The organism is Evansella vedderi (assembly GCF_030813435.1).
Taxonomy (GTDB): domain Bacteria; phylum Bacillota; class Bacilli; order Bacillales; family Salisediminibacteriaceae; genus Evansella; species Evansella vedderi.
Genome location: NZ_JAUSUG010000001.1, coordinates 461,373 through 519,043, shown reverse-complemented (window position 1 = coordinate 519,043; position 57,671 = coordinate 461,373). Strand labels below are relative to the sequence as shown.

At 41.3% G+C, this 57,671-nt stretch carries 52 protein-coding genes and 1 riboswitch (2 of these 53 cut by a window edge); of the genes, 15 read left to right on the top strand and 37 right to left on the bottom strand.

Translation table 11 applies throughout. The features are described from left to right. From J2S74_RS02405 to J2S74_RS02385, 5 genes are all read right to left on the bottom strand, one after another. Positions 1 to 691: the 5' portion of a response regulator transcription factor gene (locus tag J2S74_RS02405; RefSeq protein WP_307321337.1), read on the bottom strand. 521 nt of this gene lie to the left of the window's left edge; 691 of the gene's 1,212 nt are visible here — the first part of the coding sequence; the start codon lies at positions 689 to 691; the stop codon falls past the left edge of the window. A 31-nt stretch (positions 692 to 722) separates the two neighbouring features. Then, complete coding sequence (locus J2S74_RS02400; protein ID WP_307321335.1) at positions 723 to 2,531, bottom strand: cache domain-containing sensor histidine kinase; 1,809 nt, start codon at positions 2,529 to 2,531, stop codon at positions 723 to 725. Between the two features lie 10 nt (positions 2,532 to 2,541). Continuing rightward, complete coding sequence (locus tag J2S74_RS02395) at positions 2,542 to 3,549, bottom strand: substrate-binding domain-containing protein (RefSeq protein ID WP_307321332.1); 1,008 nt, start codon at positions 3,547 to 3,549, stop codon at positions 2,542 to 2,544. Positions 3,550 to 3,659: 110 nt separating this feature from the next. Beyond that, on the bottom strand, positions 3,660 to 3,887 hold the full coding sequence (locus J2S74_RS02390; protein ID WP_307321329.1) for a hypothetical protein: 228 nt from the start codon (positions 3,885 to 3,887) through the stop codon (positions 3,660 to 3,662). A 150-nt stretch (positions 3,888 to 4,037) separates the two neighbouring features. Beyond that, positions 4,038 to 4,748 carry a hypothetical protein gene (locus J2S74_RS02385; RefSeq protein WP_307321327.1) on the bottom strand — a complete coding sequence of 237 codons (711 nt, stop codon included), beginning with the start codon at positions 4,746 to 4,748 and terminating at the stop codon, positions 4,038 to 4,040. 400 nt (positions 4,749 to 5,148) lie between these two features. On the opposite strand from J2S74_RS02385, the gene J2S74_RS02380 reads away from it, so the two are divergent. Beyond that, the gene (locus J2S74_RS02380; RefSeq protein ID WP_307321325.1) at positions 5,149 to 6,081 is read left to right on the top strand and encodes a PD-(D/E)XK nuclease family protein; all 933 of its coding nucleotides are present in this window, start codon (positions 5,149 to 5,151) and stop codon (positions 6,079 to 6,081) included. Between the two features lie 221 nt (positions 6,082 to 6,302). Here the strand turns inward: J2S74_RS02380 and J2S74_RS02375 are convergent, their stop codons facing one another. From J2S74_RS02375 to J2S74_RS02325, 11 genes are all read right to left on the bottom strand, one after another. Then, positions 6,303 to 6,497, bottom strand: a complete 195-nt coding sequence (locus tag J2S74_RS02375) for a hypothetical protein (RefSeq protein WP_307321323.1) — start codon at positions 6,495 to 6,497, stop codon at positions 6,303 to 6,305. A 323-nt stretch (positions 6,498 to 6,820) separates the two neighbouring features. Next, on the bottom strand, positions 6,821 to 8,143 hold the full coding sequence (locus tag J2S74_RS02370) for a hypothetical protein (protein WP_307321321.1): 1,323 nt from the start codon (positions 8,141 to 8,143) through the stop codon (positions 6,821 to 6,823). Between the two features lie 45 nt (positions 8,144 to 8,188). After that, a complete protein-coding gene (locus J2S74_RS02365) occupies positions 8,189 to 9,433 on the bottom strand; it encodes a M20 family metallo-hydrolase (protein WP_307321320.1) in 1,245 nt (414 codons plus the stop codon). Positions 9,434 to 9,435: 2 nt separating this feature from the next. Beyond that, the gene (locus J2S74_RS02360; RefSeq protein ID WP_307321319.1) at positions 9,436 to 10,758 is read right to left on the bottom strand and encodes an amidohydrolase; all 1,323 of its coding nucleotides are present in this window, start codon (positions 10,756 to 10,758) and stop codon (positions 9,436 to 9,438) included. 32 nt (positions 10,759 to 10,790) lie between these two features. Continuing rightward, positions 10,791 to 12,014 carry a M20 metallopeptidase family protein gene (locus tag J2S74_RS02355; protein ID WP_307321316.1) on the bottom strand — a complete coding sequence of 408 codons (1,224 nt, stop codon included), beginning with the start codon at positions 12,012 to 12,014 and terminating at the stop codon, positions 10,791 to 10,793. A 220-nt stretch (positions 12,015 to 12,234) separates the two neighbouring features. Beyond that, positions 12,235 to 13,773: an AbgT family transporter gene (locus tag J2S74_RS02350; RefSeq protein WP_307321313.1), complete on the bottom strand. Its 1,539-nt coding sequence runs from the start codon at positions 13,771 to 13,773 to the stop codon at positions 12,235 to 12,237. 287 nt (positions 13,774 to 14,060) lie between these two features. Then, positions 14,061 to 14,768, bottom strand: coding sequence for a FadR/GntR family transcriptional regulator (locus tag J2S74_RS02345; RefSeq protein WP_307321442.1), 708 nt, complete (start codon positions 14,766 to 14,768; stop codon positions 14,061 to 14,063). Between the two features lie 105 nt (positions 14,769 to 14,873). After that, a complete protein-coding gene (locus tag J2S74_RS02340; protein ID WP_307321310.1) occupies positions 14,874 to 16,676 on the bottom strand; it encodes an L-lactate permease in 1,803 nt (600 codons plus the stop codon). Between the two features lie 583 nt (positions 16,677 to 17,259). Continuing rightward, complete coding sequence (locus tag J2S74_RS02335; RefSeq protein WP_307321307.1) at positions 17,260 to 18,237, bottom strand: ring-cleaving dioxygenase; 978 nt, start codon at positions 18,235 to 18,237, stop codon at positions 17,260 to 17,262. Positions 18,238 to 18,408: 171 nt separating this feature from the next. Next, positions 18,409 to 19,488 (bottom strand): M42 family metallopeptidase, encoded by a 1,080-nt coding sequence (locus J2S74_RS02330; RefSeq protein ID WP_307321305.1) that lies wholly within the window; start codon positions 19,486 to 19,488, stop codon positions 18,409 to 18,411. Between the two features lie 30 nt (positions 19,489 to 19,518). Further along, positions 19,519 to 19,998, bottom strand: a complete 480-nt coding sequence (locus J2S74_RS02325; RefSeq protein WP_307321303.1) for an MgtC/SapB family protein — start codon at positions 19,996 to 19,998, stop codon at positions 19,519 to 19,521. A gap of 430 nt (positions 19,999 to 20,428) precedes the next feature. Here J2S74_RS02325 and yxiS point away from each other — a divergent pair, with 430 nt between their 5' ends. After that, complete coding sequence (gene yxiS, locus J2S74_RS02320) at positions 20,429 to 20,728, top strand: protein YxiS (protein WP_307321300.1); 300 nt, start codon at positions 20,429 to 20,431, stop codon at positions 20,726 to 20,728. Between the two features lie 64 nt (positions 20,729 to 20,792). On the opposite strand, the gene pepF is transcribed toward yxiS, so the two are convergent. Both pepF and J2S74_RS02310 read right to left on the bottom strand, forming a co-directional pair. Then, positions 20,793 to 22,601: an oligoendopeptidase F gene (pepF, locus tag J2S74_RS02315; protein WP_307321298.1), complete on the bottom strand. Its 1,809-nt coding sequence runs from the start codon at positions 22,599 to 22,601 to the stop codon at positions 20,793 to 20,795. A 229-nt stretch (positions 22,602 to 22,830) separates the two neighbouring features. After that, the gene (locus J2S74_RS02310) at positions 22,831 to 23,679 is read right to left on the bottom strand and encodes a hypothetical protein (RefSeq protein WP_307321295.1); all 849 of its coding nucleotides are present in this window, start codon (positions 23,677 to 23,679) and stop codon (positions 22,831 to 22,833) included. A 245-nt stretch (positions 23,680 to 23,924) separates the two neighbouring features. Between J2S74_RS02310 and J2S74_RS02305 the strand changes: the two genes are divergently transcribed. Then, positions 23,925 to 24,218, top strand: coding sequence for a hypothetical protein (locus J2S74_RS02305; protein WP_307321292.1), 294 nt, complete (start codon positions 23,925 to 23,927; stop codon positions 24,216 to 24,218). Positions 24,219 to 24,491: 273 nt separating this feature from the next. Here J2S74_RS02305 and J2S74_RS02300 read toward each other — a convergent pair whose 3' ends face one another. Then, entirely contained in the window at positions 24,492 to 25,280 is a 789-nt protein-coding gene (locus tag J2S74_RS02300; protein ID WP_307321290.1) for a Cof-type HAD-IIB family hydrolase, read from the bottom strand. Positions 25,281 to 25,357: 77 nt separating this feature from the next. Then, positions 25,358 to 25,726: a DUF4363 family protein gene (locus J2S74_RS02295; RefSeq protein WP_307321288.1), complete on the bottom strand. Its 369-nt coding sequence runs from the start codon at positions 25,724 to 25,726 to the stop codon at positions 25,358 to 25,360. A gap of 79 nt (positions 25,727 to 25,805) precedes the next feature. Here J2S74_RS02295 and J2S74_RS02290 point away from each other — a divergent pair, with 79 nt between their 5' ends. Further along, entirely contained in the window at positions 25,806 to 26,498 is a 693-nt protein-coding gene (locus tag J2S74_RS02290) for a YetF domain-containing protein (RefSeq protein WP_307321285.1), read from the top strand. Between the two features lie 631 nt (positions 26,499 to 27,129). Continuing rightward, the gene (locus J2S74_RS02285) at positions 27,130 to 28,305 is read left to right on the top strand and encodes an MFS transporter (protein ID WP_307321282.1); all 1,176 of its coding nucleotides are present in this window, start codon (positions 27,130 to 27,132) and stop codon (positions 28,303 to 28,305) included. Positions 28,306 to 28,407: 102 nt separating this feature from the next. Here the strand turns inward: J2S74_RS02285 and J2S74_RS02280 are convergent, their stop codons facing one another. Further along, positions 28,408 to 28,740, bottom strand: coding sequence for a hypothetical protein (locus J2S74_RS02280; RefSeq protein WP_307321280.1), 333 nt, complete (start codon positions 28,738 to 28,740; stop codon positions 28,408 to 28,410). A 204-nt stretch (positions 28,741 to 28,944) separates the two neighbouring features. On the opposite strand from J2S74_RS02280, the gene J2S74_RS02275 reads away from it, so the two are divergent. Then, the gene (locus J2S74_RS02275; RefSeq protein ID WP_307321277.1) at positions 28,945 to 29,463 is read left to right on the top strand and encodes a VanZ family protein; all 519 of its coding nucleotides are present in this window, start codon (positions 28,945 to 28,947) and stop codon (positions 29,461 to 29,463) included. An 82-nt stretch (positions 29,464 to 29,545) separates the two neighbouring features. Here J2S74_RS02275 and J2S74_RS02270 read toward each other — a convergent pair whose 3' ends face one another. Both J2S74_RS02270 and gloA2 read right to left on the bottom strand, forming a co-directional pair. Further along, a complete protein-coding gene (locus J2S74_RS02270; RefSeq protein ID WP_307321274.1) occupies positions 29,546 to 30,760 on the bottom strand; it encodes a NupC/NupG family nucleoside CNT transporter in 1,215 nt (404 codons plus the stop codon). 116 nt (positions 30,761 to 30,876) lie between these two features. Beyond that, positions 30,877 to 31,320, bottom strand: a complete 444-nt coding sequence (gene gloA2, locus J2S74_RS02265; protein ID WP_307321440.1) for an SMU1112c/YaeR family gloxylase I-like metalloprotein — start codon at positions 31,318 to 31,320, stop codon at positions 30,877 to 30,879. Positions 31,321 to 31,537: 217 nt separating this feature from the next. On the opposite strand from gloA2, the gene J2S74_RS02260 reads away from it, so the two are divergent. After that, positions 31,538 to 32,071, top strand: a complete 534-nt coding sequence (locus tag J2S74_RS02260; protein WP_307321271.1) for a metal-dependent hydrolase — start codon at positions 31,538 to 31,540, stop codon at positions 32,069 to 32,071. A 190-nt stretch (positions 32,072 to 32,261) separates the two neighbouring features. On the opposite strand, the gene J2S74_RS02255 is transcribed toward J2S74_RS02260, so the two are convergent. Then, positions 32,262 to 34,058: a glycerophosphodiester phosphodiesterase family protein gene (locus J2S74_RS02255; RefSeq protein WP_307321267.1), complete on the bottom strand. Its 1,797-nt coding sequence runs from the start codon at positions 34,056 to 34,058 to the stop codon at positions 32,262 to 32,264. A 301-nt stretch (positions 34,059 to 34,359) separates the two neighbouring features. Beyond that, positions 34,360 to 35,628, bottom strand: a complete 1,269-nt coding sequence (locus tag J2S74_RS02250; RefSeq protein WP_307321264.1) for a SulP family inorganic anion transporter — start codon at positions 35,626 to 35,628, stop codon at positions 34,360 to 34,362. A 228-nt stretch (positions 35,629 to 35,856) separates the two neighbouring features. Between J2S74_RS02250 and J2S74_RS02245 the strand changes: the two genes are divergently transcribed. Then, on the top strand, positions 35,857 to 36,414 hold the full coding sequence (locus J2S74_RS02245) for a DUF2179 domain-containing protein (RefSeq protein ID WP_307321261.1): 558 nt from the start codon (positions 35,857 to 35,859) through the stop codon (positions 36,412 to 36,414). Positions 36,415 to 36,589: 175 nt separating this feature from the next. Here the strand turns inward: J2S74_RS02245 and J2S74_RS02240 are convergent, their stop codons facing one another. Continuing rightward, positions 36,590 to 38,014, bottom strand: coding sequence for an LVIVD repeat-containing protein (locus tag J2S74_RS02240; protein WP_307321260.1), 1,425 nt, complete (start codon positions 38,012 to 38,014; stop codon positions 36,590 to 36,592). Between the two features lie 431 nt (positions 38,015 to 38,445). Between J2S74_RS02240 and J2S74_RS02235 the strand changes: the two genes are divergently transcribed. Next, positions 38,446 to 39,642, top strand: coding sequence for a GIY-YIG nuclease family protein (locus J2S74_RS02235; RefSeq protein WP_307321257.1), 1,197 nt, complete (start codon positions 38,446 to 38,448; stop codon positions 39,640 to 39,642). A gap of 91 nt (positions 39,643 to 39,733) precedes the next feature. On the opposite strand, the gene J2S74_RS02230 is transcribed toward J2S74_RS02235, so the two are convergent. Next, positions 39,734 to 41,413 (bottom strand): ribonuclease J, encoded by a 1,680-nt coding sequence (locus tag J2S74_RS02230; RefSeq protein ID WP_307321255.1) that lies wholly within the window; start codon positions 41,411 to 41,413, stop codon positions 39,734 to 39,736. Between the two features lie 72 nt (positions 41,414 to 41,485). Then, on the bottom strand, positions 41,486 to 42,325 hold the full coding sequence (locus tag J2S74_RS02225) for an asparaginase (RefSeq protein ID WP_307321437.1): 840 nt from the start codon (positions 42,323 to 42,325) through the stop codon (positions 41,486 to 41,488). Positions 42,326 to 42,739: 414 nt separating this feature from the next. Between J2S74_RS02225 and J2S74_RS02220 the strand changes: the two genes are divergently transcribed. Then, the gene (locus J2S74_RS02220; protein WP_307321252.1) at positions 42,740 to 45,145 is read left to right on the top strand and encodes a S8 family serine peptidase; all 2,406 of its coding nucleotides are present in this window, start codon (positions 42,740 to 42,742) and stop codon (positions 45,143 to 45,145) included. A 368-nt stretch (positions 45,146 to 45,513) separates the two neighbouring features. On the opposite strand, the gene J2S74_RS02215 is transcribed toward J2S74_RS02220, so the two are convergent. Continuing rightward, positions 45,514 to 46,356, bottom strand: coding sequence for a lytic transglycosylase domain-containing protein (locus tag J2S74_RS02215; protein WP_307321249.1), 843 nt, complete (start codon positions 46,354 to 46,356; stop codon positions 45,514 to 45,516). 192 nt (positions 46,357 to 46,548) lie between these two features. On the opposite strand from J2S74_RS02215, the gene J2S74_RS02210 reads away from it, so the two are divergent. The 4 genes from J2S74_RS02210 to J2S74_RS02195 all read left to right on the top strand — a co-directional run bounded on the left by J2S74_RS02210 (position 46,549) and on the right by J2S74_RS02195 (position 50,759). Beyond that, positions 46,549 to 47,673: a phosphodiester glycosidase family protein gene (locus J2S74_RS02210; protein WP_307321246.1), complete on the top strand. Its 1,125-nt coding sequence runs from the start codon at positions 46,549 to 46,551 to the stop codon at positions 47,671 to 47,673. Between the two features lie 12 nt (positions 47,674 to 47,685). Then, on the top strand, positions 47,686 to 47,946 hold the full coding sequence (locus J2S74_RS02205; protein WP_307321243.1) for a hypothetical protein: 261 nt from the start codon (positions 47,686 to 47,688) through the stop codon (positions 47,944 to 47,946). 623 nt (positions 47,947 to 48,569) lie between these two features. Then, a complete protein-coding gene (locus tag J2S74_RS02200) occupies positions 48,570 to 49,598 on the top strand; it encodes a M14 family zinc carboxypeptidase (RefSeq protein WP_307321240.1) in 1,029 nt (342 codons plus the stop codon). A gap of 243 nt (positions 49,599 to 49,841) precedes the next feature. After that, positions 49,842 to 50,759 (top strand): COX15/CtaA family protein, encoded by a 918-nt coding sequence (locus J2S74_RS02195; RefSeq protein ID WP_307321239.1) that lies wholly within the window; start codon positions 49,842 to 49,844, stop codon positions 50,757 to 50,759. A gap of 41 nt (positions 50,760 to 50,800) precedes the next feature. Here J2S74_RS02195 and J2S74_RS02190 read toward each other — a convergent pair whose 3' ends face one another. The 7 genes from J2S74_RS02190 to J2S74_RS02160 all read right to left on the bottom strand — a co-directional run bounded on the left by J2S74_RS02190 (position 50,801) and on the right by J2S74_RS02160 (position 55,999). Further along, the gene (locus tag J2S74_RS02190; protein ID WP_307321236.1) at positions 50,801 to 51,532 is read right to left on the bottom strand and encodes a nucleotidyltransferase family protein; all 732 of its coding nucleotides are present in this window, start codon (positions 51,530 to 51,532) and stop codon (positions 50,801 to 50,803) included. Positions 51,533 to 51,567: 35 nt separating this feature from the next. Next, positions 51,568 to 52,197 (bottom strand): YczE/YyaS/YitT family protein, encoded by a 630-nt coding sequence (locus tag J2S74_RS02185; protein ID WP_307321233.1) that lies wholly within the window; start codon positions 52,195 to 52,197, stop codon positions 51,568 to 51,570. 108 nt (positions 52,198 to 52,305) lie between these two features. After that, positions 52,306 to 53,511, bottom strand: a complete 1,206-nt coding sequence (locus J2S74_RS02180) for a phosphoglycerate dehydrogenase (RefSeq protein ID WP_307321230.1) — start codon at positions 53,509 to 53,511, stop codon at positions 52,306 to 52,308. A 180-nt stretch (positions 53,512 to 53,691) separates the two neighbouring features. Then, a riboswitch (ZMP/ZTP riboswitch) is annotated at positions 53,692 to 53,771 on the bottom strand. Between the two features lie 9 nt (positions 53,772 to 53,780). Continuing rightward, on the bottom strand, positions 53,781 to 54,029 hold the full coding sequence (locus J2S74_RS02175) for a hypothetical protein (protein ID WP_307321228.1): 249 nt from the start codon (positions 54,027 to 54,029) through the stop codon (positions 53,781 to 53,783). 105 nt (positions 54,030 to 54,134) lie between these two features. After that, a complete protein-coding gene (locus J2S74_RS02170) occupies positions 54,135 to 55,121 on the bottom strand; it encodes a hypothetical protein (RefSeq protein WP_307321225.1) in 987 nt (328 codons plus the stop codon). A 60-nt stretch (positions 55,122 to 55,181) separates the two neighbouring features. Beyond that, complete coding sequence (locus J2S74_RS02165) at positions 55,182 to 55,748, bottom strand: hypothetical protein (RefSeq protein WP_307321222.1); 567 nt, start codon at positions 55,746 to 55,748, stop codon at positions 55,182 to 55,184. A 50-nt stretch (positions 55,749 to 55,798) separates the two neighbouring features. After that, positions 55,799 to 55,999 carry a hypothetical protein gene (locus J2S74_RS02160; RefSeq protein ID WP_307321219.1) on the bottom strand — a complete coding sequence of 67 codons (201 nt, stop codon included), beginning with the start codon at positions 55,997 to 55,999 and terminating at the stop codon, positions 55,799 to 55,801. Between the two features lie 487 nt (positions 56,000 to 56,486). On the opposite strand from J2S74_RS02160, the gene J2S74_RS02155 reads away from it, so the two are divergent. Further along, complete coding sequence (locus J2S74_RS02155; RefSeq protein WP_307321216.1) at positions 56,487 to 57,122, top strand: M50 family metallopeptidase; 636 nt, start codon at positions 56,487 to 56,489, stop codon at positions 57,120 to 57,122. Between the two features lie 41 nt (positions 57,123 to 57,163). Here the strand turns inward: J2S74_RS02155 and J2S74_RS02150 are convergent, their stop codons facing one another. Continuing rightward, on the bottom strand, positions 57,164 to 57,671 hold the 3' portion of the coding sequence (locus J2S74_RS02150; RefSeq protein WP_307321213.1) for a M28 family metallopeptidase. Its footprint extends 497 nt past the window's final position; 508 of the gene's 1,005 nt are visible here — the last part of the coding sequence; its start codon lies beyond the right edge, outside the window; the stop codon is at positions 57,164 to 57,166.

The following is a 57,671-nucleotide window of genomic DNA, read 5'->3' as shown; positions in this document are numbered from 1 at the left end:
ATTGGTCTCTGAACAATACTTTTTTATAGTCGTGAAGTAATTCTTCTACAATATTCTCCATGGCAAATAAATTTAATTGACGATCGGATTCTGTCATTAATGGCTGATTTGTTTGCATTTCGGGCCACCGAATTACTCCTAACATCTTTGGAACAGCTGCTGGTAGCTGTAAAAACTCTAGCTGTTCTAATACTTCCTCTTCCGCCATATTTCCTTCAATCCAGTCAATACAAAAACGTTCACGTAGCAAAGGGAAATTCTTTTCAATTTGTTTCGCCGCTATTTCCAAGTGGTTCTTTTGTTTTTCCTCCACTTCTAACTCTTTTCGAATATCCCCTAATACTGTTTGTAATTGATCAGGGTCAACAGGTTTCATAATATAGTCAGCAACATTTAGACGAATCGCCTCTTGGGCGTAGCTGAATTCATCATGACCAGTAATGATAACTATTTTACAATTTGGTAATTGTTCACGTATATTTTTTATTAACGTAATCCCATTCATAATGGGCATGTTTAAGTCTGCAAGAAGAATATGCACTTGATGCTCTATTGCCAGTTCTAACGCCTCTTCTCCATCCTCTGCTTCTGCAACTATTTCTAGCTGTAACGCGTCCCAATCTACGGCATCTCTTATTCCTTCTCGGATTATCATTTCATCGTCTGCAATTAGAACTCTCCAATGCTTCATTCTTCTCACCTCGTTTCCCCGTGATATTAATTCATCCTATTTTATTATTCTTTATTATTGGATGGTAGATCGTAACCACCGTTCCTTTGTCTAATTCACTATCAATTTTTACACCATATTTTTCGCCAAACGTGATCTTCAGTCTTGCGTGAACATTAACGACCCCATACCCTGTTGTAGGTTGATTATTTACATCTTCATCATTCTTTTCCAAAAAAGTGGCTAAGCTATCTCTTAATTGCTCAAGCTTTTCTTTCGTCATTCCTTTTCCATTATCACCAATTCTTATGATGAGCATATCCCCTTGCTCTTCTGCATCAATCGTGATCAACCCCGGACCGCGACGCTCTTTTATTCCATGATAAATGGCATTTTCGACAATTGGTTGTAACACAATTTTTAAAACAGATACATCCTTTAAGCTATCGGAGATATTTAACGTATAGTTTAGTTTGTTTTTATAGCGTACAGCTTGAATTTGCAAATAACTTTTAATGTGCTCTATTTCATCCATTAATGGTATTATGGTTCCACCCTTACTAAGACCGATTCTAAACAATTTTGATAGTGAACCTACCATATCTGCAACATCAGGTGCATTCTTTTTACGTGCCATCCATTGAATCGTATCTAATGTATTATAGAGAAAATGTGGTTTAATATTTGCTTGCAGACTATGGAGTTCTGCTTCCCGCTTTTTCTTCTCTTGTCGTTCGGTTAACTTAATTAGCTTGTTTATTTGTGACAGCATTTTATTAAAGCTCCGTCCTAATCGACCAACTTCATCCTTTCCTTCTCCTTTATACCTGCTTGACAAATCACCTGCCTCGGCCTTTGCCATGGCTTTCATGAGCTGATTAATGGGGTTAGAAATAGTATGGGATAAAAAATAAGATGCCGTTACTCCAAATAAACAAACAAAAAATACAAAGCTAATAACATAAAAGCGAATTTGTTGGACTTCCGCAACGGAATTATTTGATGGAAAAACACCAAATGTTGTCCAGTCAGTAAAATTCGATTTTTGATAAATAAACTGGAAACGTTCCCCATTGATGTTTTCAGAAAAGGTTCCGTAATTCGTCTCTGGTATCCATTCAGGAGAGATTGTTTCATGCATGGAATGAGTAGGGGAATAAATACTATCCCCGTTTGAATTTAACACCATTAAATATCCAGCTTTCCCTAGGCGGACGTCCCTGATAATCTCCGCGATAACTCGAAGCTTCAAATCGATTAATATTACTCCCTTTTCTTCCTGCGTTATGGGGTTGATTACAGCTCGTACAACGGAAACGACATCATCTTCTGTATAATTAACGTGGGAGGTAATTCTTCTCCCGGACGGTTTCCCAATTACCTTTGCAATCCCTCGGTTATCTACTGCTTCACGATACCACGTTTCCGTAGTAATGGGGAAAGCGGACCTGGAATATAATTCATTGCTAATATAATCTCCCTCATTATTAACAATTAATATTCCCGCAATTTCAGGATAAACAGTTGTATACACTTGCAAAAAACTTGTTATTTCGTATTCATCATCTGGACTTATGTTTTCCAGACGAAGGCTTCCATCAAAGAAGTCATCGATTCTAGGATGGGAGGAAATAAAATAAGTCATGTTTTGAATATTATCTAAGTGCGACTCAATAGAGTTATTTACATTATCTATAAGCTGGATTGTATTATCATTTACTTGTTGCTCAATAATCTTATCTACTGCCCAGCCTATTAATACTCCTAGTAAAATAGATGGTAAGATACTAATTAATAAAAAGTGAATAACTAACTTATTACGAATGGTTAAGTCATTCAATTTAAATTTTTTGATTTTCATGATGCCTCACCTATTGTGCGAAATAATTCTCTACATTTTCTTTTGTTACAATTGTAATTCCCGTATCCAAATAGAGTGGAAGGGGAGCTAAATCTCTTGATTTAAGTACCATTGGCTCTGTAAGTTCATGGTGAAGATGAAATAAAAATATTAATGACCAATAACCCATATTCCATGTACCTTGAGCCATGGTCGCAGAAATAATATCATTTTCTATCATTTCTAGCGTTCCTTTATCCGTATCGAAGCTAATAATTTTAATATCCCCACTATTGTTTTCTAATTGTACAGCTTCACCAATACCAACACCACCGTTAGCTTCTGTGGCAAAAATACCAGCAAGATCAGGATATTTCTCGATCAATTCCTGCGTTTTGTTTCTTGAAAATAGTCTATTCCCCTGTCCATCTTCCACAGCAACAATATTTATATTAGGATAATTTAAGCTTAGTGCATCTTTAAACCCTTCCGTTCTTTCTTGGTGATTTAGTTGATCAAGTAGTGTGATTACTGCCACTTCCCCTTCTTCATTTAGGAGTTCTGCCATTTCATGTGCTGCCGTTACTCCCGCATTATAATTGTTTGTACCTAAAAAAGAATAAGCTTTACTGCCTGAGGCTCCTGAATCAAATAACACAACAGGGATTCCGGTATCAATTGCCTTGTTAATCGTATCTGTTAAAGCATAAGGGTCAATAGCGGAAAGGGCAATACCTGCCGGTTTTCTTGCAATTACTTGCTCTAAAACCGTTATTTGCTCCTGAATATCATATTGAGTCGCTCCTCGATATTCAACAGAAACATTTAAAGCTTGTGCAGCATCTTCAAACCCCTTTAAGCTGCTCCTCCAATATTCCATTCCAGACTGAAACGTAACCATGACGTATGTTTCGTTCATCTCCCCCCGAAGACCTTGCACATCCCAGGGACTAGCTGCTGGTTCCTTAAAATGTTCAAAATACACATATATCATAAAAGTACCTATAAGAAGGGCATATACAAGTAGTAACTTTTTCACATCTGAAACCCCTTTCAACGTAGTGTTACTTGCTTAAGAATTTAAAGATAATTCCATCTTACCAGTAAAATAGTTGTAATAATTAACAGTATTTATAATAACATCATAAATTAATAATGGACATTAATAAAGATGCGCATCATTTCAAAGGGTCCTACCGTGAAAATAGGTGCCACAAAAGATCGCACTTTATCTTTTGTGCCACCGAAGCAATGAGCAAAGCCGCCGCAATCTTTACAAAGATAGTAAGGAGTGGGGGTTTCATAGCTATCTTTTTTGCGACGAGTAACCGCAGGAGCAACCGCGCGGCGAGCGGAGCCATTGCCGGCACTTTTCATACTCCATGATGCAAAATTACTATTGCATGGAGGTTTACCCTGAAAATACGAATCAGGTTGTCATTTATTAACATGTGAGTCTTCAAAGAAACAGAGCAGGTACCATTAAGGCACCTGCTCTGTTTGGTCATTCCAATGACAGATTACGGATTAATGTCCTTGCTGCGCTAATCCTGATCCTTGTCCTTGTTGATTTTGTCCTTGATTGTACTGGTTTTGACCTTGTTGCCCTTGCTGATATTGATTCTGGTTTTGTCCCTGACCTTGCATTTGTTGTTGCTGCTGTTGTAATTGTTGCTGTGTTTGGTCGATTTGTTGAGCAATTTGATTTAACATATTAACCTGTTGTAAGGATTGCTCTACATTGCCAAGCATTTGTGCCGCTTGATGGATCGATTGCTGCAGCTGTTGGAAGGTTTTTTGCTGTTGCTGCTGAGCTTGAGAGCTAAACTGCTGCATTTGCTGAAGAAGCTCTTGAGATTGCTGCTGGTTTTGCCCCATTTGTCCCATTGAATTATTCATGGATGAAGCTTGTTGACTAGATGATTGTAGTTGATTTAATGCATCTTGCATGTTTTGAAGCTGGCTTCTTAAAGGAGATAACTCCTCACCAATTTCTTCATCAACTTTCGCAGCTATTCTCTCCATTTGCGCTTCTTCTGCTTCTGCTTTTCCCTCTTCGTAAAGTTCTTCTAAATCTCTGTCCATGGCGAATTCCTCCCGGTATTGTCTTGATCTCGTTAGTGAAGGGTCGTTTTCTGTTACATACGCAGGTGCAGGCTCAGGCTGGTTATTCCTTGTTACAGCAAATAATAAACCAGCTATACCAGCAACCAGTACAAATATAAGGAAGAAGAACATTCCATCGATGGCAATGCACCTCCAATTTAAGCTACCTTAGAGGTAGACCTGATTATTATAGGTTAGCCTACGTTTTTTATCCCATAAAAAAAGGTCCAAAATTTCTCATTTAGAGCAGTGCAGTCATTTTGTTAAATGGACTTTTTTACATTATGAGGGTTTTAATTGAAATTCAGGCGCAATCATGGTGGATTTAGGCGCAATAACCCCACTTATTCGCGCAATCAACCCCCATTTTCGCCCAACAAACCCCAATAATGGCGCAACCCGTTTTTTAAAAGAAAAAGTTATTAACTTTTCCACTATATTTTTCAAAAGAAAGAAGTTTGAAAAATTGAAAACGAATCTAGCTGGATATTTCCTGTATAATCAAACTAACAACTTTTTAGGGGGCGAGCCTATGCTTCAGCGAAAACTTTATCCGGAATTCTCCTGGTCCCTTTCCCGGCACAAAACATTGATGGATTGTTCCCGTAAGTACGGGTTCCACTATTATTTTTCCCATAGCGGATGGTTCAATGATTCCCCTGATTTAGCAAAGCAAACCTACCGCTTGAAAAAAATCACGAACCTGCCTATTTTATTTGGGGAAGTGCTTCACTCCATTATCGAAAAGGTAATTAAAGACTACCAGCAGTCTGCCTTTATACCTGCGGAGGAAGAATTGGTTTCATTTATCCGCAAGAGCTTGAATACCGCTTTTATCGATTCAACCAGGCACCAGGAAGAATGGACTCAGCGACCGAAATACTACAAGATGCTCCATGAAATTTATTATTATGGGGAGCTGGAGGAAGCTGATATAAAGGAAATGGAAGACCGCCTTGCCGTTTGTGTTAAAAATTTCCTTGCCAGTAAAAGCTTTACGGATATTACATCAAAAAAAGAGATGCAATTTGTTCAGTCTGAGGAGTTCCGAACCTTGACTTTGTTTGGTGTTAAAGTGTTCGTGGTTATTGACTTTTTATATAAGGACCTGAAGGAAGACAAGTGGATCATCGTGGACTGGAAAACGGGGAAGGAAACGATGGAGGACCGAAATCAACTAGCCCTCTATGCTCTTTACTTGAAAGAGAAGTATAAAGTCCCTTTGGAAAAAATCGAGATCCGCAATGAATATTTGTTAACTGGAAATTGCCAGCAATATTACTTAAAAGAAATCGATTTACAGCATGTCCTGCAGCGGATGGAAATGAGCCTTACGGAAATGGGCAAATACGTCTTGGATGAGGATACGAATGAACCGATCGACTTGGAGTTTTTCAGCAAAACAGAATACACAAAGAAGTGTTTAAAATGCAATTATAAGGAATTGTGTGAAGAAGGTTGCTAGCAAGGTTACAAAATGATTCTGGGGTGGCTCAAACTCCCATGTTTTTAGAAATATCACGTTAAATGAAAACTATTTTTGAATGTACAAAATTTGGAAGTTGATTTACACTTCAGGCACTCTAATTCCGCAGTTGCTTTTTTTAACCTTTTGAGCCACCTTCTTGTGTTATTGCCTAAATTAGATAGGGATAAGCTCATATTTGGACACGGAGTAATAAACTATTATATCTCTAAGAAAAGGTGATTATATGTACATGTATGCAAATCCCTATCAAGCAGCATGGCCTTATGGGTTCGGTTATAAGCCTGCCTACGCTTGGCATCCCCCTGCAGCACCATTTGGACAGATGCATATGGCGCACCATCCTTACCCGTATCAACAAGCCCCTTCTCAAGATCAATATCCCGAAGCACCATCGCAATTAGGCAAGCAAACTACTTCGAAAGCCCAACCCACAACAAAGGCCCAGCCAAAGCACACGCATTATCAAACGGACTGGCAGCACGGATACCCATACGGACAAGGCTCAGGCATGTTTCCAGACTATTATAACAACACTTATTAGAAAAAACGTTTCAATCAAGTTTCGAGGCTTGATTGAAACGTTTTTTCGTTCAATACCGCGTATAAGCTTCCGCCGCAATAACTCAGAGCTCGAGGGTGCACTTTCCCTTGAATCGCGCAGCGCGAAGTTTGCTGTCATTTTAATACTTTTGTATTCTTTTAGAATCACCCTCTATTAAAATAGGAACTGATAAACCTTGCTGGGGCGCCCGGCGTAACCTGATTGTTCCATTCCACTAACTTTTGCTAGTCCTAGCCGCTCCATTTCTCCAAGGATTCGGCGAGCATTTCTTTCTGTTCCCTTCAGCCATTTGGCCACATCTTTAACGGTGACCACATCTTTTTTATAGTGGAAAGAGAGGGCGTGCAGTTTGTTCACAATGGACTGACTAATATTTGCGTCTTTGAACTTTTTTTCCCATTCTTCTCCCCAGTTTCTTGTTTTAAATTCAATGGAAGTGCCTACTTCTTTTTCGGAAAACTGCTGTACTTCTCGCTTTTCGTTAACACTAACTAGAACAGTATCCTTTTCTTTCCGGGCATATTGTAAAGCGAGGCGAACATTTTGCTCTGCATCGACGGCAGTGATTCCATAGCCAATACCGATCCTTACTTTAATCTTGCTTTTCGTGCGGATCATGGACAGTTGGGAAAAAATTGTTTTGTCATTAAGATCCGATTCGATTTCTCCCCTCGTTGTATAAATGAAATACAAGCCATCCCCAATTTGCACAAAGGATCCCTGCAAATCCTCTGCTTCATCTAAAAGCATATGCTTTAAATCTAATATATCCCTTTTCAGCTCATATGAGTAATATTGCCCTTCTTCACTGTTCTCGGAGTGAATTACCTCGATCCCTACTATTGCAATCTGGGATTGACGGTACTTAGAGGACTCGCCCCTCTCTTTCATATAGCGAAGAACGAGCTTTATGGCAAGCTGTGAAGGAATAATTCGATAGCAAGGAATCCCTAAATCTTGTAATCGTTCATACACTTCCTTTAAGCACGTTAATGCCACTTCACATTGACCAGATTCATTTAGCTCTTGATGAAACCTGACAATTTTATCGGACTCCCGGTATTCTGTATAAGAATAGGTTTGAAAGGAAAATGCTTCGAGGTCGTGGGCTTTACTAATAAAAGCTACCTCTTCTGCTGTGATTGTGTCCAAACTAATTTCCCTAAAAGATTGTTCCTCCTTTAATGTCATCTCTAGGAGCGAACCTAAAAGACTTGATCCATATAAAGGTGGATAGCTGATCTCCACTTCCTCCGTTAATCCCTTTGACTTTGCATAGAAATAAGGTGCCTGCCCAGAGAAAAACCACTGGTCTACCTGATCGCGATTTTCCTTTACAATGGTAACGGCTTCCTTTGTATGAGCGTAAGGAAAAGAAACGATTTCGAGATCCTTATATTCAGAAAAACTATTGGCAACTCCTACAATTCTATCAACAGAATCCTGTGGTCCCACGACCCCAATTTTCACTTTCATCCTAAATCACCTTCTTTAAAAAATTACGGAATAGGCCTTCTCCAATTAGTCCAGCTCTGCCGACTCTCTTTTTATATAGGCCGTGAGTAAGTGGACACCCATTTCTAAATCTTCCAGGGAGGCATGTTCCTTTGGATGGTGGCTTAAGCCATCCTTACACGGAATAAAGATTAAGCCTGAAGGCCACTTTTTCGCCATATTCATGACATCGTGACCTGCCCCGCTGATCATCTCGTGTCCCTTATAGCCTAGTTCCTCACCCATTTTTTTCAAATTGTCCATAAGGTTAAGGTCTAGTTTTACAGAAGGATTATTCACGAGGATTTGAACCTCCATTTGAACATGATACTTTTCTTTTAGCTCCTTGCATTTCTCTTTAATGGCTGATGCCAGTTTAGCTTTTAATGAGTCATCTACACTGCGAATGTCAATGCCCAACTCCACTGTTCCCGGAATAACAGTCATGACATTTGGCAATAGATTGATGGTACTAGCTGTCGCCACAATAGCATGCTCCGACTCCTGAGAAAGCTTTTCCGCTTCTTCAGAGACGTATGTAATGAGTGGTGCTGTAGCGACAAAGGCATCCTGTCGCCTTCCCATTGGGGTTGTCCCCGTGTGACCCATTTTTCCTGTAACCTTCACCTTCAGACGAACGGGACAAGCAACAGCAGATACGACACCAAATTGAGCACCGGCATTTTCAATAACTACACCTTGCTCAATATGTAATTCTACAAAACTTTTTATTTCCCTTTCGTCACGTTCTGCCTCATGAATCCTTTCCCAATTCAAGCCAGTACTATTTACTGCTTCCTTTACCGTTACTCCCGTGTCATCAGAAACGTCTGCTAATTCATCTACCTTTATTATACCTGCCATTGACTTACTTCCAATTGTGGATACACCAAAACGGGAAGATTCCTCGGAAGCAAAGCAAATCACTTCTACAGGATGATGTGGTAGAAAGGCTTCTTCCTTTAAAGCTTTAATGGCACCAAGAGCACATAGGACTCCCGCTACTCCATCATAGCCACCCCCGTGCTTCACCGTATCCACATGGGAGCCTAACGTTACTGCAGGAAGGTCCTTCTTCCCTTCCCAGCGGGCAATTAAATTTCCTGCTTCATCCTTTCTTACATACAATCCAAGCTCTTCACTGAGCTCTTTAAACACTCTCATAGATTGCAGTTCTTCTTCACTATAGCCAAGTCTAGTAAAGCCTTCCTCCTGCTCCATCGTATCAACGAGGTTTAACGCCTTTAAATTATTATCCAGCCAGCTCTTCATCATCATTCCCCCTCTTGCAAGTTTAAAAGCATCCTTCCAAACGTCTCTACTCCAACTGTCAGCACCCGTTCATCATAATCAAACTGTGGATGGTGATGACCCGCAGCCAACGGAGTTCCGAAGATCATGTACGTTGCTTTTCCGCCATTTTGTTGAACTCTTCTTATCATGTACGTAGCATCCTCAGAGCCATTGATCCTTACTTCTGGAATAACATGGGTTATTCCCCCTTTGTTTTTACAAACATCCTTTACTTTTTCGATCCAGTACGAATCACAGTCTGCTCCAATCCCTTCTCCAACGATGTCTACCTTTACATCTACATTAAAGAGGGAGGCTGTTGAATTAAGGATTCGTTTCCCTTCCTCTACCATAAACTGATTTAATTCCGTTGTATCTCCGCGAGTTTCTAGTTCTAAGTAACCTCTATCAGCAATGATATTTCTTCCCCTTCCAGCTTCTATTTTTCCAACATTTATTCTCGTTCCACCACTAGAGTGGCGAGTGATTCCATGAAGATGAACGGTTGCTGACGCTGCAGCAAGAAGGGCATTCTTTCCTTCCTGAGGAGCAATTCCAGCATGTGCCGATTTGCCTGAAAAACTTGCATTAATTTTCGTGGTAGCTAAGAATCCTGCACATGTTGCCGCTACATACCCAATTTCCATAGGCTTTACACCGATATGCCCCGACATGAAATAGTCAATCTCATCAAGCCAGCCTTTTTCTACCATGGATAGGGCTCCCCTGCTCCCTTCTTCTGCCGGCTGGAACAACAGTGTTATCTTCCCTGATAACTGGTCTTTCACTTCCGAAATGAATCTTGCTAATCCAAGTCCTATTGTTGCGTGGCCATCGTGAGCACAAGCATGCATCTCTCCCTCGTTGCATGAACGAAATGCTTTAGCGGTTGGTCCGTGGGAATCAGCCTCTGATTCTAAAATGGGAAGAGCATCGATATCAAAGCGAAAGGCCACATGTGGACCAGGCTTTCCCGTATCTAGCTGAGCCACTACTCCCGTATGGCCTCCCTCCATTTTTTCCATAAGCTTCTCCGGTACTCCTAAGGAGCGGGCCCGTTCTTCTGCCTTTGTTAAAACCTCATTAGAGGGAACTCCCATTCTTTCTTCCGAAACGAGAGCGTCCTTTCCAATATATAAGGTGAAATCCTCATCTATCTCCTTTAAAGATTCAACAATTAGATAGGTTGTAAAATATTCTGTCCAGCCTACCTCAGGGTACTGATGCAGCTTTCTTCTCGTTTTCACCAGCCATTCATCTAGATTCGTAAAAAAATCAGATAATTTCTTTTCATCTATACTCACAAGACTGTCCTCCTATAAAGTTACTTAAAAAGCTATTCCGCCCTAAGGTTAACCGTAATTTTCTTGTCCTTCAGTTCAAATAGGGCATCGATAGCTACCTGAGCCATTAACTCTGTTCCATAAGAAAGGGCCTTCGGATCCATCTTAAACTTAGGATCATGGAGGGGGTTTTGTTTTTCCACTCCTGGAACAGCCGTTCCTAACCAAAAATAAGCACCTGGATATTTTAAGAGGAATCGACTGAAATCCTCCCCTCCTAAGCATGGTTCAACGTCAGGGGCTGCCTTATCTCCGTAAAGCTGTCGAGCCGTTTTTTTCACATGCTCTGCCCAATGGGGAGTATTTACGGTGGCAGGGTAGCCATCAAAATATTGAATCGTAGCATGGGCCCCCATTGTCTTCGAAACTCCGTATACGATGTCGTGGAAGCGCTCCTTCACCACATTTTTCGTTTCTTGTGTGTACGTACGGATCGTCCCTTCCAAAACTACCTTGTCTGCAATGACGTTGTAACGACTGCCACCCTCTATTTTCCCAATGGTCAAAACAGCAGAGTGAATCGGGTTCACGTTTCTACTAACGATTGTCTGCAAGCTGGAGATGACGGAATTGGCTACGATGATGGCATCCACTGTTTGATGGGGCATGCTCGCATGGCCTCCTGCCCCTTCAATGATGACCTTAAATCGATCGGATGCCCCCATCATAGAGCCCCCCATGGTGCCAATTTGTCCAACAGGCAAGTCAGGCCACACATGCTGGGCAAAAATAGCGTCCGGTTCGTGTTCACGGAAAACACCATCTTCCATCATTGGCTCCGCCCCTCCCCTTGGGGTAAATTCCTCAGAAGGCTGAAATACGAGAAGGACTTTTCCTGGAAGATCTTCTTTCCTATCGTTCAGTAGTTTACCAGCCCCAAGGAGCATGGCGGTATGGGCATCGTGTCCACACGCATGCATTTTCCCTTTTACTTTTGATACATACGGATGATCATTTTGCTCTTCTATTGGCAGTGCATCCATATCTGCTCTGAGTGCTACTGTTTTCCCAGGTTTCCCCCCTTCAATAACACCAAGGACACCTGTTTTTGCATATCCGTCCGTGTATGGAATACCGTATGCTTCGAGGGTCTCCTTGACCTTATTTGCTGTTTCAAACTCTTCTCCGCTCAGCTCTGGATACTGATGAAAATGACGTCTTAAAGCTAAAACTTCTTCAAATATTTTTTCTCCAAAACCTTGCACTGATGGTTTCATTACTGTCAACTCCAATAAAAAAATTTATTATAAATTCCCTGTTCTTGTATCGTTTTCGTGCGGTAATAGGGAAGTTATTTTCCATATTAAGGTGAAATGGTGAAAAGGAGAAGCCAAAAGACATTCTCCCTTTTCTACCTGTTTTTTATCTATAAAATTAGTGGACTTACATTACTATACTAATAAATTGTGAAAAATATAGTATACTTTGAAAACTTTACTAGTTAAGCTTCATTTCCACTCCTGGTCCAATTGGAATTCCAGTGAATGTCCATACTACGAAGATGACAATCCAGAACGCTAGGAAGAATAGGGCATATGGAAGCATGATGGCAAACAATGTACCGAAGCCAGCTTTTTTGTCGTATTCGCGCATAAAGGCAAGGACAACGAGCATATACGGATTCAACGGTGTGATAATGTTAGTGGCAGAATCCCCGATTCGGTATGCTAGCTGCACGTAGGCAGGGTTGTAATCTAAGATCATAAACATTGGAATAAAGATCGGGGCCATTAACGCCCACTGTGCTGAACCACTAAAGATAAACAAGTTGATAATCGCTGTTAAAAGAGTAAATCCAACGATAACAAATACACCCGTTAAATTAGCATTTTGTAAAAACTCCGCCCCGTTTACGGCAACCCAGATCCCTAGGTTACTCCAGTTAAAATAAGCAATGAACTGGGATGCAGCAAAAATTAACACGATATAGCCAGACATATCCTTCATCGCCTCGGACATGTAATTAGGAATATCTGCAGTACCTTTGATTTTTCCAACAGTAAGCCCGTAAGCAACTGCAACAGTAATAAAGAAGAATAGAATAATCGGAATAATTCCACTTAAAAACGGAGAAGGAACTAACCCACCGTCTGGGCCTCTAAGTGGAGCATCTGATGGCAGAACAACTAAGGCAACTAATCCGATATACACAAGACCAGCAAACATAGCATTGCGAAGTCCGCGGTTTTCCGTTTGAGTAATTTCCTCTAAACGCTTTTCTGCATTTCCTTCATATTTGCCAAGCTTCGGCTCAATTATTTTTTCCGTTACAAATGCACCAACAAACATAAGCATTAATACGGAAAAAATCATGAAGAACCAGTTGTCAACTGGGGTGACTACAAATCCTTCTTGAACCGTCTGGGCAACCTCTGTAGAAATTCCCGATAAAAGGGCATCCGTACCAGCGATAAATATATTTGCTGTAAAACCAGCACCTGCACCAGCAAATCCAGCTGCAAGACCAGCAAGAGGATGTCTTCCTAAACCGTAAAACACCATAGCCGCAAGAGGCGGTACAATAATTAATGCAGCGTCTGATGCAAGGTTACCAATAACCCCTGCAAAAAGCACCGCATATGTAACCAGTTTTGGAGGAGCATTAATAATCGCCTTCCTCATAAAAGTTTGTATTAAGCCAACCTTTTGAGCAAGACCAATCCCTAACATCATTACAAGAACTAGTCCTAGTGGAGCAAAGCCAGTAAAGTTACTGAGCATAGAGCTAATGATGTAATTGAGTCCTTCTCCTGTAAGTAAGCTTTTAATTGCCATTTCTTCCTGTGTTCCTGGGTGAACAACGGTTACACCGAAACTGCTCACAATCATGGAAAGGACCATAACAAAGGCAGCTAAATACACAAATAACATAAATGGATGAGGCAGTTTGTTACCGATTCGTTCAACGGTATCTAAAAAGCGCATGAACAAACCTTTCTTCTCTCCTGTTTCAGGGTTTAATTGTGGCTGTGACATTAAAACACCTTCCTTCGATTTTTTTGGATTAAGGAACGGGATCCTTCATTTAATGACCATGTTACTTTCGTTGAATATAGAATAAGGGTCCCTTTCCTTAATTAAGGAATGTTTCCTTAATATTTCCGATATTAAGTATATTAACACATTTGAACACGTTTGTCTTTTGAAAAATTCTTATAATTAAAAATAGTATGTTAGATTTACTGACAAAGAGGGGTTGATATTTTTTAAACAAAAAAGGCAAACAAGCATTTTGATTAACCCTTTTCTGCCTGTTCCCCTCTTTATTGCTCATCTTTTTCCATAGAATGGAGTCCACCTTTCACTTTTTCAAGGTGAGACTGCATGATCTCTTTGGCTAATTCCGAGTTTTGATCCACAATAGCATGATAGATACTTTCGTGTTCTAGGTATAGTCTTTGTAAAGTTAATTTTTCAGAACTCTGCCAGAATCTCCGACTTTCTCTCATTGTGCTAAAAAGAGCATCGGAAATATGATGCATCAATTCGATTAAAAAACTATTGTGTGTTGCTTCTGCAATTGCTAAATGAAACTCCACATCTGCCCGCTCCACCTGTTCTTCATTATCTACTGCTGTGGTCATTTTATCTAATGCGTTTTTTATTAGAGTTAAGTCATCTTTGTTACGATTTTGGGCAGCAATAAATGCAGTACTTGTTTCTAAAATTTTTCGGACCTCAAATAAATCTCTTAATTCCTTCTTGTCTAATAATAGTAAAGAGTCTTTTGAAGGAATAAAGTGGGAGTAATCATATTCTTTTACAAATGTTCCCTCTCCTTGCTTCATTTCTATTAAGCCCATACCTCTTAGGGTGGTTAGTGCTTCTCGAATGGCGGAACGGCCTACACCATAGCTTTTTGCCATTTGCTCCACCGTTTCTAGTTTATCTCCTGGTTTCAATTCTCCGTTCTTGATCTTCTCTTTTATTTTATTGGCTACAATTTCATAAATTTTTTGACGACGTATCATTTCCACTGTTAATTTCACCTGCTATCTAAGGGATATAAATGTATAACTAACCTTTAATAAGGATAGAAGGAAGGCTGATGCGATGCCTTCCTTCTCCGTAGTTATTTATACTGCAGATTTCTTTTTCTGTTGATCCAGTGGTGTTTTTTGCTTATTTTTATAGATAACAGCTAAGAACGCTGCTGCAAAAACGATCCACGCAATGTACCAGAAATTAAAGCTTCCGGCGACAAGGGCCATACCTAGTAAGCCCGCAGCACCCACATAGTAGACCATCGGTATAATGGTTTTTCGAATAACAAGACCTTCTTTTCCTAGCAAGCCAACGGTTGCCGCTGCCGCAACGACGTTATGCACTGTAATCATATTCCCCGCTGCTCCACCAACTGCTTGTAAAGAAACGATGATACCGGCACCTGCAGCATCTAATCCGATCCCTTCGGCAGTACTGAATTGGAATAGAGAGAACATCATATTACTTACTGTATTACTACCTGCGATAAAGGCACCCAGTGCACCGATAATTGGAGCAAATAAGGGCCAGAATTCCCCTGCTAGGTTAGACGTGGCATCTGCCAAGATAAGTGGCATACTAGCATATTGGTCTGAAGCTGAGTTGATGAACACCTGAACCATTGGAACAGCAAATAATAATGCCGAGGCTGCCCCGACTAATGTTCCAAAGGATTCCTTCCAAGCTCTGGCGTATCCCCCGCTATTTCCGTTGCTGCCCATTTTATGAACAAAATAAGTGGCGAGGGAAACAATAATGAAAATGAACCCAGGTAAATAGAACGGTTGAGAAGATGTATTTATGCCGGAACCAAAAATGTCATTCCAGGCTAAGGTAACATTGGAATTGGTTAATATTCCCTTCAACCAATCCCAAGTACGTGTTAAAACGAGTAAAACGGCAACTAAAATGTAAGGGAACCAAGCAACAACCATGTTCATGGACTTGCCAGTAATTTCTGCTTTAGAAGCATCCTGCAAAGTTCCAATCCACTCTGGCTCCCACTTGCTGCGCTCTTCAAAATCAAATCGGTCTTCTGCCTTAGGTTGGAACCAACCTGCCTTTGCAGCTGGAACCACAATGACTAATCCAATAAGGGCTCCTAACAGGGATGGGAATTCTGGTCCTAGGAGATTCGCCACAATATTTGCCGGTATAATAAACGCTGCCGCTGCAAATAGGGCAAACTTCCACACTTTAAAGCCCTCAGCAAAAGAACGAGATTTACCAAAGAAACGAGTGAGAATTCCTGCCATTAACAATGGTACAAGGACACCGACTAACCCATGAATCATTGCTACTTGAGCACCAATAAAGTTTATATACTCACTTAATGGCTGGCTTCCGAGAGCTGCCATAACGTTTTCCTGACCACCAATTCCGTTGTTTACCCCAACAAGAATTGGTGTTCCGATGGCTCCAAAGGAAACAGGTGTACTTTGAATGATAAGGGCAACCACTACCGCTGCCATCGCCGGGAAGCCGATGGCCACCAATAATGGTGCAGCAATTGCCGCTGGTGTACCGAATCCCGCTGCCCCTTCAATAAAGGATCCGAATAACCAAGCGATAATGATCGCCTGTACACGACGGTCCGGAGAAATGTCCGTGAATCCACGGCGTATCGTTTGTAAGGCACCGCTTTCTTTCAAAGTATTAAGTAAAAGTATGGCTCCAAACACAATAAACAAGATATTTAAAGCGCTTACAATTCCATGAACAATGGCTCCCCCTACCTTCGCCATTTCCGTACCCCAAACGAACAAAGCTAACAAAACAGTAACAACTAACGCCAGTGGCATCGCTCTTTTAGCTGGCCAATTCAAGATAACTAAAAAGATAAATACAACAATAATCGGTGTTAATGCCAAAAATGACAACATACCTAACCCCATACATAACCCCTCCAATTACATATTATAATTGCAAGAACTTCCCCCAAGACTTGATTAACTTACGGTAAAAATAGGGTTGCGATTGCTACAGCTTGATTGTTCGATTGTATTGTGCGGCAGTTCCCCCTTTTGCCTTTATATAGTTGACATTTACTCGTTCATTAGTAAGGTCATCTGATGATATCATAATCAATTGTCTGAAAATTATCAACAGTTTTTTCCAGAAAATTCACGTAATGGAAGATTACCCTATGGAGGTGTTATTAATGCGGTTCGGGGACCGGAATTGTTGTTCAATAAGAATAGTTATCGTTCGATAAATTATTGGAGGAATTCGATAAATTTGTAAATCCGCTGCTCAGATTAGAATTATTCTAGTTCGATAGATTATTGGTTGATTTCGATAGATTACAGTCCCTATTCGATAGATTATTGACCCATTTCGATAGATTATCCATTTCGCTGGAAACCATAAACCCCTATTTCGCAAAAAAACAGCTAATGTTTCCATAAAAAAAGAGGAAAACAGGTTAAAAAGGTTTCTTCCCTAACCTTTTCATCCTGTTCCCCTTAAAAACTACAGCTATTCCTTTGTAAATTCCTTTGTACTTCTGACTGTATCAATATGGCGGACCATTTTCTCAATTTGCTCCCGTTTCGGTTCTAAAAATGGAGGCAGTGATAATTTTTCCCCAAGGGTTTCATACGGCTCATCCCCCATGAACCCTGGACCATCCGTGGCAAATTCGAATAAGATTTGCGGGGCCACTCGGGAATACAACGACTTAAAGAAATAGCGGTCCACGAAACCGGATGTTTGCAGGCCGAAGCTTCGTAAGCGTTCATCCCACGCATCTAAATGTTTCCGGTCATCGAGACGGAACGCCGCATGGTGAACGGTGCCAAAACCTTGCCGTGCGGAAGGTAAAACGGTATTAGGCTCCACGATAACCTGAGCGCCATTTCCCCCTTCCCCTACTTCAAACAAGTGGAGGGAGCCCTCTTTGTCAACTTCTTTAAACAACAGGACTTTTTCCATCATTTCTTTAAAATAATCAAAATGTGCTGTCCTTACAAACAACGGTCCGAGCCCCGTGATTGCATATTCTAATGGAATAGGGCCTTTTTTCCACGGCGTTCCAGATGCTACACCAACATTCCCTTCGTCGGAAATGAGCTGATACTGCTGGTCATCGAAATCCACAAAGGACAAGGTTTTCTTTCCAAATTGTTCCTTCCCCCCCGTATGGTTCACCCCGAGGCGGTCAAATCGCTTCACCCAATAATCGATGGCTGCATCGGACGGTACCCGGAAGGACGTTTTAGAAATTTCATTTGTCCCGTGTTCCCCCTTCGGAATTCCAGGAAAATCAAAGAAGGTCATATCCGTCCCTGGATTTCCTTCATCATCGGCAAAAAATAGGTGGTACGTCTGAATATCATCCTGATTCACTGTTTTTTTCACAAGACGCATTCCAAGAACATACGTGAAAAACTCATAGTTCTTCTCCGCACTACTCGTAATGGCCGTCACATGGTGTATACCCTTTAATTCTTTCATTTACAAACTACCTCCAATCAGATTACACCTTCACTCTTCTCCTATATCATTAACTAAATTCCCTCCACAATAACTTACATATATAAAGTTACTTTACTTTAGTTAACAATGCAACTAATACGAATAAAATAGGTAGCAGACTAGTTGGACTGCTACCTCTAATATAACCTACTAAATAAACCCCAAGTCGCCCCAGTTTTCAGCGTCTGTAATAATTTTTTTCAACAAAGAATAGCCATGTTGGAAATCTCTTAAGTGGGCCACTTCCACAGGTGAGTGGGAGTAACGTCGGGCGAAAGTTACTGCGCCAGCTAGCACACCTTCCCGTTCAAGGTGAACTGCAGCCACATCCGTCACGGCACCGGTCATCACTGCCAGCTGATAAGGGATGTCCAATTCCTTTGCATACGTGACAAACAAATTTTTCACCTGAGGTGACATAATGTTACCCCGAACGGCGCCCCCACCTAATGCAGGAAATACAGGCCCCCTTCCAATGCCAATGGGATAGCCGCTATTCAAGCTGTCCGGAGTGTCGGCACAAGGGATTGTATCCAGGACGATGGCAAAATCAGGGTTCACCTTATAGGTTGCCACCTTTGCCCCGCGAAGACCAACCTCCTCTTGGACCGCAATAACCCCCACAAGGGTGCCAGCAAAGTCTTTCTCGTCATTAAGGTCACGAAATAACTCTAGTAACAAGACACAGCAGGAGCGATTGTCGATGGCTTTACCGCAAATCAAATTTTCATTGGTAAACTGTTCGATTTCACTTATGTACGTAATCGGGGAGCCAATCTCAATCCCCATTTCCTCCACTTCCCCTTTGGATGTGGCCCCCACATCCACATACAGCTCATGAATGGAAGGGATGCGCTTCCGTTCCTCCGGTGATTGCAAATGCCCTGCCTTCACACCCACAACACCGAAATGTCCGTTCACATTCACCTTTCTGCCAACAAGGAGAGACTCAATCATGCCTCCCGTTCGCTCGATGCGAAGGAATCCCCTATCGTCAATATCCCGAACGACACAGCCTATTTCATCGGAATGTGCCGATACCATCATTGTAGGTCCAGGTCGGTTTCCTTCTAGATAAGCAAAAATATTTCCCATATGATCCACTTCTACCTTGTCTGCAACTGGCTTTAACCGCTCCACTAAGGCCTCCACCACAGCCATTTCCTGGCCCGGCGTTCCCTGTATAGCCGCGATTTCTTTCAATTCCTTTAAAAAGTTCTGTTTATTCATCGAGTTTAAACACTCCATTTCCCATTTCCTCTAGTGCTCTTCATCCTTCTGCTTCGGAACAAGATGCCTTGTTTCCACATAATTTCCTACCTTTGAAAGGAGCATAACGATAGCCACGGAGAACACCACAAGCCCATAAAAACCAGCGCCCACACCGATACCAACTCCACCAGCGAATAAAATCATCGCCGCAGAAGTCAATCCCTTCACATGAAGACCCTCTTTTAAAATGAGTCCAGCTCCTAAGAATCCCAGCCCCGTAACAATCTGAGCCGCAAGACGCATCGGATCCATCACCGTTTCCCCACTCACACTTCCGTACAATTCCACACTATAAATAGAAATCAAGGTAATTAACGTACAGGCTGTGGACACAACCATATACGTTTTAATCCCAGCAGGTTTGTTCTTCGCCCCCCGCTCCATTCCAATAATAAACCCAATACAGGCACTGAAAAAGATCCGAAAATAAATTTCCGGGTTACCTAATAGAATCCCTTCTATCTCCATAGCAAGCACCTTCTTCTATGAGCTTTCTTTATATTTAGTACCTTTTAATTTACCATAATTAAGAAATTAATGTCACTATATTAACATGTGCAATTATCGAGACTCCATGCGCAGTATTATGGAAAAAAGTTGGTCACTGCAGCAGCATCCATGCCACTGCCTTGTGACCAGCAGAGATCTCTCCTTTATTGTTCCACAGGCTCCACGTTTTCCACAGTTCTAGACCTTTGAAGCGCGAAGTCGGAGCTGCTTAGCATGTTCGCGTTTCAATTGCTCTCTTTGACACGCGAAGGTGGAACTTCTTACCATGTTCGCGTTTCAAAACACTCTTATGATTCGTGAAGCAGAATATTTTGTCCGAATCCGTAGGCTACTATGAAAACGATTATGGTATAATCGCTCTAACACTTTTTTTAGGGGAGATTTACTGGTGGATAAGAAGGAATTAGAGGACAAAATAATTAGCAGCTATAAACAGGATGAGGAGATGATGATTCTTGTTTTTGCCCAGTGGTGTGTGAATCATGACTTGGATCCGGTGGAATTGTACGTCCGCGCTTACCCGAATCAACGGAGCAACCCGGCTCTGCAGCAAATGATGGATTTGACGGTTCCGAAAGAGGAAGCTGGGGAAATTTCAGATGAAACACTTCTTGGGGTTTTGTCTTTATTCGGGAACGATGACCTTGCCCAAGTGGTTACTGAGGTAACAAGTAAGACTGCAAAATAAACAAGATAAAGAAAGGTACTTGCCCCCCATTTAGGAGCAAGTACCTTTTTGGAATTTAATAAACTTAGTTTTTCACAGAAAAGCTCTTTTCTAGTTCGTCGACTAGTAAGCCTACGTATTCTACTGCTTTTTTGATTGGTTCTGGGGTGGACATGTCTACGCCGGCGAGCTGCATGAGTTCCATTGGCTTCAAGGTGCCTCCTGCTTTTAGGGCGGATAGCCAGCGGTCGACGGCTGGTTGGCCTTCTTCTTTAAACTTTTGCGCTGCTGCTGTTGATGCCGTGAGACCTGCGGAATAGGTGTATGGGTAGAGGCCCATGTAGTAGTGTGGCTGGCGCATCCATGTTAAGCCGGCTCCCTCGTCCATTTCCACGGCGTCTCCCCAGAAGTCAGACAACAGCGCTGTTTTTTGCTCAGAAAGGATGTTGGCCGTGATTGGCGTTCCTTCATGGGCAAGGTTGTAAACGCGGCGCTGGAGCTCCCCTTCCAAGACATGGGTCACAAAATTGTGGTAGTACGTCCCTAGTGATTGGAGAATGACCCAGCGGCGCATGCGCTCGTCATTGGACTCGGCTAAAATCTTTTGGCTCAGGAGCATCTCGTTCATGGTAGATGGTGCTTCAATGAAATAACGTGACGGTCGAGTGTTGGAAATGCGCTGATAGCGGCCTGCTAATGCGAAGTGACCAGCGTGGCCTAACTCGTGAGCAAGGGTGAACGTATTTCTCATGGAATCGTGCCACGTCATTAAAATGTACGGATGAACGCCATATGGACTAGAGCAGAATGCCCCTGAGCGTTTCCCAACGTTGTCTGCCAGGTCGACCCAGCGATCAGCCAATCCACGTTCCATGATTTCAATGTATTCTGGTCCCATGATCTCCAGAGACTCCAACACATGTTTAGATGCTTCTTCATACGTAACTGGAGGATCAAATTCTGGGTCCAATGGCGCCTTCAAGTCGCAGAAATACATTTTTTCCAAGCCTAACACGCGCTGCTTAAGCTTAGCCAATCGGCGCATATGTGGAGCAAGTTCTCTTTGAATTGTATCCAGCTGGTTGTGGTACATTTTTGGTGTTACTTGCTGTTCATGGAGGAGCATGTCCGTTGCTGAATCGTATCCACGAAGCTTTGCCTCCACCACTTGTTTTTTCACCTCTGTAGCGTAAGTGGCCCCATAAGTGTTCTTGTACTGCTTGAGTGTATTCACAAAGGAGTCATAAGCTTTACGGCGAAGCTCCGTATCGGCTGACCCTTCATATTTCGGGAAGGAATTGAAGGTTAATGGATGCTCTTTCCCGTCGTCCGTGGTGAAACTGGAAAACTTCATGTCGGAAGTTCGGCTTCGCTCGTAAATCATGTATGGTGCTCCATGAACTTCACCGAAAGCAGCTAACACTTCCTCTGCGTCAGGTGATAGTTTATGAGGTTTCGTTTCTAGTAAATCTGTAAGAGTTTTGCTGAATTCCTTTAAGCCCGGTTCTTCCTCCGTGTATTTTTCCACTGTTCCATCTGGAAGGGCTAGAATTTCAGAGTCAATAAAGGATGTGCTTGCTGAGATGTTGGACATGAGAGACCCTACTCGTGCGGAATTCCCTTGGTACTCTGGGTTTGTCCCATCTCCCGATTGTTGAAGATGTGCATAGGTCATGACACGGACCACTCGCTCCTGTAAGGCATCCTTTGCCAAGAGGCAATCTAACAAGGTTTTTGCGGAATCACCAAGGCAGCCTTTAAATTGCGTGACAGTGGTGATGTCTTTTTGTACCGCCTCTAGTTCCTCGTTCCAAGCTTCTGTCGATTCAAATAAGTCGTTTAGATTCCACGTTTGTTCTACAGGTACTTCTGCGCGCGTTAATGTCTTCGTCATCAAATTCCCCTTTCTTTTTGAAAAAAATAGATTTTTCGCTCGAAAAAATATTTCGGAAAGCGAAACTATTATTTCTATTATATCGGAAATGTGTGAATTTGAAAAATGTTCGATTGATCTCCATCAAAAAAAAGTCCACCGAAAAAGATAAGTATCAGAGGCCACTGAAAAAGGGAAAAACGTCCTTTTTCAGTGGCCTCAAGTATCACTCTTTTTCAGTGGACTTTCGCTATTCCATATTTATTGACCAATCTCCCACAGCGGTGATTTCGATTAGAAAGGTATTGCTATCTACTCGAACTCTTCCTTCATATGGATCCGTAGTGTTCACCATTAGGTTTCGGTTAGGATTATATCCCGTTACGGCAAAATGCCTTCCCCCTGCATTTCCTTCTACCGTCGCTAAGCTGGTACTTCCGGAAACGAGAATTACTTCATCACCTGTTCCTTCGATGGATCCTGGGCTTTCAAGTTCTCTTAAGGAACGCATGGATAAGGATTCTATTTCCCAAGGTCCTTGTGCACTAATTTCTAACATTCTGGTTGTGCCGCCTGGGTCTAAGGTGATTCCTTCATATGGATCTGTTGTGTTAACGAATAAATTGGTTCGGTTATCATTTTCGTCAAAACCTGTAACGGCAAAGTGTCTGCTTTCTGAATTTCCACTAATTCGTAATACAACCGGTCCTTCTTCCGGCTGTTCAATTATAATCACATCGTCTCCACTTCCAGAATAACTAATCGGGTCCGGAACTGGTTCAGGTTCTGGTTCGGGCTCAGGTTCCGGCTCAGGTTCTTCCTCCTCTTCCTCCGGTTCCTCTTCAGGAGGTTCTTCTTCCTCCTCTTCTTCCTCTTCTTCGTCCACTAATTCTCCCTCTTCTAGAGGGGTTTCGTCTCCTGCCACTTCCGGATCACCCATCATACCTACGAAGACCAGCATTAGGATGAAGGACGCAGCAATGACAATTAACGCTGTTTTCCTGTTCGGAATTCTAAAGATTTTCAAGTTACCTTTGATTAAAGCAATAATCCCAGCAACGAGTGCTATAAATAAAAGAAACGTTAAAAATCCTAACATCATTTTCGCTCCCTTCCACTATGGTAAAATTCAAAACTTCTTTAAAAACAATGGAAACTTCCGTTGTAATTAGCAAAAAACAAAGATGTATGAGAGATTTGCTACTTTTAGCATTTTCTTTTTTACAATTTAAATGCAGAATAAATTTGGATAAAGTGGGTGGTTAGTACCAAGTTAACGAGTTGGATTTTATGGAAAAAATGGTGACATACTATTCAAGATGATGATAAAGGAGGAGTGATTTTGTGAACTTTGACATAACACATATAAGCGATGAAATGCCAAATTTTCAAAACCATGTGGAAGCTCGAAAATGGTTCAAGGACCAATACGGGAACAGGTTTTCCCTAAGGGGAACAGACATTATTGAAGGAAAGATGGTACACTACTATCATCTCATTAAAGACCCAGAAGTGTATCAAAATTATATGGAGAGCTTTGCAAAAGTGGAAGAACATGAAATCACCGACCCGAACACTTTCGAAAGCTACTCCACAGTGGAAATTACGGAAGATGGAGACATCAGCCTCACATTATAGGCAGCAAGGGACTCCCCCCGCTAACCTTGCAAAAATAGCCTTCTGAAAACCTAGAAATCACTGTATTAATAAGGAACGCTACAGGCGGACGCTTTCCGCGGGCAACGCTTCAGCCTCCTCGGGAACCCCACCCTCCGGGGTCTTCAGCCGTTGCTTTTCCCGCTGGAGTCGCCGCCTTCCACTCCTCCAAGCTTTTATAAAATGCAACAAACCCATGCAACATTATATAAACCTTTAAACCAACAGTTGGTCTTTCCAGAAAGAAACCTAAATTTAAACTAACCCCAAAGATTTCAATCCGTTATAAACACCTGAGTTGGTTACGTCTGTCGTTTTTCTGTTTGCATAGGCAAATAATTCGGGGTGGGCATTTCCCATGGCGAAACCTTCCCCAACAAGCTGGAGCATTTCCTTATCATTCATGGCATCGCCAAAGGCAATGGCATTCTCCTTCTCAAGTCCAAGAAGATCCAACACCTTTTGTACGGCAAATCCTTTATTCACCTTGTCCCGAATAACATCATAGGCGTGCTCCCTTACGCCCTCCAAATTAACGGAAGCTAAGTGGAGACCGCCAACGGCTTCATATTTTTCAGGATCCCCTTTACCTAAATTAAGGAGCGTTACCCCCAATATTTCATCCATATACTTTGTACTGAATTCTTCATTATATTTCAGGTGGAATTTCTCTATAAATTCTTGCACCTTCGGAGATTCAAAGGAAGTGAATATGTTTTTATCACTGGTATACATAACAGCTTCATGATTGTGTTTTTCCATAAGCTCTAGGAAAAATTGGATCGTTTCTCTGTCCATTGCTTCCCTCAACACATCTTCCCCTCTATGTACAGCGTAGGCGCCATTATAGCCAATGAACGATTGAATGTTTAATTCCTCACCGATTTCCCTGATCTCATGCAAGGGACGACCTGTGGCAAGAAAGACATCCAGTCCCCTTTCCCGTACCTGCCTTATCGCTTCCTTCGTTGACTCTTCAATCGTATCGTCCGGTCTTAAAACAGTGCCATCGATATCCAAAAATAAAACTTTGTAATCTAACATACGCATAACCTCTCCCTATTACATACGATTCTATCATTATAAGGCAGCAATCCCTGTAGGACAACCTGCTCCGGGTTTTAGAACACTACAAACTCATTCAATCTTCCCTTCACCTTTGCTAGTAGCTGCTTCGATTCCGTCTTATTTTCACCATGAACTGCTTCCACTAAAGAAATGAGGTTGTACCTTGTAACGGTCACATGCTCCGTTGGGCCGAAGAGTTCCATGAACCATCGCTTTCGTTCAAATTCTTCCCTTAACTGCACCACTTCTCTCTTTGCCTCATCCCAATTCTCTTTATCTATACTTTCCATCACCCTGTCTGCCTGTCGGGAAAGGGGATTGTCTGCCGTCTCCGCTGCTGAATGCCACCAACTGATCCCCGCAATAATGAAAATGGTTAATAGAACTTTAGCTGTTTTGGAATTTATGACCCGCTCCATCATAACGGAATAACCTCCTTTGTTTATTTTTTCTATTTTGTCCAATAATAAGCGTAATATGTTGTTGGGGGTTTTAGATAAAATGTTTGATTCAGTCTTTTTTATTAAGGCATTGATTAGCTTCTTTTTTCTCTTTTTCTTAACCCGCTTGATGGGAAAAAAACAGCTGGCGCAGCTCACCTACTTTGACTATATCGTTGGAATCACGATTGGTAACTTCACAGCCAGTATGGTAATAGAACCAGAGATCCGTTCCGTCAATGGTTTCGTAGCCGTATCCGTATGGGGCATCCTCCCTGTGGTTCAAAGCATTTTAAGCAGAAAAAATTTATTTTTACGCAGAGTTTTTGAGAGTAAACCAACAATCATAATCGAAAACGGAAAGTTTCGGGAAAAAGCATTACTGAAGGAGAATTTAACGGTACACAACGTCATGCTTATGCTTCGAAAAGGGGGTACCTTTAAACTGGAGGACGTGCAGCTTGCCGTGTTAGAGACCACCGGTGATTTAAGTATTATGCAAAAGAAGAGCGCCTCAAACGCCACGGTGAGCGATTTATATTCCAAGCCGCAGAAAGAACCACGGGTTTTGATCATCGAGGGGGACATCTTGGAGGAAGCACTGCGAGAAGAGAATTTGTCTAAGGAATGGTTACTCAAAGAGCTCCGTAAAAAAGGCATTCCCCATGTGAAAGAAGTGTTGCTCGCCCAACTTCAAGAAGACGGTACCCTTTACGTAGACAAGTGGTCCGGAATAATCGAAGATACTATCTAGTTTTTTCGGGGCCATGGTGAATTTGTCTCCAAATTGTGAAAACCGCAAGTAAATACTCTAAAATGGATAGTAAACGGCAAAAAACCGCTAGTAAAGTGTTCAGAATGGACAGTAAATTGTAATATCAAGTGGGTAAGGCATATTAACAGTGGGTAAAATTGTTGTAACTGCGGGTAAATGCTGTTTAATGGCGAGTAAAGTTGCTGTAACCGCGGGTAAACGCAATTCAACGGCGGGTACACTAACTTCCTCTGCCAAAAAAATGATGCACAAATAAAAAAAGTAACTTTTCTTAAAATTTAGGTATTTACCCTAATTATCTGCCTCATCCTCCCCTTTTCAAAGCCCTGACCGCCTCTCCTTCCGCAAAAAAAAACTTCATTTTTATGATAAAATGAATAAGATTACTTAATAGAGCGTATTTCAAAAAGTGTCTTGCCATAGCTCCGTTCACGCGCACTAGCTAGGAGTAGTTTTCTCCTAACTAGCTTTAAAGAAAAGCAACGACTCCGCTCATTGCTGTGGAATTACAGAACATTCCACACTTGTACTCCCTTGTGAAACAGCGTACAACCCAATCACCACTGCATTCACAATTAAAACCTGCTACTGGAAAGAGTGAATAAATAATATGAGTAAACAACTTACCTTCTTGAAGGCACTGTCTTTTTTTCATATTGGTGGAAAAGCTATTATTTTACCATTTCTACCTTTATTTTTGCACCTTCAAGGCTTCTCGTCAGTGGAAATCGGGACGATCATGGGGGTTGCTCCCATCGTCAGCATTATTGCGCAACCCTTGGTTGGCTTCGTCAGCGACAAATTCAAAACGATCAAGAAAATACTGATCCTCCTGTATTTTGCCGTAATAGCAGCAAGCTTCGGTCTATTTTTTACCGCTGAGTTCTGGGTCGTTTTCCTGTCCTTTGTCCTTTTTCATTTTGCCTTATCACCGTGTTCCCCTTTGATTGACAGCATGACACTAAAATCGTTAGGACCCGAACGGAGACATGAGTACGGAAAAATAAGACTTTGGGGCTCCCTCGGCTTTGCATTAATTGCAGGACTGTCAGGCCCCGTACTTGTTTGGATCGGTCTCGACAAAATTTATATCCTGTTCTGGTTCTTCTCCTTGTTGATGATTTTTTTACTATTCTTCTTAAAGGACACAGGTCAATCTTCTGCCCCGGTAAACCTAAAAGGGGTTGGGGAAGTCATTAGAAATAAGCAGTTTGTTACGTTCTTGCTGCTCTGTTTCCTGATCATGATCCCCCACCGAACCAATGATACGATGCTCGTCTTACACTTAGAAAACTTAGGGGCAACGGCTCTACTCATAGGGCTCGCTTGGGGCCTGGCAGCCATCAGTGAAGTTCCCGTATTCTATTATCTTACGAAAAAAATTATGGAGCTGAACCATTTATTTATACTAGGGGTAATCGCAGCGTTATATACGGTTCGTTGGCTGTTATATGGAGTGATTGACTCGGCAGTGATGATCACGATTCTCCAAGTTTCTCAAGGGGTTACCTTTGGTTTGTTCTGGATCGTTGCCCTGCAAACGGCAGCTAAGTTTGTTCCGAATCATTTGCGGAGCACCGGTCAAGCGTTGTTAGCTTCCATCTGCTTCGGCCTTGGTGGTGCCATCGGGGGAACAGTTGGGGGATGGGTTTTCGATGTCTTCGGATCCTTCGTCATGTACCAGTTAATGGGGCTAACCGCATTAGGAGCAACTATCTGTATTTTTATCTTTTATCGTGTCTCCGCAAAAAAATTGAACCAGCCTTCCGTATCAAGAGAGGCTTAAGAAAAAAACACCTTATAACAGTAGTTAAGATATAGTACAGTAAAAGCAAATGAACACACATTAAACGATTGGGGAGATGACTAAGCCCCCCAATCGTTTTACTTATCTATGATCCAATAAATCTAGTGCTATATCTGATAGTCTATGCCTTATTACTAACTGTACTTTCCTCGTTCTTTCATTAACTCCGTTTAAATCCTCTGTTTGTACTTTCCAGGTCAATCCTGTTTCCTTTTCTAATTTCTTCACTTCTCCTTCAATCCAATGTGAGTAGTTCTCATATATTTTTTCAGTAACTGATTCATCTTTAAATTCATCTGGTAATGTATAATGTAAATCTTTAAACCAGTTCTGAAATAGATTGATACCATCTCTTTTCATTCTCTTTTCTAATACTGTAATGATCTCTACCATTAAATTCTTGTTAAAACCCATAGCAATCATCTTTTTTTGAATATTTTTCAAAGTTATATTTTCTAAATTTCTTTTCCGAAACCTAAAGATTTTCTTATACATTTTATCCCCCTTTCGAGTGAACCACTTGTAATTATTTTAACATTAAATGACAATTACCTTTCTAGTTTAAATATAGTTTCCTTTGGCTACGCTAGATTAGTAGAAAGGGAGGAGGTCTTGAAAGTGGAACGATTTGTTTTTCTATCCCTAATAGTTAGCTTCATATCTCTGGCAATTATTTATGTATCTATAGCAAAGGAAACGGGCGGGGTTATGGACCTGGAAACGGTGAGGTCCGTTTACAAGACTGACACGTCCCTTTTATTTTTCTTAGATAGGGAGAGTACCTTTTACAACCACTATTCCCTCTTCGGTGATGCATCCTATATGCAACTAAGGAAGTCTGGGCATTTCTTCTTCTATGGTCTTCTAGCGGCAATAATCTTTCTTCTTATTTCATTTGAAAAAATTTGGCTGAGGGGACTAGTGGCATCAGCTGCTGCTTCACTAATCGGAGTCATTGATGAATATCATCAGCATTTTTTGATTGACCGCAGTGGAAGACTGTTAGATATTTATATAAACATAGCTGGAAGCATCACGACTGTAGTTTTCCTAATGACGCTATGGGGTGTTATGGAATTAAGGAAGAAACTACTCAATAAATATGTGAAAAATTACCACAAACAAAGAATTGGATGAGGGAGAAATAGAAAAGCACAACGGCAGTTAATCACGAGCTGCGAGTTGTGCTTTCTTTCACTTTTCACTATCTCCATAAATCTTAGAATAGCATGCCTGCGATGGAGGCGCTTAATAATGATGCGAGCATTCCTGCTAATACCGCCCTTAAACCAAGCTTTGCAATATCAGGCCTTCTTGATGGAGCGAGATTTCCCAGTCCCCCCAGTAAAATGCCTAAGGAAGAGATGTTGGCGAAACCACAAAGGGCAAAGCTGATTACAGCAACTGTTTTCGGCGAGAGTTCTTCTATCATCGGTGCAAAGGAAGCGTACGCCACAAATTCATTGACAATGAGTTTCTGTCCAATAAATCCACCCGCTTGGACAGCTTCCGCCCATGGTACCCCGATAGCAAAGGCAAGGGGGGCAAAGACAACACCAAGAATCCCTTCTAGCGTTAATCCTTCCAATTGGAACCAGCCGCCAATGATACCTAACAAACCATTAATTAAGGCGATAAGGGCGATAAACGCCAATAACATGGCCCCGATATTTAAGGCTAATTGAAGCCCCGTGCTGGCTCCTCGGGCAGCAGCATCAATGACATTCGTGGATTCTGTATCTTTCTCAAGCTTTATTTCATCGGACGTTTTGGAAAAATCCGTTTCAGGAACCATCGTCTTGGCCATGATCAATCCTGCAGGAGCGGCCATGAAACTCGCGGCAAGCAAGTATTCCAACGGCACCCCTAGTAAGGAATAGCCGATTAAAACAGAACCTGCTACTGAAGCTAATCCACCGGTCATTACAGCAAATATTTCCGACTTGGTCATTTTATCCAAATATGGTTTAACTACGAGAGGTGCCTCCGTTTGCCCTACAAATATATTGGCTGCGGCAGAAAGGGATTCTGCTTTACTCGTTCCTAATAATTTGGAAAGTAATCCCCCAAGAAATCGAATGACCAATTGCATGAGCCCTATGTAATATAAGACAGAAATTAACGAGGAAAAGAATATGACGATAGGCAGTACCTGAAAGGCAAAAATAAAGCCCACATTCTCTCCCATAAAGATTCCTTCAAATAAAAAAGCGATCCCTTCATTTGCATACTTAATGATTTCATTTACTCCTAAAGCAATCTGTTGTAACAATCTCTGCCCCAAATCCCATTTTAATACAATAAAGGCAAAGGCCAATTGAATGGCTAAACCACCAAGAATAGTCCGTGGCTTAATAGCCTTTCGATTGCTGGAAAACAAAAAGGCAATGGCGAAAACAACAATAATACCGAAAATGCCCCACAAAACATTCATCTTAATCCCCCCTTGTGTCTATTAGAATGTTCGTAAAGACGACAAACTATTCCACTAGGAGGAATAATTGGGGTATTTTTACGGCAATCAAGAAAAAAAAAGCACAACAGCAGTAGTTAGCTGCTCGTTGTGCTATCTTTCCTATGTACCATCAAGGAACCTTTCCCTCGCGCTTTACTTTCATATAATTCGATAGGAAGTCCGTCTGGGTCAGGGAAAAAGGTATATCTTTTTCCTGTAAAAGGGTCTTCCCGTATCTCCTCCGTAGGTACCTCCTCCCTCGAAAGATGCTCTACCGCTTCTTCTATATCATCCACCTCGAAGGCAAGATGACGGAGTCCTGCCGCTTCCGGGTAACTCACCCGCTCCGGAGGATCCTCAAAGGAAAACAATTCAATTTGATATAGTCCGTTCACCGCTAAATCCAGCTTATACGATTTCCGGGATTCACGGTAAACTTCACCTACTGGCTCAAGGCCCAGTATCCTTATATAAAAATCCTTTGACTTCTCATAATCGGAACAAATTATTGCAATATGATGAATCCTGTTTAGCTTTATCAAAAAATCACCTTTCTTTCCTTTTTTACTATGAAAATACAAATCTGATTGTCATTTGCTACTCTCGAACTAGTGAAAGAGCATCCCCCTGTAACGGTTTCGAGAGACAAGATTAATCCTAATTTCCAAATACTCCATGTTAAATTTATAAAATGTCATATCCCTCATCATTCTTACATACGAAATATAAATGATTTTATGTAAGGACTGATAATACTTGAGATACAATACGCACGTAGCAACTTCTTTGGCAGGGTGCGCAGTTGCCGCAAAATTATTTGCCCTTCCCTTTACCTTTGGATATATAGTTGGAATAGTGGTGGGAAGTCTACTCCCTGATATTGATGAACCGAGATCATATGTTGGGAGACGAGCACCACTTTTTTCCCGACTCATAAATAGGATTTTCGGACATCGAGGAGTCACCCATTCTTTACTTGCCTGGTTAGTCACAGTAACTATCTATTTCCTATATCCATCTCCATTCACACTCGGACTATCTTTAGGATACCTTTTTCATATAGTCGGTGACTATTTTTCTGTGGGAGGAGTTCCCCTTTTTTCACCCTTAAGTAAACACCGTCATAAAGCTCCGATCACTTACAGGACTTCCAGTAAAATGGAGTCTGCTATTTATTATATTTCCTGTATCGTTATGGGGGCTATGCTGTTAATTTATAACGAATTATTCACAGAACTAATCTCCTCCATAATCGAGTTCATTTCGAAATTCACAGAACACTTTAAATAGATCAGAAGTCGGAGGGCTGGTTGGAGTTGAGATTTCAGGTTCGCGTTTCAAAGATAAAATTTAGGAAACTATTTCATTGGTTTCAGACAGCCAAACATTAGTGACAACGGAATTTAACCTAAGCCTTCAACTGTCACTACTTCTCCGACACTTACTCCGTCCCTACTTCAACTGTCTATATTTCATTGTCTCACTCACTGTACTCCTGGGCAAAATCGATTCCAATGACCCGCTGCGCCATTTCTGGGTAGCTGGTAATGATTCCGTCAATATCGTACTTCAGCACTTCTCGCATATTCCGTTCAATGTTAACGGTCCACACCCACACTTCTCGGTTTTGCGCCTTTGCTTGCTCGATAAACCGATCCGACAGCATCGTTTGACGGATCGTATAGAAATCAACGTCTAAGCTGCTAAGATTCCCTGCAGACAAAAACAAAATCTGGCCGATTCTAATGTCCTCATTTAGGGCCCTGATCTCTTGCAAAATATCATAATTAAAGGCCTGCACGTACGCCTGATCTATCACCTCATGCTTCTCAACTAATGCTACCACTTTTTCTGCAAATTCAGCATTTCTGCTGTAATCCGTAGGCTTTAAATCAATAATCATATTCACATTCTCGTCCTTCATTTCCACTAGAACCTCATCCAAGGTCGGCATTCTTTCTCCGATGAATTCTTCGGAGAAACAGCTCCCGATGTCTACTTCCATTAGTTCTTCGTAGGTCATCTCGTCCACTCGCCGCGGGATGCCCGCAATCCGTTGCAAGGTAGTGTCGTGGTGGAGGACGAGCTCCCCATCCTTCGTAAGCATCACATCAAATTCCACTGCATCGACCCCTTTTTCCACGGCGGAGAGAATGGCACTCATGGAATTTTCCGGTGCCGATTGGACATCCCCCCTGTGTGCCGCCACCTGCACATCCCATTTCAAATAAACAATATTTTCATTAACGGAATAGTTAATAAAGAACATTCCTGTAATGTAGACAACTACCAAAGTGCCCAACATAAACCTTCTCTTTGTAAAAAATCCAGTCACCCTGTTTTCAAAGGCAGTGAGCTTTTTACTAGAACGAATAGTAACCTTGTCCTCCACCACAATCCCTCTATTTTTCTTAAAGCGGTAGAAGAGCCTCGTGATAAAAATAATATTTAATGGCAGTAGAAATAAGGAAAAAATGATCGTCATATAACCTGCGAACGTGGTCAAATAATTTTTTACCATATCCCCAAAGAAAATTGTGTCAGCAACTGCAGGAATATAGGAAAACATTCTAACTAAGAGTATTCCAGTTAGGAAGATGAGGAGATTCAACATCAAAAGGTTAATAATGACCTTCAGTCGATTATACTTTGTCAGACGCCAGCTGCTCTTCACCGCTTCCCAAACCGTTTGCCCCTCTAAAACAATATAATGGAGGATAAAAATCCAGCGAATGAACAGAAAAATCCCCGTGGTAATTGCAAATAAATAAACGAACAGAATGACGTTTGACGTCCCGTAATAAAGGTCGGTTAGTAATATTGGTACATTGACATCTAATAACGCCGGAACTCCTGACAAATTAATAAACGGGATAAGGAGAATGGAAAAGAGAAGGAGCTGAATTCCCCCAAACCCCAGAAGCCTCGGCAGCTTACTAACGATCGTGACCACCGCTTCAGAGACAAGGACATTTTTTTGAAAAAATCGTTGTTGCGCGAGAAGTATCATGACCCCAAATTCAATAAAGAGGATGACAACGGCAATAAAGGCGATCGTCAGCATGCCGAGGAATCCTTCTGGGGTTAAGGCAATTTTATAAATTTCTCCATTTAGGAGGGAGCCTGTCCCAATCAGCCGCAGCATTCGGTTGAATATATACGAGATAAGAGGAACAAAAAGAATACTGGTTAGGATCATATAGATTAGTGCAAAGGATAAATACTTTTTATAGGAAACTTGAAAGTCTTTTAAGCTGTTCTTAAGCAACGTCAACATGTCTTCACCAACTAACTAATACGTAATACCTACAATTTTACCCTACATCCTCCACTTAAAAACACCTTTTTAGGTGGGATCTACATAATAATTATTCTAGTTAGGTAGATTATTCTGGATTTCGATAAATTAGTGCTTGATTTCGATAGATTATCTTCCCTATTCGATAGATTATGTCCCTATTTCGATAGATTAGCCAATTTACCGGAAACTCCAACGGCTTAAACCTGCAGACTACAATAAAAAAACATGAAAATACCCCTTCTCCAAAAGGTATGATCATGTTTTTCCAGCTAAAAGTTTAACTTCTTCTTAAAATTTTTCCCAAAAGGTAATTAAAAGTGAAGGAAAATAGGACTCCAATCAATATCCCCCACTGAATTCCGATGAGGAGGGTGCTGAAAAAGGTAACACACCAGCTCCATGCCTCCGCCGATCGTACTTTTACCAGGTGAACTAACTGCTGAATATTAATTAGTTTGTAAACAGCTACTATGATGATGGCGGCTAGGACTGCCTTTGGCAAATAGTAAAAGAAGGCCGTAAAAAAGAGCAAGGTGAGCAGGATAAGTCCCGCCGTCACAAGGGAAGTAACCTGGGTTACTCCCCCCGTTTGATGGTTAACAGCACTTCTAGAGAAGCTCCCATTAATAGGATAGCTCTGGAAAAAGGAGCCTACGATGTTGGCGATGCCCAATGCTTTAAATTCCTTATTAGGATTGATCGTGTAATTTTCCCTGTCAGCAATCGCTTTACCAATGGCAAAAGATTCCATAAATCCTAAAATGGAGATGGTGAAAGCAATAGGAATTAATTGCTTGAATAATTCAAAGGAAAAGTTCGGTACGGCAAAGCTGGGAATACCTTTCGGAACATGCCCAACGATTTGCACACCTTCCTTATGTAATCCAAGAAGAAGCACTGTAAAAATAGACATTAGCACGATAAGAAGTGCCTCTGGTAATCGCGGACTAAATTTTTTTACCAATACAAGAAAAGCAATACTCCCCACTCCAAGGAAAAAGGTAATGAGATGAATGTCACTGATTTTTGCCAAAAGCTCGGTAAACAATAAATGGATTTGCAGGTAATTACCAAGGTCTACACCTAACAGATGCTGCAGCTGACTCATACCAATGACAATGGCGGCAGCTGAAGTGTAACCTACTAAAACAGTGCCCGATATGTACTTAATAACGAATCCTGCCCGGAAAAGTCCGAGGAGCAGCTGAATAATTCCAGTGAGAATGGTTAAGGACAGGGCCAGGGATATGAAATTAGTTGTAGACGGTTCGGCATATGCGGAAATGCCCGAGAACACCAATAAGGATGTGATGGCAACTGGTCCCACTGATAAATGTTTCGATGAAGCAAAAATGGCGTAGACGATGAGCGGGATCGTGGAAGCATACAACCCCATCACTGGTGGGAGTCCAGCAAGCATGGCGTAGGCCATCCCTTGAGGTATAAGCATAACAAAAAGGGTAATACCCGCAATTAAATCCTTCGTAAACAGCTCCCGATCATAGTTAGAAGGAATGTTAAGTGGGCGATATTTTTTTTGTAACATAAACAGGATCCTTTCTAATAAAAAGGAGGTTTCTATCATAAAAATGTGGTCCTTTTCTTTCAGTACATATTTTACTCTTCATGGAGAATTTAATCCAGCTAGGGAGGTTAATGGGCGTGACATAGGGCTTGGAGTAGGTAATTTATTGTAAATAGGCAGAAACCTCTTTATTTATGTTTTATCCCTGTTAAAATGGACTAGACTCGGAAATCGAAAGAGGTGTTTTTTATGTTATGGGAAGCTATTATTATTTTTGTGGCCCAGTTGTTGTTTGTCCCTATCCTGACGTTACGAACAATTATGATGGTAAAGGGGCTTAAAGGTAAAGCAGCGGGCTTTGGTATATTAGAAGCTGTTATTTATATTGTTGCTATTGGGATCGTATTAAGCGACCTTTCCAACTTTTACAACATGGCTGCCTATGCCCTAGGGTTTGGTGCCGGTTTATATATAGGAGCTTTGATAGAAGAGAAGCTAGCGATTGGTTTTGTTACCATTGAAGCCAATATTACGCAAAAAAACGAAGCGTTGATTAATCGCCTAAGGGAAGTAGGATTCAGTGTTTCCACCTCCACAGTGGAAGGAATCAACTCCACCCGCTATCTCCTATACTGTACCGCCAGAAGAGATCGGGAGAAGGAATTTTACGAAATCATTGATCAATATGAGGAAAAAGCATTTGTCGCCTCCTATGAACCACGGAACTTTAAAGGCGGTTATATTACTAAAGGCATGAGACGACGCCGAGAGCTGTTTTTGAAAAAGAAAAAGAACAAGTCTGCGTAAAGTAGAGGGGGTCTCAAAAGGAGGGGTTTACCTTTTGAGACCCCCTTGATGCAATGAACGAAGCCGACGCACTCTTTTCAAAGCCCACTATGAGCGGGTTTCTCATAGTGGGCTTGCGTCGAGCGTAGTCATTGCCAACATTTAAAATGATAAATGGGACAACTTCAAAGAATTTTTACTCCGCTACTTTCACGTTTCTGTCTCCGGCGTTGGAGTTATTTTTTAGTAGTACCTTGAGACCTTGGCCCATGTCCGATGCTAAAACATAGTTTCTATCCACAAAGACTCCCCACACATTGGAACGGTCAGGAGTATAGCGACCAATTTCCACTGGATTTGCAGGGTCCGTAATATCTACAGAGATAACCCCGCCAGAGTAATAGGATAGATATAGTGTATTTCCTAACACCTTCGGATCATGTACCGTTTTTGCAAATGTATTGATTGGAGGTGTAAAATCAAATGTTAAATCTGTAGTGAATTCACTAAGCAACACTGGGTTTGTTTTGTCACGAATATCAAAAATACGAGTATAGCCATAGGCATCTTCATATCCTGCTCCAAAAGGGTTAGCAATTTCACGGGTTTCAATTAAAATCGTTCCACCGCGAGCGAGGGCGGCAGAGTGAGCGGCACCCTTTTGATCCTCTCGGTACTCTGTTCTACCTAAATAAACTGGCTTTTCCGGATCACGGATATTAAAGATGACAGTTCCCAAATCCCACATGGATACATAGGCATGATGGCCATTGTTATCTGTAATTACGCTATGGTTAAACAATGGACGAGTTTTTCCATCTGGTGCATTCCAATGGTATCCATTAAAGTTTTCTGGAACCTCTGGAAGAATTCGTGGATCAAATTGCCACAGCTTCTCCGGATTTGCTGGATCCGATACATCGATAATTTGGAAGTCCTTCTCCACTCCCCCTGTATAGAAATCAGCATATGGATTGGATGCTAGAACAAGTGCCCTGTTTCCTTGCGTAGTTAAGTAAAGTTCATGCGTTCCCGTAATTCTACGATCCAATGGATAAAAACCTAATCGCTCTGGCTCATACGGGTTCGTCACATCATAGAGTAAGACGCCCCCGAAACTGTCAGGACGGTTGACGTTATTTCTGGAAGTTTGCTGAACACTTACAGCAGCTAAATCTCCTTTAAAATGAGGGGTATTCACCCGTTTAACAATAACCTTTTCCTGCCAAGTAAACGGAATATCATCTGCGAATTTAGCAACCTCTACTGGATTGGACGGATCCTTTAAATCAAAAACCCGGACTCCCCCATTGGCACCATTTGCTGTATGTGTTCCTAAATAGGCAAAACCTTGATGGGCATACACATCTGCTGTGTTGTTCTGCCTTCCATCTTCCCTAGGACTAATTTGAACAGCTGCTGCTTCATGCAAAAACCTTAAATTTTTACCTCCAGATAATTTTGCATCCTGTAAAAATTGCAAATCCTCTTGCGTTAATACTTCCCCTTCAAGTTTGGAGCCCCCTTCAAAAGCATCATGGGCTAACCCAGTAGGCACTAGTGTTGAAATTGCCAGAACTCCAGCTAAAGCTGATTTTACTAAAAGATTCTTCCTTTTCAAACTGTCATCCATCCTTTCACTTGTAATTTTTTTACAAGGAAAGTATATAAAACTATCAAGCCTGTTACTATGAAATATTTTCTCTCTATTTCGACTCTTCTATCTGCTAAATTCTATTACTCTCTACCTTTTGTCTTATTTTTCATCTTTACCACTGTCGTTTCAATGTTAAATATATCCAATATGAAAAATATCTAGTTAAAAAATAGTAAATTTAATCTACTAAGCAGCCAAAACACTACTAAATTTAAATTTGGGACGAATGGTACTAGGTCTGTGGTGCTTGCCCTATCTACCTTCCAAATGTAAGGGATTCAGTTGCTTTCCTTTCCATCTGCCCCTTTTCTTTGTTACCATTAAATTAACAATTATTTTTTTGTAAGTGTTGAACGGAGGCTATCCGTTTTTTTCAGAGAGGGTGTGGAAGTAGTATGAGCAGTGGTTATCTATACGTTTTGATGAATCCTTCCATGGAGGGAAAGGTGAAAATAGGTAAAAGTAAAATAGACCCAGCTAAAGGAATGGCGGAATTGACGGGAGTCACTACCCCTTCTATACTCGTTTATCGAGAATTTTTTCAGGAAGCCCTAGATGTTGCAGAAAAAGCTATTCATGATTTATTCATAGAATCCCAGATTAGTAATCAGAAACAGTTTTTTCAACTAGAGCCTTACAAAGCAATTGAAGGCATTCAGGAAGTAAAAAATAAAGTGTTAATGGGAACGTTATGGGAGTCGACATCTAAAAAAGATAACCCTAACTACGGGTACGAGCTCTTCGATGAGGGGTGTAATTATTATTATGGTCGTGGGAATTTAAAGCAGGATTATGGGAAGGCCCGGGAAATATTCCTTGAGGCCATTCAATATGGAATTCTCCCTGCCTACATCTATTTAGGGCGTATGTATGAATATGGGGACGGTGTGACCATTGACGTGCAAAGGGCCCTTGACTATTACTCTGCCGGAGCAAAAAATGGAAGCACCATTTGCCATGCTAAAATGGCTTCCTTGTATTGGCGGGATACGGAAGTGAGAGATTTGGAGGAAGGAAAGAAGTGCTGGGACAAGTATTTCACTTCATTGGATCATCGTCTGGTGACGAAAGATGATTACGCCAATTTCAACTTCTATATCTCCTTGGCCAACGAAAATCAAATGGAGATTGGATATCGGAATATTCTAGGCGTTTATAGTGAACAGATGTTACGGCTCCTAAACATCCGTAAAGATATTTGCAACGAACAGCATTCTGATAATCTTCCATTTAGGGAATACATGTTAGATGTGATTAGTAGGGAAATGGACTTTGTTCAATCGTTAGAATTCGTTCGTCCCGATGGGTGGATCGACGATTTCGCTGTGGCATCTGATCTAATTAACATCACAAACATGGGGGTCATTTTGCTTGCAGATGTGGAACGGGGCTCTTTCTCCGTTGGGGATACCATTGAAGTTAAGGCACCAGGGGGAGCTGTTTTCGAAAGTGTCATTAGGAAAATTGACAAATACCGAGAATTTGTGAAGTCCGCAACAAAAGGGGAAAGCGTAGGCCTTCTTGTTGATGGCCACGAACAAGATCTTAAATTTGTAAAAACAGGGGCCACTATTGTTGTAAAAAATAAATAAAGCGTCCCTGGAAATTGGCTTTCGGTATGAATTAAAGTCGGTTCGCGACACTTCCGCACAAATTATCAAGGGAAGTGTCGCAAAACAAACTTTAAATTTCAATGATCAGCGGAAGGATCATTGGTTTTCTCTTTGTATGCTGGAATAGGTATTGTCCTACATGCTTTTTAATATGATTTTTCATGTCCTTCCATTGGAGTTTACGATTTTCTGTCAACTGCTCATTCACCGCCTTCGTTACAAGGCGATTAATATCTTTCAACAGTTCCTCTGAATTTTTCACATAGACGAATCCTCGGGTAATCGTGTCTGGGCCTGAAACGAGCTTTCTTTCAGATTTGCTGATGGTGAGCACAAAGACGAGCATCCCGTCCTCGGACAGCTGCTTGCGGTCCCGGAGTACCATTTCCCCGACATCGCCAACGCTGACGCCATCTACGTAGGCATCCCCTGCTGGAATCTTCCTAGTTTGACGGGCTTCCCCATGATCAATATCGACCACATCCCCATTTTTCATGATAAATGTATTCCCTGGTTCAACACCGACGGATTCCGCTAACATTCGGTGGTGATGCAGCATGCGAACTTCCCCATGGATTGGGATAAAGTATTTCGGCTTCATTAATGTAAGCATCAGTTTCAGATCTTCCTGATAGCCATGCCCTGAAACATGCATGCCGGAGGAACTTCCAGAGCCATAAATTACTTTCGCGCCAATGGAATACAAATTATCCACGATCTTCGTGACACTCTTTTCATTACCTGGGATGGGACCTGCTGCTAAGATGACCGTGTCTCCGGCCAAGATCTCCACGCCACGGAAATCGCCGGTAGACAATCGGGATAGGGCAGCCATTGGTTCCCCTTGACTCCCTGTACATAAAATCGCCACCTGCTCCGGCATCAGTGCATGAATTTGATCCTGCTCAATCAACATCCCTTCTGGTACATCTAAGTAACCCCGTTCCATGGCGATCGACACCACATTCACCATGCTTCGCCCCAAAAGTGCCAGCTTGCGGTCCGTTTTCACACAAGCATCCACCACTTGCTGGACGCGGCTCACGTTGGATGCGAAGGTGGACAGTATGACCTTCCCATCCGCTTTCAGGAAGGCTTCTTCTACATGCTCCCCCACCATTTTTTCCGAAGGAGTCAGTCCTGGACGCTCCGCATTTGTGCTCTCTGACAACAACAAGAGCACCCCTTCTTTTCCGATATCCGACATTTTATGGAGCTCCGAACGCTCTTCCCCAACGGCTGGGGTCATGTCAAATTTGAAGTCCCCCGTATGTACAATATTCCCTTCTGGTGTGTGAAAAACAATGCCGAGACAGTCTGGAATACTATGCGTTACTTTGAAAAAGCTCACGCTCATTTCACCAAAAGATAAGTTAGAGTCTGAATTGATTTCCTTCAGCTCCGACTCCCTTAGAATTTTATGTTCCTTTAATTTCAGCTCAATTAACCCTAAGGTGAAGCGCGTGGCATATACGGGTACATTAAATTTTTTCAAAAAGAAAGGGATTCCCCCGATGTGATCCTCATGTCCGTGAGTAACAATTAAGGCCCGGACTTTATCCTTGTTCTCTAGTAAATACGTCATATCAGGAATAATGAGATCAATCCCTAGCAAGCTTTCATCGGGGAACTTATTTCCACAGTCGATGATGACAATATCATCCGCACATTGTATGGCATACATATTTTTCCCAATCTCACTCATGCCGCCCAGGGCAAAAATGGACAAAGCACTCTCCGTTTTACTCATGTAAATCCTCCCAATCAAAATGAATTACACTTATTATGCCCGAGGAGAGTTTGTATTATTATGGAAAGGTACTTAAGAGCCAGCCGAAAGTGTAAAAACAGGATTTAGTTCTCCAATTACTTCGTCCCTTGCATTGCGGAGCTTTGGTCGATAATAATTCATTAACTCTTCCGTTTGTTTGTCATCGATCAATGAAAGTTGACGTAATACTTCTACTGCGGCAGGATACATCGCTCTTCCATTTCCGTCCTCTATTTTTAACGCGATTCCAATTCCTGTTTCCTTGTCTCCGATGCAATAGACAGCTTCAGCCCCGGCTTTTCCAAAAAATCTTCCCTTGCCCGCTTTTATAAAGTCGGTGCAAAATCGTCCCGTTCCACCTACCATTTCTGGGGCAGCAATCTTGGCATCCGAAACCCTCTTCACCGCTTTCACCCTCGTTTCTGCCCATCCCATTTCCTCTGGCTTTGTCATTTTTGTATAGCCATGGGCAAGGGCTTGTAATGGAAGGCCGTGAACGGGAACACCGCACCCATCCATCCCAATTTCAATTTCCTCCGAAGGGTAATCACAAATTTCATTTACCGTTTGGAGAATTCGTTGTTGCACGGGATGGTCTAGCTTGTAATAGGTTTCCTGCCACCGTGGGATAAGTGTACCGCATTGTAAAGCTTCCTCTTCTAATCCTAAACTTTTTAATATAGCCAAGGCCCGGTCGGTGTGCATTGGTTCCCCGCTATGGGAAGCACAACAAAGGGAAAGATCCGCATCGCTAAACTGGAAAAAATCAACTGCTCCAGTTTCCACAACAGGAACGGCCTGGATCGGTTTCATAGATGAACGGGCATATAGCTTTCTCTCCGGATTTCCAGCACTATAAAGTAATTTTTCCTCCCCATCAACAACGGCTATCTATATGTCCTTTATGCATACTTTCAATATACTTTCCTCGTATAACATTTACTAGACTAATAGCTTCCATCGTTTATCCCTCTACTTTCCTATATTTTTAGCTGCTGTTAGTTACATCATACAACAGGAAACTTTCCTTCGCCCTATAAATAATATTTGGAAGCGTTTTCTTTGCCATTAATTACCTATAGTTGATAGGTCTTTTTGACCTTTTTCACTCTACTAAGATGTTAGATTATTTATAAAATTCAGGAGTATCTACTTATTTTTTCGAGATTCGAAAGAATTTTATCCAAATTGAAAGAATATTAAGATAGAATTATAGTAATTGCGGTGAGGAATTTTTCACAAAGGAGGGGAAGTACATAACCGCACTCTCATCGAGAATCCACCTCAAAGGAGATGAAGAAAAAAATGCGAAGAAAACTAATTCAGCTATTTATTTATTCCCTTGTATTCCTATTAACATTCTCAAGTTTCGGCAGCTTCGGTTTTGCCTCTCAAGCTACCAAAGGTGAACTTGCTTCTATTCATTTAGAAGTTAACGAAAGCTCTACAGATATCGTAACGGTAATTGTAGAATTAGAGGAACAGTCTGTTGTTGAGGCAAAACACAATGGCAATGTACAAACAAAAGAGGCTTTAGCAGCAGTCCGTGAAAACGTAATTGCACAAGTGGAAGACGTAGTATCTTCCATCCAAGTAAATCAAGAATATGACTACGTTTTCTCCGGCTTTTCAGTAGAAATACCTGAAAACGAAATCGTACATTTACTAGGTGTTTCTGGGGTGAAAGCAGTATACCCTAACGAAACATATGAAGTAGCAACTGCAGGAGATGCAGAGTTTATCACCCCTGAAGCATTTAGTCCAGCTATGCTGGACAGCGCTCCATTCATCGGTTCAAAGGAAGCTTGGGATGCTGGCTACAAAGGGGCAGGTATCACTGTTGCGATCATTGATACTGGTGTAGATTACACACATCCAGATTTAGTACATGCATTTGGCGACTACAAAGGATGGGATTTCGTAGATAATAACGATGACCCACAAGAAACACCTCCTGGAGACCCTCGTGGTGGATCCACTAACCATGGTACCCACGTTGCTGGTACAGTAGCTGCAAACGGTGCAATAAAAGGGGTAGCTCCTGAAGCTACATTACTTGCTTACCGAGTATTAGGCCCTGGCGGTAGTGGGACTACACAAAATGTTATCGCTGGTATTGAGCGTGCAGTTCAAGACGGTGCAGATATTATGAACCTTTCTTTAGGTAACACCCTTAATAACCCTGATTTTGCAACAAGTATTGCACTTGACTGGGCAATGGCTGAAGGCGTTGTCGCTATTACATCTAACGGAAACAGCGGTCCTAACAACTGGACAGTTGGTTCACCAGGTACATCTCGTGATGCCATTTCTGTAGGTGCAACACGTTTACCTTATAACAAATTTGCAGTTGAAGTAACGACTGGACAAGATGCTGAGTACAGCAGTGCAAAAGTAATGGGCTTTGACAGAGATGAAGATCTTCTCAGCTTAGATGGTAAAACAGTTGGCTTTAAAGCAGCTGGTTTCGGTCAAGTTGAACATTTCGATGGTGACTACGAAGGTAAAATTGCAGTCATTTCACGTGGGCAGCTTCCATTCGTAACTATGGCGGAAAATGCAAAAGCTCAAGGTGCTGTTGGAGTTATTGTTTACAACCACGTTGCCGGAGAAATTCCTTTTGAAATTCCAGGTATGGCACTACCAACTATAAAAATGACAGGCGCAGACGGACAACAACTTTTAGCTGGACTTGAAGCTGGTTACGACACTGTAACATTTGAATTTGAATTAACACAAGAAGTTGGAGAAACAATGGCTGACTTCTCATCCCGTGGTCCAGTTATGAACACATGGATGATCAAGCCAGACGTATCCGCTCCTGGTGTAGCAATCAATAGTACAGTTCCAACTCATAACCCTGAAAACCCACACGGTTATGCATCTTTACAAGGTACTAGTATGGCAGCTCCACATGTTGCCGGTGCAGCCGCACTTATCTTAGAAGCAAATCCTGACTGGAGCCCTGAGTTTGTAAAAGCTGCATTAATGAACACAGCAGAAAACTTATATGATGAAAATGGTGTCCTTTACCCTCATAACAGCCAAGGTGCTGGTAGTATCCGTGTACTTGATGCCATTAACGTAGAAACACTCGTTACACCTGGAAGCCATTCATTTGGAATCTTCTCTAATGAAGAAGATAAGGAAGTAAGACAACAACACTTTACTATCCATAATCTATCAGATGAGCGTAAAAGGTATTCTATTAGTTTCACAGGTCACGAGGGTATTAAAGTTAGAACAAGTAACAACCTGCAAATACAACCAGGCAGAACACAAGATTTAAACTTTACTGTACAAGTAGACGCAGGCAGTCTTGCTCCTGGTTACTATGAAGGTACGTTCTTGATCAGTGATGGTAAGCAAACGCTTGAAGTTCCTACGATTCTATTCGTACAAGAGCCTGATTACCCTATGTTGAACAGCTTAAATCTAGCATTATCTGGTGGTAATTTAATAGGAACAGTCAATGTCCCAGGTGGAGCAGAGGAATTCAACCTTCGTATTAGAAATGCAGACACTGGAGCACTTTTATATGAAACTGCTCATGCAACAAACGTTCCAGTTGGAACTCACAACTTCAGTTGGAATATGACGATTGATGGACAACCATTAACTACTGGGCGTTACCAAATTAATGCTTACGCAAGAACAGGTACGAATGAATTTGAATTGCAAGGCGGAGTATTAACAATAAGTGAAAACTAAGTTTACAGAAAAAGGACAAGAGCTATACTCGCTCTTGTCCTTTTCTTATTACTCTGCTTTCCCGTTGCATATCTTGCGTTTGATACGCCAGTTTCAGTTTCCCCATTTTCGCGTTTCATACATACAACTCTCGAATCACCTACCACTATTTTCGCCTCAAAACCAAAAAAAGGGAGATAAAAGGCTGAAAAAACCAACCTTTTATCTCACCTTCTGCAACAATTTTTTCCTCCTCTACTAAACCCTAACTCCTAAACACGCTCAATCATAAACTCAAACTCCATATCCTCATTAGCGTTAATCAAAATGCTCATCATGAACCGGAGATCCCCAGCTGTCATCTCCATCAACGCCCATTATATTTTTGGTTAATGGGAGGTTACAAGGGAGCTGCCTTCGTAGTCTGCTGCTAAGATGGCTTGAGCTTGTGCTTTTTCTTGAATTTCCACTGCGTACCAGCTTCTGGCATTGCCGTGCTGGGCAATATAGTTCTGCAGTCCGTACATTCCTCTATGATAAGCTGTTAAGGCATGGTCCCAATCGCCGTATTGATTGTGCAGGAAATCCAAATACGTTACAGCCAATTGGATAGAATATAGCGGGTCAAATAACATATCGTGATCGTATGGCAGGTCCGCCATTTCTGCAATCCACGGACTTGTGTTTTTCATAAATTGTGCCAAGCCATAGGCATGTCCATATCGTGTTTCCGGTCCAACTACATTCGGGTCAAATCTTCCGCCCGTTTCCACTCGCAGTAATTCATAAATTAAAAATGGATCGATGTCTTTTTCGAATGCCTCCAAGGCTAAGAACTGACCCCACTCCCTTTTGAACCGACCGTCACTATCCTCATAGAAATGGTCCGCCAATTCGTTTGCCTGCTCCCACATGAGGTAGCCTGCAACAGGAGTTCCCTCTTCATTGTCGCTAGATTGGTATTGTATAAACGCCCGGATGCGCTCCGTTTCCAAAGTCTCCTTGAAATAATCCTTGTCCTCGGCTCGTTTAGTGATTAATGATTCCATGTTATAGTGCATGATTTTATTTTCTGATTGGAAAAAATTATTTTCTGCCTGTGCCAATTCTAGCTCCTCTTCCAAACTAGTAAGCTCGTTTTTCAGCTTCGTAAATTCATTCCCAAAAACCGCAGTAATTGCAACCACAACAATGATCGATGAAATTAACGTGACGATTTTTCTTATTTTCATGATTATCCTCCTTAATAGATTTACCTTCCGAAAGGTAATCTCTTAATAATAAGGGATTTCCACTTTTTTAAGATTTTATACATCCAGTACTTCAACTAATAGATTTAGAATTTGGCAAATCTTGCATTCTATTTCTTGCCAATTACTATGCTAGAATGAGAAACGAACATAAATGGAACAGGGGAAGCATCTATGAGATATTACATAATTCTTATTGGTTTTGTTTTGATTTTGGTTGGCTGTGGAAGTGTGGAGGAGGTTGTCCTGGAACAGGAGTGGGTTAGTTCTCCACATCTACTTCTTAAATCTGACAATATAGTGCGGGAGTTACAGTTTGAAACTATATATAGATTTGAAACCGCTCCTGAGGATACAGCTGTCATAGAAGATGAGGAAGAATCTGTTGAAGACGCAGTTGTCATAGAGGATGCGGCTATCATAGAAGATGAGTCTTTAGGGGCGGGATTGGAAGAAAGTAACGCTGTGGCCAACGGTGGTGACAATGTAGAGAAAGAGAAGAGACGAGATACAGAGAAGGATGAGCAAGATTCTAAAAAGGACAAAGTTGAGGATTCAGAGGATGCGTTTTTTCCAGAAGAAAAGAAGGTAGAGAATGTTGAGCCTCGGGATGCGTTGCCGGGCGGTACGTATAGGAAGTTTCGTTATTTTGATAGTGATGTGCATGTCTATGTTAGCGGTCCTGGTGAGAGGCTGGCTGTGACGAATGGTGGGGTTGGGTCTTCTTTTCGACCGTTGAGTGGAATTTCATTGCCGAATGAAGTGGCGAAGATTAATTTTGGCTTTTTTGGCGGGGAGATTCGGCATATTGGGATGTATTTGGTGGATGGTAGCTACACGTCTACGCCGGATGATAGATTTGTAGATTTGCATTATTATCGGGATGGGCGGATTGAGATTAAGAATTATGGTAGTGATTTGGCATCGAGTGAGGTGGAGCGTTTGCGGGAGGAAACCTATTTTGTGGTGGGGACTAGCTATTCGGTGGTGCAGAATGGTGTGAAGAATTTGGAGAATGCTCATCATTTTAATCATAGTACGCAGCGTCGTCCTCGAACGGTGTTTGGGCAGCGTTCCGATGGACGGTTCCTCTTTGTTGTTGTAGATGGGGGTAGTCGTTCTAATGCTGGAGTAACGGCGGAGCAAAGTGCGGAGATTATGTTGGATTTAGGAAGTGTGCAGGCGGTTAATTTGGATGGCGGAGGGTCTAGTACGTTTATTGTGGATGGGGTTTTAAAGAATCGTCCTTCCGATGGATTTGAGCGGAATATAGGAAGTGCCATGTTTTTAGTACGGTAGCAGGAGTGTGGGATGTCTGAGAAGCAGACCATCCCACGCTCCTTTTTCTTCCGTTTCCGGTTTGAATTTCCAGGTAATTGGCTAATCTATCGATATTGGGTGATAATCTATCGATTGGAAGGGTTAATCTCTCGAATTGTAGCAATAATCTATCGAAATCCACCAATAATCTATCGAACTAGAATAATTATTATCTGCAAGCACCGAAACTACCTTCAATTTCCTTTTACAGAGTACCGAATACTGGAAACTCCTAAAGATGATACGTCTTAAGGAGTTTTTTTCGTTAAAAAATGTTTTTTGTAACTGTTTTGTTCGTTTTATAGGTTAGTTGGTTGGTTTGGAGCGGTTTGAATTTCCAGGTAATTGGCTAATCTATCGATATTGGGTGATAATCTCGATTGGAAGGGTTAATCTCTCGAATTGTAGCAATAATCTATCGAAATCCACCAATAATCTATCGAACTAGAATAATTATTATCTGCAAACTATTTATGAAAAGTAAACAGCCTTTTCCTAAAAAACTAGTAGGTCTAAGTGATTAAATTTTGTCCTAACTGTAACTATTTTTCTAAATTTCAATCAATTCTAACATCTTACTAGTATTTTTCTCCCCCTGCAAATTGGGAATTTTTCTGTTGATAATAAAAAATTACTACTTGTAGTCTATAAATGGGGTTATCAATTTTAATTGTGTGATAATAACGTACTAAAAATGGACATGTGTAATATTGGTCTTAGGTTGGATTAATTTCCCAAAGGTAATTGGTAAAATGTAATGGACAAGATGAACAGACTTGTTTGTGTCGTTTTGTTTGATTACATAGAAAGAGGGGGGAAATTTTTTTTAGTCAATATTTCGCATTACTAAAATTTCGAGAAGGGAATGATTTGTTATGAAGAAATTGTTGATGATTGCACTTGCTATTTTACTAATCTCTTCAATGTTTGTTTTGCCAGTAGGAGCTGTTGGAGAAGGACCGAATTACAATGGGAATGAAACAATTAAAAATGAACGACTTACAAGTCATGAAGACCTTGTGAAGCAAATTGAACGTGCTGCGGAACGCTCCCCTAATATGGAAGCGGAAGTTATCGGGCAATCTGTGAAAGGCAGAGATTTGTACTTAGTGAAGTTTGGTAACAATCCAGACAATCCAACGATTCTTTTCTTAACACAACAGCATGGAAATGAGCAGTTAGTAACGGAGTCTGCATTAAATGTTATTCAAAAGCTTTCAACAAATAGCAGACAAAATCGTGAATTAGCTGATCAAGTAAATGTATTTTTCGTTCCTCGTATTAATCCAGACGGTGCTATAGGTGATGTTGACTTTGATATTTCTGATCACATTGCCGGGGGCACATCCACACGTGCAAATGCTAATGGAGTAGATTTAAACCGTGACCACACTAATCTAACACAGCCAGAAAATCAAGCCCTGCATTATAATGTTTTACAAGCTTATGATATTGATTACCTCGTAGATTTCCATCACCAAGGTGCCCGTTCTGCCATCGATGGTAAGTTAGTATCTGGTTCTATCCTTTACCCTACCAATGAAGGTGTTGATCCTGCCGTTAGGGAAATGTCCAAGCAATTAGGTAAGGTTATGTATGATGCAGTGGAAAGCCGCGGCTGGGGATTACTTGCAAGATATCCTGGTGGTACTGCAAATACAATTGCCCGAAATGGTTTAGCTTACGAATATGGCATCTCCACTCTATTATTTGAAATGAGAGGAATGTCCGATCATGTAAACCCGAATACTATCCTTGGTCAAAAAAGCAATGGCTACTTAATTCAACAAGGTGTTGTTTCCATGGAAGCAGCTATTGCAGCAATTGCTGACGGATCTATTAATGAAGCCGACACTAGCTTCTGGGATACCCTCCCTACTCAGTACTTCATGCCTCAAGAGTAGAGAATAGTATAAGCCACCCTTCCTTCATCTTTCATGATGGGAAGGGTGGCTTTTTTGTATTTTATCCCCCCACGAACCACTATTTTCATAGTGCTAATAGTTATAAATCTCGAATCTTCATTTTTTCAGAAAAATTAGTATATTCCCCTTCCTCACGGGTTATGCTTTTACCGTTTCTATCTACCAAAATGGCATTTTACCACCCAATAAATCTATTTTTTTACCAAAAGAAAGGAAGAAGATATGTTAACGATTAAACGATTAACACTGTTGACCATTGTCATTTCGTATTTATTGATTGTGTTTGGAGGGTTTGTTGCTTCGTCGGAATCGGGGATGGGCTGCGGTCCCGAGTGGCCCCTTTGTAATGGGCAAGTCATTCCTGAACTGAGGGGCGACACCTTGATCGAATTTGCCCACCGCGCTATCGCCCTCGTTGTTGTCATACTTGCAGCAGTTTTGTATGTAAAAGTTAAAAAGGAATCTCCAGATATAGCCCTCCACCGGGGAGCAAATTGGATGGTACCTATTCTCGCTGTCCTCGTGGTAGCTGGTGCTTTCGTTGTGGTTTATGACTTACCACCAATGGTTGTTACCACTCACTTGATGCTGGCAATGATCTTTATGGGGACCCTCCTATGGATTAACCGATTTGAGGATGTGGAGAACTTTCATAAATCATTCCCAACAGGTAAGAGGCGCAGCATTGTTTTTCACACGAATGTATTGATAGTCTTGACACTCTTAACCTTTGCCATTGGCGGATACATTAAGCATCAGTCCTATGGGCTTGCCTGTGGGTGGCTTGATTGTGGTACTTCATTCCTGCCGGGAACCTGGCCGCAGTTTCTGCAAACCTTTCACCGGCTTCTAGCTATTGTGACTACCGTCTATACGATCTTTATAGCCTATTGGACCTTTGCAAAAAAGTGGGGCAGAAGCTTGCAAAATAGGTTCATGCTTGCATCCTTGACCGTTCTCCTGCAATTGGTTTCTGGCGTTTTAACCGTGGTAACTTACATTCCCATTTCATGGGCCGTTATCCACCTGGCCATCGGAACGATACTCTTTATCATTTTTACAGATACTAGGGCATCATTAGGGATAACGAAATCAGCAAGTAAAATAGAAGCACCATCAAACGAATACTCATCCATGTAAAAAATAGGGACGTTTCCTCCATTAAGGACCCGTCCCTATTTTTATTGGAATAATTCCTGGACTTTTTGATAGCTTTCTAATGTACCTATGTCATAGCGCAACCCTTTAAATTTATAGGCATAGACTGGTTTTCGTCCGATAAGCCATGGGATGAAGTGCCCTGGTGCATCGGGGTTATTCCCTTCTTCAAGGTATTCCTTAAAAAGGGGGATCGTCTCCCTTTCATATAGGTAAAAAGGCGGCACTGCTAAGTTTGATTGTGGATTATCCGGCTTTTCTTCAAAGGAAATTACCCTGTCTTCGTTGTTTACTTTAACCACTCCAGACCGCTGCAGTGTTTCCCGGTCATTTATTTCATGCACTGTGATGCAGTCCCCATTCCTTTTTTCGAAGTAATCAACAAAGCTTGTTAATTCGAATTGAAACAAATTATCTCCAGCCAGCACAAGGAAATCATCATCGATCGCAGCCTGCTTTATAACAAACTGAATATCGGCTATGGCACCTAACCTGTTCTCATTTGTGGTAGTTTCATCGTTAATGACGGTGATTTTTTTGGAAAAGGGAAAACTGTCCGCCCACTGAACAAAACTTTTGTAGAATTTGTCATTCGTCACAATAAACACTTCATCAACCGTATCTACCTTCCCTACCTTCTCTAAAATATGTTCCATAACAGGCCTGTCTCTCACCGTTAACAACGACTTTGCCGTGTTTTTTGTGAGAGGGTACAAGCGAGTTCCGTAACCTGCCGCTAATATAATGCATTTCATCGTTATTCGCCCCCCCTTTTTCATGGATACTTAGTTTACGAAGCGCTTTTCGATAAATTTTCAGTCATAGTATCTATTTTTGCCACATAAGGCATAAAGAATTTAATAATATTACCACTAAACAGAGCTATTAAAATAGTTCCTATCCCGATGGCACCACCAAAAACAAGGGCTATTACCACTAAAACAACACTGATGATCGCCCTTGAAATAGCAATACTATAACCCGTTAGTTGACTTACAACAAGCATGGACCGGTCCATGGGATTCGGGGCAAAGTCGGCCTGCAAATTAATGGCAATTCCCAGTCCCGCAAACACCATTCCAAACAATAAGGTGATGCTTTGAGAAATCAGGCTTACAGGCTGAAGGATATCCCCGAGAACAATTAGCCAAAAGTCAATGCCCATTCCTGTGATTAGCGCCGTAAGTAAGGCTAAATATTCCGGCCTCCTTTTGATAGCGATGGCGTTAAAAAGAACCATGGCAAAACCTAATACAATCTCCCAACTCCCTATTGTGAGCCCAAACGTCCTGAATAAGCCAACAAGAACTGCATCAAAGGGGCTTGTTCCCAATTGTGACTGAATGGTTAGTGCAATCCCAAATGTCAAAATAAAAAGACCTAATGTATAAAAGACAAATCGTTTCCATGAAAACCTCATAACTATGTACTCCTCTATCTGCGTATGTACTTCCTTCATCATAGCACACTTGTGAAAAATACGTAGGGACGGCTCCTTGGTGGAACCGTCCCCGTATAGGCATTAAGCTTAGATAACTCTTACTGAGATAATACCTTTAATTTGCTTTATTTTTTCCAGTAAGCCTGGAATTGTGTCTCCATTAATTTTGTTATCAATATCGATCATCGTATAGGCGTAATCACCACGGCTTCGGTTTACCATGTCGGCAATGTTCAGGTGATAATCGGAGATGGCACCTGTAATCTGCCCAACCATATTAGGAACATTCATATGGAAAGCTGCAACCCGACGTTTTCCCGTGTACGGCAGGTCAGCGTTAGGGAAATTCACTGAGTTTTTCACATTACCAGTCTCTAAATATTCCTTTACTTGACGAGATGCCATAATGGCGCAGTTCTCCTCCGACTCAGCCGTAGAGGCACCAAGGTGTGGGATAGGAATGACATTTTCCATTTTTAGAACATTTTCGTTTGGAAAATCTGTAATGTACTTACCTACTGTACCATTTTTAAGGGCAACACCCATATCTTCTTCGTTGACTAGGCCGTCACGGGAGAAGTTTAAAATGTGAACGCCTTTCTTCATCTGCTTGAAGGCTTCTTCGTTGAACATTCCTTTTGTGTCATTCGTTAATGGAACATGTACCGTAATGAAGTCTGAGTATGCAAACAGCTGCTCAATGGTCATGGCACGGTGAACATTTCGAGACAGGTTCCAAGCCGTGTCCACGGAAATGAATGGATCGTAACCGATGACTTCCATGTCTAAATTCAGGGCATCATTGGCCACCAAGGCACCAATGGCACCAAGACCGATGACTCCTAACGTTTTCCCCCTGATTTCCTTCCCAACAAACTGTTTTTTTCCAGCTTCTACAAGCTTCGCCACATCTTCTCCTTCGGTCTTCTCAGCTAGTGACTTGGCCCAAGCGACTCCATCAAAGAGGTTTCGGGAGGAGGCAATTAATGAGGTTAGGACAAGCTCCTTTACGGCATTGGCATTAGCCCCCGGCGTGTTAAAAACTACAATCCCCTGCTCCGTACATTTGTCCACAGGAATATTGTTCACACCTGCCCCAGCCCGGGCAATCGCCTTCAGATTACTGCCGAATTCCATGGAATGCATGTTGAAACTACGAACCACAACAGCATCGGGATTTTCATTGCTGTCATCGATTGTAAAATTCCCCTTCTTGAATTCATTCAGCCCGACCTCGGCAATGTTATTTAATGTCTTAATCGTATTCGTCTTACCTGCAGTAATTGTACTCATCTTATTAACCTCTCTCCGTTTATAATAATTTATTAGTAAATTTTATTGGACTTGCGGTTACATTGTTGAACCTTATTATCTGGAGCTTAAGAAATGTAGTAGGAAATTTGAAGATTTTTTTACAATAAATGGCCATCCCCCCTAGAAATATGCATAAAGAGGTAAGGGATAGAATTCCCTTACCTCTGCCCAGGCGAACGGCTAATCCACGCTATGTGCTCCCTCACGGTACTCCGTGTTCGCCAGTCACACACAGCCTTTAAGTTAATTTATATGTTATCAAAATGTTCAGCAATCTTCAAGTGTAAATTTGTTAGGACATTCACATATAATGGCAAATCAGCCTGGTATTTTGTGGTATTTAACTGGTTGTAGATGATAATTATTCTAGTTCGATAGATTATTGGTGGATTTCGATAGATTACTACCGTAATTCGATAGATAAATGCCTCCAATCGATAGATTATCACCCAATTTCGATAGATTAACCAATTCGCTGGAAATCCAAACCACTTCAAACCTAAGTCACAACCTTTAAAACGTACAAACCAGCTTCAAAAAACATTTTTTAACGAATAAAACTCCCTAAGACGTAACATCTTAAGAAGTTTTTCCCTTATCCCCTATTCGATAGAGCTTGCAAGAATATATGGAACCGTAATTGGTGTTCCCATGACACTTTCGTAAGTGTACGTATCCAGCAATGTGCCCTTTACAGTAACCTTACTTCCTTCAAATAAGGTTGGAGGGTTACTTAGGATTTCCACCCAAACGGAATTGTCCGCATTATAATTATTTGGATCCGAAATATTCACTAAATAGGATTGGGCGGTGTCACTCATGGCATACGGATCATATTGAATAACCTGAGTAACTTCCCCTTTCACTTCAATTTTCATACCGAAGAAGGCATCGAAATTATTTTTTAAGTCTGACGTCGTTACGAGTTGAAATTCAGAAGTTTCCACTTTCGTTTCCGGTTCAGGTTCGGGCTCTACTTCCACCTCGGCTTCTGCAGTTTCCTCTACAGTTGGCTCTTCCTCTTCCACAACCTCTTCTGCTTTTTCAAAAATCTCTTCCGGAAGGGACTTTTTGTTTGATGATCTTAAATTAAAGGAATAGGCATTCGGTTGATTTCCAGCTGACAATTGGAGTAGTTCTGAGTCAGCATAGTGCATTTGCATATCAGAGAAGGACCCTCCAATGACCTCATTCGATAAAAAATGAGTATTCGTAGTTTCATCTACAAATACAGTTAACACCATGGATAACTCTTCTTCAGGAAGACCCTCTCTATCTTTCTCACCTAACTCAAAGACAACTGTGGTCGAATCTTGCAAACTATAATTTTGCACCTCTAGCTCTAGAACAGCAGTATTATTACTGTCTAAAAGGGCAAGAGTGTCCACTACTGTTTCTTCAGGTAAATTCGTCGTAAATTGTATCGTAATTTCTTCCCATTCAGCATCAAAATCTATTTTTTCCAAAAGAAGCTCAAGCTCTTCCCGCTCTACTTCCACAGGCTCCTCCGCTGCAGAATCGTTACTGCAACCGACAGCGAAAAATAACATTCCAACAAATAATAAGGCCTGCATAACATTGTTCTTCATTCTCACTTCTCCTACGCTTTCATATTTAAATTGTGCGCCCTTTATGAGCTTTATAGGAATTTACCGATTGTCCGTTAAACTCTCGATAAATTTACACCAAGCCATGCCGTTATCGTACTTGTTCCGGAAAAAGGAATCGGTCATTTGAACCCCATTTGTATCAGAAAAAATATTAATGGTGTCATAGTGACCATCAACAAAATAAATAGTTAAATCAGCACCGTGAACCAATTGCCGGCTGTCTTTTCTAGCGGTAACTCCACCAATGATCGCCCCTATACCACCAGCAAGGACACCACCAAGGACCGCTCTTCCTGCAGCACTAGTGATAGACGTTCGAAACTCCGTCTCCTCATTGATCCTCAATTCACAACCAAGAATTTGACCCTGTTCCCCCACTGAATATGTCTCCTTGGCAGGATTATAAACCCACAGTCTGCCGTTTCCCTCTTCGTAAAAAATATATTTACCGTCCCAGAAACGTTCATAATTACTAATCTGGATGTCGAAGTCTTGAATAAATTTATTTACTCTACCTTCATCCCGTTTGGCAGAATGATTAGCAATTAAATAAAACACAAACAAAATCCCTACAAAACCTAATACAAGTAGGAAAAGAAATTCCATATTGAACTCACCTCTCCTTTTTTTCTACTTATTTAATATAGACCTCATGTTTACAAAAAGTAAGTGGGAATTGGAGGAAAATAGGGGTTAGAACTGTAGTGGTTGCAAATAAGAATAATTCTAGTTCGATAGATTATTAGTGGATTTCGATAGATTATTGCCGTAATTCGATAGATAACTGCCCCTAATCGATAGATTATTACCCGATTTCGATAGATTAGCCAATTCGATGGAAATTTTAACCACTTCAAACTTAATCCACAACCTATAAAACGCACATAACAGTTACAGAAAACATTTTTTAACGAAAGAAACTCCTTAAGGTAAAACATCTTAAGGGCTGTTCCCGTATTCGACAATCTGAAAAGGGAAACGGAAGGTAGTTTCGGTGTTTGCAGATAATAATTATTCTAGTTCGATAGATTATCACTGGATTTCGATAGATTATTGCCGTAATTCGATAGATAACTGCCCCCAATCGATAGATTATTACCCGATTTCGATAGATTAGCCAATTCAATGGAAATTCTTGTACAGCATAATTCACTTTTTGTTACATGGAAAGCTCCTATTCTAACATTTACAGTTAATAATCCCCCTGCACCGTGATATATATAAAGAAACGAAGCTTATTCCCGTTGTATAATTTAAGGTAGCGACGGTGTCTACACCATAAGAAATATGTGAATACTATTTTTATTGATTTCTTCATCACTCCTTTAACGGAGGTGCATTAACTTGGACCCAATCTACTATTATTTAATCGCCGCTGCTGTTGTGGCATTTATACCTTTGTTACGGACTCTGTTTTGCAGCTTTCATACGTTAGTACATGAAGCTGGGCATGCTATCGCTGCCCTTTTGACGAGCGGAAAGGTATATAAAATTTCTTTGTTCCCTAACACAGAAGGATTGGCCTATACAAGTTACCGTTCCATCCTTAGCGGCGTTATTATTTATTATTCTGGCTATACCTTTTCCACACTGGCAGCTATCCTTTCCTTTTATTTAATTTTTAATGGTGAACTAACTCTTCTATATTATTTCTTTATTTTATTAGCCCTTTGCAGCCTTGTTTTTTGGGTACGGAACTTTTATGGAGTTTTTTGGGTGCTCTTCTTCCTAGGCTCAGCCGTTTATATGGAGTATTACCAGCTAGACACGTTAAGGGAAATGTTTATCCTGTTCTTTTCTAGTATTCTATTAGTACAGTCGATTCTTTCTTCCTTTCAAATTTTCATCATGAGCATTACCACTCCCCGACATGCAGGTGACGCCACAGGACTTGCGGAACTCACCTACATCCCTGCTTTTATATGGGGAACACTTTTCTTCGGCCAATCATTAGCTGGTGCTTATATCATCTTTCAATAACCTCCCTGTCCTATCAGGAAAAAATCACAGGGAGGGTTCACCTAAATGAGTCCAAACTGCTGCAAGCTTTTTTTCATTTTCTCTATATCTGTTTCGTTTCTCATTTCCCTCATTAAAATACCGCATATGGCATCTAGATGATGCTCAGCGTTTAATTCTGTATTTAAAAACCTCCCTAATTCCTTAGCTTCATCTTCCTTCTTAAAGGAAGGTAAATAACCAGGCTCTTCCTCCCCTTTATCTAACTCCATAATCATCATTCGAATAAAATCAGCAATCCTGCCAACCTTATCCAAATTTATTTTTTCAAAGGTATCTTCCGGGGTGTGATAGTATGGCCAATGTCCGCAGGAGAGGAACAAATTTGGCTTTCCGTTTATGTCAAAAATATAATGGTCGGATAAATAAAGAAAGTCGCGATTTCTCACTTTATAAATCTCCAAATCTTCCACCATACCACGCGCTTTACTTACACTCTCGGAAAGCTTCGGACACGTTTCCGCTCCTACTATGAATAGGGAATTCTCACGATTTTTTACCACTAAATCA

Coding starts and splice junctions, on each gene's coding strand:
- J2S74_RS02400 (WP_307321335.1), bottom strand. CDS start 2,531: ATGAAAATCAAAAAATTTAAATTGAATGACTTAACCATTCGTAATAAG.
- J2S74_RS02390 (WP_307321329.1), bottom strand. CDS start 3,887: ATGAAAAGTGCCGGCAATGGCTCCGCTCGCCGCGCGGTTGCTCCTGCG.
- J2S74_RS02385 (WP_307321327.1), bottom strand. CDS start 4,748: ATGTTCTTCTTCCTTATATTTGTACTGGTTGCTGGTATAGCTGGTTTA.
- J2S74_RS02380 (WP_307321325.1), top strand. CDS start 5,149: ATGCTTCAGCGAAAACTTTATCCGGAATTCTCCTGGTCCCTTTCCCGG.
- J2S74_RS02375 (WP_307321323.1), bottom strand. CDS start 6,497: ATGGTGCTTCGGGATATTGATCTTGAGAAGGGGCTTGTTGATACGGGT.
- J2S74_RS02370 (WP_307321321.1), bottom strand. CDS start 8,143: ATGAAAGTGAAAATTGGGGTCGTGGGACCACAGGATTCTGTTGATAGA.
- J2S74_RS02365 (WP_307321320.1), bottom strand. CDS start 9,433: ATGAAGAGCTGGCTGGATAATAATTTAAAGGCGTTAAACCTCGTTGAT.
- J2S74_RS02355 (WP_307321316.1), bottom strand. CDS start 12,014: ATGAAACCATCAGTGCAAGGTTTTGGAGAAAAAATATTTGAAGAAGTT.
- J2S74_RS02350 (WP_307321313.1), bottom strand. CDS start 13,773: ATGTCACAGCCACAATTAAACCCTGAAACAGGAGAGAAGAAAGGTTTG.
- J2S74_RS02345 (WP_307321442.1), bottom strand. CDS start 14,768: ATGATACGTCGTCAAAAAATTTATGAAATTGTAGCCAATAAAATAAAA.
- J2S74_RS02340 (WP_307321310.1), bottom strand. CDS start 16,676: ATGGGGTTAGGTATGTTGTCATTTTTGGCATTAACACCGATTATTGTT.
- J2S74_RS02335 (WP_307321307.1), bottom strand. CDS start 18,237: ATGAAAGAATTAAAGGGTATACACCATGTGACGGCCATTACGAGTAGT.
- J2S74_RS02330 (WP_307321305.1), bottom strand. CDS start 19,488: ATGAATAAACAGAACTTTTTAAAGGAATTGAAAGAAATCGCGGCTATA.
- J2S74_RS02325 (WP_307321303.1), bottom strand. CDS start 19,998: ATGGAGATAGAAGGGATTCTATTAGGTAACCCGGAAATTTATTTTCGG.
- pepF (WP_307321298.1), bottom strand. CDS start 22,601: ATGACGAAGACATTAACGCGCGCAGAAGTACCTGTAGAACAAACGTGG.
- J2S74_RS02310 (WP_307321295.1), bottom strand. CDS start 23,679: ATGTTAGGATTTTTAACGTTTCTTTTATTTATAGCACTCGTTGCTGGG.
- J2S74_RS02300 (WP_307321290.1), bottom strand. CDS start 25,280: ATGTTAGATTACAAAGTTTTATTTTTGGATATCGATGGCACTGTTTTA.
- J2S74_RS02295 (WP_307321288.1), bottom strand. CDS start 25,726: ATGATGGAGCGGGTCATAAATTCCAAAACAGCTAAAGTTCTATTAACC.
- J2S74_RS02290 (WP_307321285.1), top strand. CDS start 25,806: ATGTTTGATTCAGTCTTTTTTATTAAGGCATTGATTAGCTTCTTTTTT.
- J2S74_RS02285 (WP_307321282.1), top strand. CDS start 27,130: ATGAGTAAACAACTTACCTTCTTGAAGGCACTGTCTTTTTTTCATATT.
- J2S74_RS02280 (WP_307321280.1), bottom strand. CDS start 28,740: ATGGGTTTTAACAAGAATTTAATGGTAGAGATCATTACAGTATTAGAA.
- J2S74_RS02270 (WP_307321274.1), bottom strand. CDS start 30,760: ATGAATGTTTTGTGGGGCATTTTCGGTATTATTGTTGTTTTCGCCATT.
- J2S74_RS02255 (WP_307321267.1), bottom strand. CDS start 34,058: ATGTTGACGTTGCTTAAGAACAGCTTAAAAGACTTTCAAGTTTCCTAT.
- J2S74_RS02250 (WP_307321264.1), bottom strand. CDS start 35,628: ATGTTACAAAAAAAATATCGCCCACTTAACATTCCTTCTAACTATGAT.
- J2S74_RS02245 (WP_307321261.1), top strand. CDS start 35,857: ATGTTATGGGAAGCTATTATTATTTTTGTGGCCCAGTTGTTGTTTGTC.
- J2S74_RS02235 (WP_307321257.1), top strand. CDS start 38,446: ATGAGCAGTGGTTATCTATACGTTTTGATGAATCCTTCCATGGAGGGA.
- J2S74_RS02230 (WP_307321255.1), bottom strand. CDS start 41,413: ATGAGTAAAACGGAGAGTGCTTTGTCCATTTTTGCCCTGGGCGGCATG.
- J2S74_RS02220 (WP_307321252.1), top strand. CDS start 42,740: ATGCGAAGAAAACTAATTCAGCTATTTATTTATTCCCTTGTATTCCTA.
- J2S74_RS02215 (WP_307321249.1), bottom strand. CDS start 46,356: ATGAAAATAAGAAAAATCGTCACGTTAATTTCATCGATCATTGTTGTG.
- J2S74_RS02210 (WP_307321246.1), top strand. CDS start 46,549: ATGAGATATTACATAATTCTTATTGGTTTTGTTTTGATTTTGGTTGGC.
- J2S74_RS02205 (WP_307321243.1), top strand. CDS start 47,686: ATGTCTGAGAAGCAGACCATCCCACGCTCCTTTTTCTTCCGTTTCCGG.
- J2S74_RS02200 (WP_307321240.1), top strand. CDS start 48,570: ATGAAGAAATTGTTGATGATTGCACTTGCTATTTTACTAATCTCTTCA.
- J2S74_RS02195 (WP_307321239.1), top strand. CDS start 49,842: ATGTTAACGATTAAACGATTAACACTGTTGACCATTGTCATTTCGTAT.
- J2S74_RS02190 (WP_307321236.1), bottom strand. CDS start 51,532: ATGAAATGCATTATATTAGCGGCAGGTTACGGAACTCGCTTGTACCCT.
- J2S74_RS02185 (WP_307321233.1), bottom strand. CDS start 52,197: ATGAGGTTTTCATGGAAACGATTTGTCTTTTATACATTAGGTCTTTTT.
- J2S74_RS02180 (WP_307321230.1), bottom strand. CDS start 53,511: ATGAGTACAATTACTGCAGGTAAGACGAATACGATTAAGACATTAAAT.
- J2S74_RS02170 (WP_307321225.1), bottom strand. CDS start 55,121: ATGAAGAACAATGTTATGCAGGCCTTATTATTTGTTGGAATGTTATTT.
- J2S74_RS02165 (WP_307321222.1), bottom strand. CDS start 55,748: ATGGAATTTCTTTTCCTACTTGTATTAGGTTTTGTAGGGATTTTGTTT.